We start from the raw sequence: 57,671 nt of genomic DNA, 5'->3' as shown, positions 1-57,671 counted from the left end.
GCGCCGGAGGCCGTCATCGCTTCGGCCCACGCCGAATTCATGGACGGGCCTCGACCTCGGGGGTTTACATGTCACTTGACCGCAATCGAGAAGGGAATGCGCATGATTTCCAGAGAGCTCATCGACGCCGCGACCACGTACGTTTCCCGCGATGAAATCGCCGCCGACGGGACCGAACTCACCGAGATGGCGCCGCTGACGACGATGAGGTAGCGAGTCAACCCGACCGTGCATGGGCCTTCGGTTACGAAAGCCCATGCCCGGTCTTCGGATACAGGCGCACGGAGGAATGGACATGTCGGCGGACCGAGCAGCGGACATCCGGTCGCTCCTGGCCGGGATGGGATATGCGGACTTCGTCGCCGACCCGGCTCCGCCGCGTGGCCGGAACCTCATCTGGACGGGATACTCCACATCCGCCGGCGGTGCCCCGCGGCGCCTTTTCGCCAAAAGGCTCACCGGCGCGGTCGCGGACACGGCGGAACGATTTTCGAGAGCACTTCACTTCGCCGAGTTCGCCGGCTTCGGAGACAACTCCCTGGCGGCGCGCACACCGGCGCTGGTCGCCTCGGAGGAAGGCGCCCGGCTGCTGATATACGACTACCGATCGGGCCCGTCCGCTTTCGAACTGCCCGTCGACGACGAGCTGTGCCGCGAATGCGGGCAGCTCATCGCGCTGCTTCACTCCCGTGACCTCACGGCCGGGATCTCCGCGGCGCCACTCGCTCGTCCGGCGCTGGACGAGTTCAGAGCGTTGCCGCTGCGAAGCTATCTGGGAGCGAGCGGCGGCGAACTGGCGATGTGGCGGCTCCTGCAGCAGGACACCGCCCTGATCAGCGCGATCGCCGCGCTGCTTGCGCTGGAGGACGACGCGCCCCGGGTTCCCGCGCACTGCGATCTGCGTCTTGACCAGTTCCGCCGCGACGAGGAGGGGCTCTATCTCACCGACTGGGAGGAGTTCAGGGCGGCGGATCCCGCCCGCGACGTCGGCAGCCTCGCGGGCGACATCGTCTACCAGGCTCTGTGCGGGGCGCTGTCGGGCAAGGCCGGCGCCGGCGACCTCGGGCAGCGTCTGGACTCCGCGTTCGGCAGGGCGCGGGGACATGTCTCCGCGATGTGGGAGAGCTATCTGGCGTCGGTGGACGTCGACCCCACAGGCCTGGCGGAGCGGGCGGGCCGATTCGCGGGCTGGCACCTGATCGACAGGACTCTGGCGCTCACGCAGATCAGCGGCCGCCTGCCGGCCAAGGGGAAGGTCATGCTCGGGGTCGGCCAGATGTTGTTACTCAGCGGAAGCGAGGCCGGCGCGCGCGTGGGCCTCGATCGATCAGCGTGAGCAGGATCCGCATCGCCCGACGCCTGCGCCCGCTCCTTCACGGGATCACCGTGTCCCCCGACGGCACCCGGGCGGAGGCGGGCCCGCGCCACCGCCTGTCCGCAGCCCACCCGGCCGAGCTCGAACGGCTGCTGGCCAAGCTCGTCTACGACCGTTTCCATGTCGGGAACGACGACCACGACATGACGCCGTCCCCCGCCCTGGAGGAGCCGTTGCGAGCGTCCGTACCGCATCGGCGCACCACCGCACCGGTGGAGGTCCTGAGCGAGGAGGCGGGTTCCGCCGACGTCGTCGCCCGGATCGACGGCGTGCGCGTCCTCATCCCTGCCTCGTCGATCCGGCCGGGCACGGGGGTGGCGGAGCTTCCGTGCGCGCGTGCCGCGCTTTCCCCGGGATTCCTCGTCGTCGACGGCTCGCGCGGATCCTGTCCGGACACCGCCGTCCTCCGTGTCTACGTGCATCTCGCCGACCCGGCGGCGGCGCCGGCCGTCTGGGCTCGAACGCTCCGGATCCTGGAGGAGGCGAAGGTCCGTTACCGGGCGAAGGTTCTCTCCCGGGCGGGCATGTACCCACGAACTGATGCGCTGGTCGCCTATCTCCCCGAGGAGACGGCCCCGGTGGCCTCCCTCGTCGCGGACCGGCTCGACGGTGTCCCAGGACTCGGCAGGGGAACGTCCGTGTTCGCGCGGCCCATCGCGGACTCCGTCGCGGTGGCCCGCGAGCCGGTGGACCGGCCGGGCGGCGCGCTGAGCTTCGGCCTCCACCGCGCGACCGCGGTCGCGGCCGGCCTCATCCGGCACGCCTCGGGCCCGCGAGCGATCACCAAGGAGGAGGCCGTCGCCGACGCGCTCGCGCGATGGCGGATCGACCCGGCCGCGCCCGAACGCAACCTCCGCTGCTCGCACGGGTGGACACCCTCGCGGCGCCGATCGTGCCGGCGGTGTGGATGAGCGCGAATCGCCGTACGCGGATGGGGGGAACGCCCACGGTTCGGCGCATTCCGAAATCATCGACAGGCGTGCTTTCTTCCCGCAGCCTGTGATTGTCAATGCGCCAACCGTCGAAAGGAGACGCAGTGTCCGTGGACCTGTCAGTCGCAACGCCGGTCGATTCGGCGACGTCACCGGGAGAGATCTTCCAGATCAGCGACGTCGCCCTGCCGCAGCAGTACACGGCAGTGGACGAGAACGGCATGGAAATGATTCCGTGCATCGGATGCGGCACCAGCATCGGCCCCTGTCTCTACTGCCGCGGATAACAGCGTAGGGCGACCTGACGATGGGCCGCCTTTTTCGCTGCAAGGCCGGTAAGGCGCGCATCTCGCAGCGCCTTACCGGCCCGTCACCCGGAAAACCAGGAAAGGGTTTCGCCTTGCGTCTGTGCATGATCGGCAAGTATCCCCCCATTCAGGGCGGGGTCAGCCGGGAGATGTTATGGGACAGCTACGCGCTGGCGAGCATGGGACACGAGGTCCACGTCGTCACCAATGCCAGTGAGGTGGAAGCGGCCTTCAGAGTTCAGGACGATCTGTACGCCGGCCAGCCGGGCGCCGATCCGCGCGAGGAGTCGGCGGTCCGGGTGCACCAGACGGCGAGCGACCCGCGGACCCTGCGTTACGTGCCGTTCGCCAATCCCTTCGTCAGCAAGCTCGCCGGCACGGCGGCCCGTGTCGTCGAGGATCACGGCCCGTTCGACTTCGTCTACGGCTATTACCTGGAACCGTACGGGGTCGCCGCGCATCTGGTCTCCACGTGGACCGGCGTCCCTTACGGGCTGAGGCACGCGGGCAGCGACATAGGGCGGCTCTACCGCCACGACGGGCTGCGCGAGACGTACGGGCACGTGGCGCGGAGCGCGGATTTCTGGATCGCGCCGACACTGACGAGCCGCGGCCTGCACCATCTGGGCGTCGAGCCCGAGAGGCTGCACCGGCACGTCCGCCACAGCGTGCCCACGCCGTTCTTCCACCAGGACGCCGAGCCGATGAACGTGGCGGCGGTTCAGGACCGGATCAACGAGGACGGCGAGCTGAACGGGGTCTACCGGCGGCGCGAGAGGTCGTTCCGGCAGGGCGAGCCGACCCTGGGCATGTACGGCAAGGCCGGGGACACCAAGGGGATGTCCGACCTGCTCCGTGCCTTCGCCGCCACGCCGGGGAGGGACGCCGGGCACAACGTGGTGATCGCCACGAGCGGCCCCGCGACGGAGGTGCGGCGCCTGTACGCGCTGGCCGAGCAGCTGGGCATCCAGCGCAACCTCACGTTCCTGCCGTTCATGCCGCCGTGGAAGGTGCCGTCCTTCATCGCGGCCTGCGACGCGGTGGCCTTCCTGGAGCGCGACTTCCCGATCGGCGTGCACCGGCCGCTCGTGCCCCGGGAGATCCTCGCCTGCGGCGGATGCCTGATCCTCTCTCGCGACGTGGCCCGCTACCAGCTGTACGCCGACCAGTTGCGCGACACGGAGAACTGCCTGCTGGCCGACCCGCGAGACGTCGGCGAGCTCGGCGACGCCATCGGCCGGGCGCTCGGCGATCCGGTGACGGCCAGGGCCATCGGCCGGCGCGGCCATGACGAGATCTCGCGAGAGCTGGAGGACTGGGAGGGCTATGTCACGTATGTGGCGGACAACTTCGCGCGTATCGCATCGGAGGCCGAGTCGAGGAGGACCGAGATGACCATGGCGGAGACCCAGGCCGCGCTGGCGCGCCTGTACGTCGACGAAGCGTTCAGGGGCTGGTTCGCGCACGCGCCCGAGGAGGCGCTGCGCAAGTACGAGCTGACGGAGCCGGAGAAGGACACACTCAAGGCGATCGACAAGAAAATGGTCGATCTGTTCGCCCAGACCCTGCGCGACAAGCGTCGCGGGCGCCTCGTCGCCACGTTTCCCCTCACGTCGAGGGTGTGCGGCAGGGAGGTCGTCGGCCGCTATTTCGAACGCTACTACGATCTGCACCCCGCCCAGCCCAACATGCTGGTGGCCGAGCACGCCATGGCCTTCGGCCGGTTCCTCGTGGACTGCATCGCCGTCACGGCCTCCCTCCCGTCCTACGCAACCGATCTGTGCCGCTACGAGCAGGCCATGAGCGAGATGCGGTTGACGCCCCTGCCCACCGACGATCTGCTGCTGCTCGACGCCGTTCCCCCCGAGGGGGCGAACGTGGCGCCGGAGGCCCGGCCGGTGCTGGCGCCCGGCATCCGCGTGCTGCGCTTCGACTACGACATACCGTCGATCGCCGACGCCGTCGAACGAGGAGAGGCCCCCGAGTCCGCACGGCGGACGCCGGTCGTGCTCGTCATGCGGGTGCTCCCGCAAGGCCTGCCCGAGGCGTTCCGGGTGAACGAGGCCACGGCCGCCCTGCTCGACCTGTGCACGGGAGACAGGACGCCGGCTCAGATCACCGCCCTCCTGGCCACCCGCTTCGGCAAGCGGGCCGGCATCGAGGAAGCCCTCTCGGGGGCGCTCACCAGCCTGCTGGCCAGGAACGTCGTACGGGTCGGCGCCGAGCACGCCCCGACCGGCGCGGACGAGAGCCGAGGTGCCTGACATGCTGGACATCCCCATGCTGGGTGCGGGGCTGGGTTTCCGCGAGGAACTGTCCGAGGAGATCTACGCGGCCCGCGACCAGATCGACTTCGTCGAGATCATCGCGGACCAGTACATGAGGCCTGCCGCCGACCTCGGCGGGCTGCGCAGGCTGGTCGACGCCTTCACCGTCATCCCGCACGCCGTCGGGCTGTCGATCGGCACCATGGGCCCCGTTGACCGGGAGTACCTGGAGGGGGCCAAGCGGGTGAGCGACGCCTGCGGGTCCCCGTACTTCAGCGACCACCTGTGCATGACCAAGGTGCCGGGCATCGACCTGGGGCACCTGGCCCCGCTGTGGTTCACCGAGGAAGTCCTCGCCAACACCGTCGAGAAGGTGAACGTGGTCCAGGACGTCCTGGGCAAGCCGCTGGTGCTGGAGAACGTGACGTACGTCGTCGACATCCCGGGCGCTCAGATGGCGCAGCCGGAGTTCTTCCGGAGACTGACCGACGCCACCGGCTGCGGGGTCCTGCTCGACGTCACCAATCTCTACACCAATTCCGTGAACCACCTGTTCGACGCGGAGAAGTTCATGGCTGAGATGCCGCTCGGCCATGTCGTCCAGGTTCATCTGGCGGGCGGCTTCTGGCGTGACGGCATCCTCATCGACGGACACTCGGACCCCGTGCCCGAGGAGGTCTGGGAGCTGTACGCCACACTGTGCGCCCGGGCGGACATCAAGGGCGCGCTCCTCGAACAGGACCAGAACCTGACGGACATCAAGCCTCTTCTGGAGCAGGTATGGCGGGCCAGGAAGATTCTGAACGGCTGACCGCCACGGCGTCGGTGAGGCTGCGTCCCGGGGTGGGCTGCGTGCCCCACCACGGCGGCGGCCTCTATCTCGCGGCCTGGCCGCACGGCCAGCACCTGCCGGCGATGACGCCCGCGCAGCGGGAGGTGCTCGCCCGGCTGGCGGAGGGCCCCTGCGACAGGCACGGCCTGACGGGAGAGGAACGCGAGCTCGCCGAGCTGCTGGAGCGCGGCGGCTGGCTGGAGACGACGCTCCACCAGGGTGAGCGGCCGCTCTACGGCATCGTTCCCGTCAAGCCGCTGGACGTGCCGGGCGGCCCGCCTCCACGCGGTGCGGATCCCCGATGGCGGCTCTCGCGCTTCGCCCTCCTGCGGCGGGAGCGGGCGGGGATGGTGCTGGAGTCGCCGTGTGCCAGCGCCGACATCCTCATCCACGACCCCGCCCTCCTGGGCCTGCTCGGCGGGCCGGACGGCGCATGCGGTACGTGCCCCTCCCTGCCGGCGGACGTGTTCTGGCGCGACCTGTGGCGTACCGGGTTCCTGGTGGATGAGGAGGCGGGCGAGGAACGGCGGCTGCGCCACTGGAGCGTGCACGACCTGTGGTTCCACACGCGCAGCCGGTCCGGGAGCCGGGGACGGCCAAGGCACGGTTTCGGGGCCACCTTCCGGGGGCGGGGACGCTTCCCCCAGCCGCCCGCGCGCCGCGCGGCATCCTCCGGTCCGCTGATCGATCTCTTCGTCCCGGACCTCCGGGGTCTCCGCGACGCGGATCCCCGCCTGACGGCCCTCGTGGAGGACCGCGAGTCGATGCGGGTCCACGACGACGGCGATCCGCTGTCCCTGCGCCGGCTCGGGGAGTTCCTCTACCGTTGCGCCCGCGTGCGCGACGTCACCACCAGCGACGGCATGCAGCTCGTCGACGTGCCGTACCCCTCGGCAGGGGCCCTGGGAGAACTCGACCTCTACCTGGTCGTACGCCGGGTCACCGGACTCGATCCCGGCCTGTACCTCTACGACGGGCACGCGCACAGGCTGGAGCGGCGCCCGGCCGATGCCGCGGCACGGCGGCAACTCGTCCGCGATGCCGCGGCGTCCGCGGGAGGAGCGCCGCCGCCGCAGGTCGTCATCGTCGTCGCCGCCCGGTTCGCCCGCCTGATGTGGAAGTACGAGGGCATGGCGTACGCGGCCGTGCTCAAGGACGTCGGGGTGTTGTTCGAGCTGATGTACCTGGTCGCGGCGGCCATGGGGATGGCGGGGTGCGCGCTGGGCGCGGGCAACGCCGAGTTGTTCAGCCAGGCCGCCGGGCTGGACCGCTTCGAGGAGTCCAGCGTCGGGGAGTTCCTTCTCGGCAGTGCGCTGTCACCGCCCGTCGCGGAAGGGGGCGCCGATGGCGTTCCGGCTGCGTGACGGCGTCCACCTCACCCCCACCAGCACAGGGGTGCTGATCCACACCCCTCACGGCAGGACCGACGTGGACGACCCGTCGATGTACCGCCGGCTCGCCTCGCTCCTGCCGCTCCTCGACGGCAGCCATGCCCTCGGCGACCTGATCGGCGCCTTCCCCGCGCGCGAGGAGGCGGAGGTACGCCGGGCGGTCTCGTTGCTGCGCCGGGCGGGAGCGGTCGTGGACCGCGCCGCCGACGACGACCACAGCCTGCGGCCGTGGGAAACGGCGGAATACCGCAACGAGATACGGTTCCTCGACTACCACCGGTCCTTCGCGGCGCGGGCGTTCGAGGATTACCGGAACACCGCGTGCGTGGTGGTCGGGGCGGGAGAGCTGGCCCTGGCGTGCGTCCGCGGCCTGATCGCCACGGGGATACGGCTCGTGCGCGTGGCCGTGCCTCCAGCCGCCGACCGGCAGGTCTTCGCGTCCGTCACCCCGCGCGACGCCGGCCAGCGGATCGAGTGCCACGTCCTGGAGAGCGCGTCTCACGCGCGGCCGGCGGAGCTGCTCGACGGCGCGGGAATCGTCCTGGCGGTCACGGGCCCGGGCATGCCGTGGCAGGGGCACGTCGAGGTGGCGCCGGGCACGGTGTTCGCGGAGGCGGTGCACGCGGACGGCCACGAGGTCTGGCTCGGCCCCGTAACGACCTCCTCTTCCGGACCGGCACCGGCGCGTCTGCCGGATCTGCTGGCCCGATGTGCCGACGCCGCCCCTCGGGCGGAGGACGGAGGGCGACCGGAGAGGGAAGGCCGGATCACGTCGGAAGCGCTGCGCTCCGCGACCACGGTGGCCGGCCACAGGTTCGCGCAGTCCGTCTTCCGGCAGGTCACGGGCGTGGGGGGCGCCGCGGAGCCATGCCATGCCCGGCTGGACCTCACGACGCTGGAGAGTACGGACCATCACGTTCTGGCTCATCCCTTCGAACAGCCCGCGGACCGGCGGCAGTCGCGTGACGGCTTCATGGACCGTGTCGCCGCGCTGGAAGCCGGGCGGCCACTCGGCGAGCAGGAGCTGCGCAGCCGCGCCCGGCCCTGCCTCGACCCCCGTACCGGGATCTTCACGGACGTCACCCGGGCGGGATCAGCCGGTCCACCGGTCCACGTCCACGAACTGGCCGTCGTGGATCCCGCCGGACGAGGCAGGGCGGGCACGGTCGCCGGATACGGGGCGAGCCGCGAGAGCGCGTACCGCGACGCTCTGCTGCGCGGCTTCGCGCTCTACGGAACGGCTACCTGCGACCCGCGGCGGTTCGCCGCCGGCCGGACGGTCCGGATGAGCGCCCGCGCGGCGGCCGAGGCGTTCCGGCGAGGGCAGGTGGACGGCGAGGTCTGGGGGCTCGACCTGAGCGTGCGGGACGCCGTTCGCGTCGACGCGCGGCGGGCTTTCCCGCCTCTGCCGTGCCCGGAGTGCCCGCCCGACGGGGTCGCGGCCGGCCTCGACTGGGAGCAGGCGCTGACGCGGGCGCTGCTGGGGCGGGCCCGCCGGCTGGCGCTCTCGCGGATCGCCGATGGGAGCGCGGCCTTTCCCGAGATCGACCTCGCCGACGCGCCTCTCACCGGCTGGGGACTCGCCTGCCGGGACATCATGGCGACAGCGGCGGCGACGCCTCGCTGCTACGACCTCAGCCCGGTGACCGTCGCCCCCACGCTCTGCCTGTGCCTCGGTTCGCGCACGGTGGCCTGTGCCAGTGGTGTGTCGGTCGTCGCGGCCCTCCACGAGGCACTGCTGCTCGCACTGGCCCGCCTCCAGGCGGCGGCAGGCGACGCGTGGTGCCCACCGCCTGTTCCGCCGCTTCCTGACGTCCCGCCCGGCACAGGTTCCCGAGCCGATCCGGAGCGAGCGCCTCTCACCGCGGCGGATCTGGCCGAGGCTTTCGTGGCGCGGGGCCACAAACCCGTCGCGGTGCCACTCGACCATGATCAAGAAGTCGGCCGGATTCTCCCCTATGTCGTTAACGTGGTGATGTGCCGTGCCTGATATCGCGCTCGTCGGCAGCGGGCTGATCCACGACGCCGCTGCCGTCCGTCTGAGCGAGTCATGGAACGTCATCCGGCCCTCGATCAGCGATCCGAGGTGCGCTGCCGCTTCCGGAGCAGTCATGTTCATCGCCGTGAGCGACGCCTGGGGGACCCGGCACCAGGAGCCCGCCCGGGAGGCGTGTCGCGCCGCCGGCCTCCCGTGGCTGCCGGTACGGACGGAGCTCGGACGTGCCGTCGTCGGGCCGGTCGAGCGGCAGGGCGCCGCCGGCTGCCAGGCCTGCTGTGACTTCAGACGCGGCAGGGGAAGCAGGGCCGCCGTCGGCGACCGCGCGATGCGCGAACGGCACGCGCCGGTTCTCTCCCGGACGCCGTCGCCCTGGCTGACCGGGCTGGGGTGCGAGGCCGTCGCCGCGGTGGTCACCGGGGAAGCGCACCTGATCGCGGCCGGAGCGCCGGAGCGCCCGCGGACGGACCGCGCGCTGGTGTCGGTGGCGCTGGACACCCTGGCCGTGACCGTGAGCCGGTTCCTGCCGGACCCCAAGTGCCCCTCTTGCGGCGGCCTGCCGGACGACACGCCGGGCCTTGCCAAGATCTCCTTGTCCACCCTGCCCAAACCGTCCCCGACGACGTACCGGCTGGCGCGTCCCGACCCCGACGAGCTGTTCGCCGCCTACGTCGACAGCGAGACAGGGCTGGTCGGGGAGGTGATCGAGGACGAGAGCAGCGGTCTGGCGACCGCATCGGCGCTGGCGGGAGTGCGGCACGTCGCGTACATGGCCGGCCACGGGCGCGCCGGCCGGGCACGGGACAGCCGTGCCCTGGCCGTCCTGGAGGCGCTCGAACGGTACGCAGGCTTCGAGCCGAACGGCAAGAAGCCGGCCGTCCGCGGCAGCTACGCCGAGCTGCGAGCCGACGCCCTCGACCCGCGATCGCTCGGCACGCACGCGCCCGTCCAGTACGCCGCCAGGGGATTTCCGTACCAGCCGTTCCACGAGGACATCGTGTGCGACTGGGTGTGGGGCCACTCCTTCTCCAGGGACCAGCCGATTCTCGTACCCGCCTTGGTCGCCTACTACGGCCGGGGCCGCGACCGGCCCTTCTTCTACCCCTGCTCCAACGGCTGCGCGATCGGCAGCCGGCTGGAGGAGGCCGTGCTGCATGCGATCCTCGAGACGGCCGAACGCGACGCGTTCCTGATGACCTGGCACGCCGCGCTCTCCACCCCGGCCCTGGACCTGCGCACGGCCAGGGACCCGAGGGTCGCGCTGCTCGGGGCGGCGATGGAGGCACGAACCGGCTACCGCCTGCGCGTGCACGACATCACGCTGGAACACGGGGTCCCCTGCGTGTGGGCCATGGCGGTCGGGCAGCCCGGCGGCCCGCGGTCGATCTCGGTCGCGGCCGCACACCCCGACCCGTGCCAGGCTGTCGCCAGGGCTCTCGGCGAGCTCGCGGTGCTCATTCCCGCCGTCGAAGCCGACCACGCGGCGAACGGCTGGCGCGCGTCGCTCATGGCCGAGCGGCCGGAGTTCGTGCAGAGGCCCTCTGACCATGGCCTGCTCTACGCCGCCCCCGAGGCCTTCCCCCGGCTCGGCTTCCTGACCGGCGCGCCGGAGGGACGCCCGTTCCACGAGGGCTTCGGCGCGGAGTTCCCCCAGCTCCGGCACGACGACCTGCGCGACGACCTGGCCGCGCTGGCCGGCCGCTATCTCGAGACCGGGATGGACGTGATCGTGGTGGACCAGACGGCCCCCGAGCATCGGGTCCAGGGTCTCGCCTGCGTGAAGGTGATCATTCCTGGGACGCTGCCCATGACGTTCGGCCACGACCACCGGCGGCTGGAGAACCTTCCACGGCTGACCGAGGTCCCGTACGCGCTGGGTCACCGTCCGCAGCCGATCTCGCCGGACGAGCTCAACCTCTTCCCGCACCCTTTCCCGTGAGGGCCGACGTGAACCCCGTCTTCCTTCTGGCCCCCGCCCGCTCGTGCTCCACCGTGGCGGTCGCCATGCTCTCCCAGCATCCGCGGATCTACGGATTCCCCGAGCTGCTGTTGTTCACGGCGCCGACCCTCGGGGAGATCCTCCACGGTGCCGGCAGGCGGTCCAGGCTGCCGCCGCAGTGGATCGAGAACCAGCTCAGCGGTCTCGTACGGGCGGTCGCCCAGCTGCATCACGGCCGTCAGGACGACGCCGCGACCGGAGAGGCCCGGACCTGGCTGGAGCGGCACGCGCACTGGCCCTCGACCCGGCTCCTGGATCACCTGCTCGACCTGGTGCACCCCGACGTGGGGCTGGAGAAGTCGCCGGACACGGTCGCCGACCCGCGAGCGCTCCAGAGGTGTCTGGCGGCCTATCCGGACGCCGGGTACCTGCATCTGACACGGCACCCGCTGGCCACGATGAGGTCCATGCGGGAGCACTGGGGCGGGGTGCGCGCCGACCTGGACCCGGAGGCGCTGTCCGCACGATGCGCCGCGGCCTGGTACCGCTCGCACACCGCCATCGTCGCCGCGCTCGCGAAGGTGCCGGAGGAACGCCGGCTCCGGGTGCGGGCCGAGGACCTGCTCGGCCGGCCCGCCACGGAACTCCCCCGGATACTCGGCTGGCTCGGGCTCGAGCGGACCGACGCGGTGCTCGACCGCATGCGCGCCACCCAGGACTGGCCCTTCGCCGGGCGGGGCGCGTCGCAGAACCTGTTCGGCGGCGACTGGAAGTTCCTCCGCGACCCTCGGCTGCGTGCCCTGCCGGACCCCGGCCCCGTCGACTTCGACGAGTCATGGGGGATCGGCGAGGGCTCCCGGCGGCAACTGGTACGGCTCGCCGCGTCCCTCGGCTACGAAAGGACATGATCATGAAGGTCGTCATCGTCGGGGCGGGCATCGCCGGGCTGGCCGCCGCCGTCCGGCTGCATCGCGCCGGGTGGGAGGTGATCGTGCTCGAACACGCGCCCCGGCTCCGCGACGGCGGTTACGTGGTGAACTTCTCCGGCCTCGGGTACGAGGCCGCGGACCGGATGGGCATCCTGCCGGCGCTGCAGGAGCACCGCGTGGTCTACGACTGGATCACCCACATGAACGCCTCCGGCAGGTGCGCCAGGATCTCCGCGCGGGCCCAGGACGCGCTCGGCGGGAACCAGAGCTACAACCTGATGAGGGGCGACATCGAGCGTACCCTGTTCGACGCCCTGGACGGCGGCGTGGACATCAGGTACGGGTGCACGGTCAGCCACATCGACCAGCTCGGCGGCGGCGTCCGGGCCTGGTTGAGCGACGGGACCGTCGAGCGGGCCGATCTGCTGATCGGCGCGGACGGCCTGCACTCGACCGTCCGCCGGCTGGTGTGCGGCCCGGAGGAGCGGTACCGCCATGACCTGAACCACCTGGTCGCGGTCTTCGCGTTCGACACGGCGCCCGCCGGTCTCGCCCCGCGTACGTCCACGTCGCTGAACGTGGACGGCCGCCAGGTCGCCGTCGCCAACGTGCCGGGCAGAGGCGCCCTTGCCCTCTTCTCCCATCGCACGACCCGTCAAAGGGCTGAGCTGTCCGCCGGGGCACGGGCCACCCTGTCAAGGGTCTACGGCGATCTCGGCTGGGTCGTGCCGGAGCTGCTCGCGCGCATGCCGGACGACGGCTCGGGCTATTTCGACGGGGTGAGCCAGATCAGGATGGACCGCTGGAGCCGGGGCCGGGTGGTGCTGCTGGGAGACGCGGCCTGGTGCGTGACGCTGTTCGCCGGAGCCGGGACCTCGCTCGCCGTCGGTGGCGCCGACCTGCTGGCGACCTGCCTGGAGCGGGCGGACAGCGTCGAGGACGCGCTGCGTGCCTGGGAGGCGCAGTTGCGGCCCCAGGTGGTGTCGAAGCAGAAGGGCCGGAGATCGATCCATCGGCTGCTCGCGCTGCTGGCGGACCCGCGCGGCGAGATCGAGGTGTTCGACGGCGGACCCGTCGGCCTGGGCGTGCCGGCCACAGCGGAGGCCGGGGCGGAGACAGCATGCTGATCTGCGGGCTGAAACTGACGCACGACGCGGGCGTGGCGGTGGTCAAGGACGGTGAGCTGGTCTTCAGCATCGAGGTGGAGAAGCTGGCGAACCGGCGTCGCTACAGCCCGATGCACGATCTGGACCAGGTGGTCGGGATTCTCGCCGCCGAAGGATTCGAGCCCGGCGACATCGACCGTTTCGTCATCGACGGATGGATGGGAGACGGCGACGGCGGACCGGCCGGACTCGCCACGTGCTCCGAGGGCAGGCCGCTGACGCTGCGAGCCGCGCCGTACCACGAGCCGGTCGGGGCCCGCGAGGCGGTGTCGCGGCTGGAGTTCGGCGGGCTGCCCCTGGGCGGGCGTTCCTACCGTTACTCCAGTTACGCCCACGCCGTCGACCACCTGTACTCCGCCTACTGCACGAGCCCGTTCGCCGAGCGCGGCGAGGACGCGCTGGTGCTGATCTGGGATGCCGGGATGGCGCCTCGGCTGTATCACGTTCGCGCGGCCGGGCAGGTGGAGGCGCTGGGAGCGCTGTTCCCCCTGGCGGGCAGCGCCTTCGCGTCCTTCTCGCTGCGCTTCGAGCCGTTCCGCCGCCGGGTGCCCCCGAGCGGGCGGGCCGAGCGGGTCACCACGCACCTGGAGGTCGCCGGGAAGGCGATGGCCTTCGCGGGGCTCGGAACGGTCGAACCGGGCGCGTTCGGCGCCTTCGACGACATCGTCCGCGCGGCGGGGCCGCTGCCCCGGCCGGCCGCCCTCGCCGTGGCCGAGCAGGCGGAGGCACGGCGGGCGGAGCTGTTCCGTGGCCTGTCGGAAGCGGACCTCATCGCGACCTACCAGGCGTACCTGGGCGAACTCCTGCTGGCCGGGCTGCGGCGCAAGCTCGACGCGCACGGCGGCCCCGGGCAGAATTTGTGCGTCGCCGGCGGCTGCGCGCTCAACATCAAATGGAACAGCTCGCTGCGGCGCAGCGGCCTGTTCCACGCGGTGTGGGTGCCCCCGTTCCCCAACGACTCGGGATCGGCGCTCGGCGCGGCCTGTGCCGAGCTGGCCCACCTCGGCACGGCCGCGCTGTCATGGGAGGTGTACTCCGGCCCTCGCCTGGACAGGACGCCGACGCCGCCCGGGTGGCGATCCAGACCCTGCGACGAGACGGAGCTGGCACGCGTCCTCCACGAGGAGGACGAGCCGGTCACGGTCGTGGACGGCCGGGCGGAGCTGGGTCCCAGAGCGCTCGGCAACCGCAGCATCCTCTCCGCGCCCGTCAGCCCCGGGATGAAGGACAGGCTGAACGAGATCAAGCACCGGTCCGGCTACCGGCCCGTCGCCCCCGTCTGCCTCGAATCGAGGGCCGCCGAGATCTTCGACCCCGGGCTGCCGGACCCCTACATGCTCTTCGACCACGTGGTACGTGCCGGATGGACGGCACGGGTCCCGGCCGTGCTCCACGTCGACGGGACCGCCCGGCTGCAGACCGTCACCGCCGGTCGCCAGCCCGTACTCGCCCGCGTGCTCCAGGCCTACGAGCGCCTGTCGGGCATTCCCGTGCTCTGCAACACCAGCGCCAACTTCAACGGCAGCGGATTCTTCCCCGATCTCGCCTCAGCCATGCGGTGGAACGGGACGCGCCACATCTGGTCGGAGGGAGTGCTGCACACCCGGCGGTGCGGTGCACCGTCGCGGGCAGAGCCATCGCCACCCGCCTCGCCCGCCGCCACCGGCCTGTCGCCGGAGGACTAAACCCCTTCCGGGCTGTACGCCCTGAGCTGGAGGCCGTCGCCTTCGACGTCCACGGTGACCCTGCCGTGCTCCTCGATCTCGCCGGTCAGCAGCATGGTGGACAGCCGGTTGTCCAGCTCGCGCTGCACGGTGCGGCGCAGCGGCCGGGCGCCGAACTCGGGCTGGTAGCCGCGCTCGGCCAGCCAGTCCTTGGCGGCGTCGGTGACCTCCAGCGTGACGTCCTGGCCGCGCAGCCGCTGCCGGGTCCGTTCCAGCATCAGGTCCACGATCTCGCGGAGCTGCTCGCGTTCCAGCCGCTTGAAGATGATCGTCTCGTCGATGCGGTTGAGCAGCTCGGGCCGGAGCGAGTGGCGCAGCAGGTCCATGAGCCGGTCGTGCAGTTCCTGGGTGTCCTCGGAGCCGAGGATCATCTGCGCGCCGATGTTGCTGGTCATGATGACGATCGTGTTGGTGAAGTCGACGGTGCGGCCGTGGCCGTCGGTGAGTCGGCCGTCGTCGAGCATCTGCAGCAGGATGTTCATCACGTCGGGGTGGGCCTTCTCGATCTCGTCGAGGAGGATGACGCCGTGCGGGCGGCGGCGTACGGCCTCGGTGAGCTGACCCGCCTCCTCATATCCGATATATCCGGGCGGCGCGCCGATGAGGCGGGAGACCGTGTGCCGCTCCTGGAACTCGCTCATGTCGATGCGCACCATGTGGTCCTCGCCGCCGAACAGCGCCGCGGCCAAGGACCTGGCGAGCTCCGTCTTGCCGACTCCGGTGGGGCCCAGGAACAGGAAGCTGCCGATGGGACGGTTCGGGTCGGACAGGCCCGCCCGCGCCCTGCGCACCGCCTCGGCGATGGCGACGACGGCCTCGTCCTGGCCGATCACGCGCTGGTGCAGGTGCTCTTCGAGCCTCATGAGGCGCTCGCGTTCACGCTGGGTGAGCTGGGTGACCGGGATGCCGGTCTGCCGGGACACCACCTCGGCGATGTCCTCCACCACGACCTGCGGGACGCTGTCCTCGCCGCGCCTGGCCCGCTCCAGCTCCGGCCTGACCTTGCCGATCTCGCTGGTCAGTTCCTTGGCGCGGTCGAAGTCGTCGGAGGAGATGGCCTGCTCCTTGTCGCGGCGCAGCGAGTCGAGGCGCTCCTCCAGCTCGCGCACGCCGGCGCCGGGCGTACGCGAGCGCAGCCGCACCCGGGCCGAGCCCTGGTCCATGAGGTCGATGGCCTTGTCGGGCAGGAAGCGGTCGGAGATGTAGCGGGCCGACAGGTTCGCGGCCGCGTCGAGGGCCTCGTCGGTGATCCGCACCTGGTGGTGGGCCTCGTACGTGTCGCGCAGCCCGGCCAGGATCTCGACCGTCTGCTCCACGGTCGGCTCCGAGACCAGGATCGGCTGGAAACGGCGTTCGAGCGCGGCGTCCTTCTCGATGTTCTTGCGGTACTCGTCGATCGTGGTGGCGGCGATGACGTGCAGCTCGCCGCGGGCGAGAGCCGGCTTGAGGATGTTCGCGGCGTCCATGCCGCCCTCGGCGGAGCCGGCGCCGACCAGGTTGTGCACCTCGTCGATGAAGACGATGGTCTCGTCGGCGTGCGCGCGCACCTCGTCGATGACCTTCTTGATGCGCTCCTCGAACTCGCCGCGGTATTTCGTGCCCGCCACCATCCCCGTCAGGTCGAGGCCGATGACGCGGCGGTCCTTGAGCATGTCGGGGACGGTCCCGTTGACGATGCGCTGGGCGATGCCCTCGACGATCGCGGTCTTGCCGACGCCCGGCTCGCCGATCAGGCACGGGTTGTTCTTGGTGCGGCGCGACAACACCTCGATGCACTGCTCGATCTCGTCCTCGCGGCCGACGACCGGGTCGATCCCGCCCTGCCTGGCCTCTTCGGTGAGGTCCCTGCCGTACTCGTCGAGCGTAGGGGTGTCGCCGCCTCTCCGGCGCTGCTCTCCCGCCTGCGCGCCGCCGGACATGATGGCCTGCTGCAGCTCGTTCGCGGATGCGCCCTGTTCCTGCAGGAGGCGGGCGGCGCCGGAGTCGGGGTTGGCGGCCAGGGCGAGCAGGAGGTGTTCCGGGCCAATGTACGACGACTGCAGGGCGCGCGAGATCCGCTGGGCGTCCAGAATGGCGCGCTTGGCCGCCGGTGAGAGCGTCGTGGGCGGCTCGCCGGGCGGAAGCTGGGCAGGGCCGGAACCGGTGAGCGCGTCGATGCGGTCGCGCAGCCGTCCGACGTCCACGCCCGCCGAGCGCAGTATGCCCTCCGTGGCGTCGTCGTCGACCAGGGCGTCGAGCAGGTCGAGCACGTCCAGGTCTGCGGCGCCACGCTGGCCGGCCTCCTCCAGGGCGCGTCTGAGGACCTCCCTGGCCGACGCGCTGAGCAGCCTGCCGACGTCCACCCGCTGGACGCTGGGCCGGGCCGGCGGCCAGGCCTCCATACCGCCGAAGACGCGACCCGTGAGGTCCTCGAACCCCCTGAACGGGTCCCCGCCGAAGAACGACCTGAACGGCATGTCAGACATGAATCCCCCTTAGGCTCAGGGGACATCTAGCCCCGTATGTCGCACTTCATAGCCAGATTTCGGCAAAGCCTGCTACTCCTAGGGCGGCCGATCGCCGCGCCTCACCCACCCGCGACGGCGTCGGCGACGGGCGTGTCACCGGAGACGAGCTCCAGCGTCCGGTGGACGGTCCCCGGGGCGTCGAGCAGGGCCGCGATGACGGCGGCCACGTCGTCGCGCGGCACGGAGCCCGGCGGGACCTCCGGCGCCAGCCTGACCAGGCCGGAGCCCGGGTCGTCCGTCAGCCGGCCCGGGCGCAGGATCGTCCAGTCGAGGTCGCGGGCGCGCAGGTCGTCCTCGGCCTCGGTCTTCGCCCTGATGTAGGCGGCCCAGACCGCGTCCCTGCCGGGCGCGGGCGGCTTGCCCGCGCCCATGCCCGAGACCTGGATGAACCGTCGCACGCCGGCCGCTTCGGCCGCGTCGGCGAGCAGCACGGTCGCGCCCTTGTCGACGGTCTCCTTGCGGGCCGCGCCGCTGCCCGGCCCCGCGCCCGCGGCGAAGACCACGGCGCCCGCGCCCCCGGCGATGCGCGCGACCTCACCGGCCGACGCCCGCTCCAGGTCGCACACCACGGCCTCGGCGCCGGTCGCCTCGACGTCGGCGACATGAGCCGGGTTGCGCACCAGGCCCACGACGCCGGATCCGAGGCGCCGCGCCAGGCGCAGTGCTATCTTCCCGTGGCCGCCCGCGATGATGATCCGCATCGTTCCCCATGGTGTCGTGACTCCCCCGCCCCCGCGGGGAGCGGCTTGCCCGCCTCCCCCGGCTGAGGGCGGCGGCCAGACCGGCAATGCCCGTTCGGCACGTCTTTATTCCCCGCCGGCCGACCCGCGGTTGCCCACCTGCGGGCGGGCACAACCCGATGGCGGCCGTCCGGCATCGGGCGGGCGCCGGCGGGTATGGCAGGGAGGACGTTCTCGTCGTCCTGCCGGACGGCTCGATGAGCCGGGTGTACGGCAGGCGGTGCGCGGTGGGAATATCCCTCCGAACGCCCGGGCTGGATCATGCGTACCCCCACAGAGGAGATTCACTATGGATTTGGCAGACATCGGCGTCACCGGCCTGGCCACCATGGGACGCAACCTGGCCCGCAACCTAGCCAGGCACGGATACGCGGTGGCGGTGCACAACCGCTCGTACAGCCGTACCCAGCAGCTGATCAAGGAGTTCGGCGGCGAGGGCACGTTCGTGCCGTCAGAGGAGCTGGCCGCGTTCGTGGCCTCTTTGAAGCGCCCGCGCCGGGCGATCATCATGGTGAAGGCGGGGGCGGGCACCGACGCGGTGATCGACCAGCTCGCCGACCTGATGGAGCCGGGCGACATGATCGTCGACGGCGGCAACGCGCACTTCCAGGACACCCGGCGGCGCGAGGCCGCGCTGCGCGAGCGGGGCATCCACTTCGTCGGCACCGGCATCTCCGGCGGCGAGGAGGGCGCGCTGCTCGGCCCGAGCATCATGCCGGGCGGGTCGAAGGAGTCGTGGGAGGCGCTCGGCCCGATCCTTCAGGACATCGCGGCCCAGGTGGACGGGGTGCCGTGCTGCGTGCACGTGGGCCCCGACGGCGCCGGACACTTCGTGAAGATGGTGCACAACGGCATCGAATACTCCGACATGCAGCTCATCGCGGAGTCCTACGACCTGCTGCGCCAGGCACTGGGCGCGACGCCGGCCGAGCTGGCCGAGGTGTTCAGGGAGTGGAACCGGGGCGACCTCGACTCCTACCTGATCGAGATCACCGCGGAGGTGCTCGACCAGGTGGACGCCGAGACGGGCAAGCCGTTCGTGGACATCGTGGTCGACCAGGCCGAGCAGAAGGGCACCGGCCGCTGGACCGTGCAGAGCGCGCTCGACCTGGGCGTCCCGGTGACCGGCATCGCCGAGGCGACCTTCGCCCGCGCGCTGTCCGGCCACCCGGAGCAGCGCGCCGCCGCCGCGGGCCTGCAAGGGCCGAAGCTGTCGGGCGTCGGCGGGCGCGAGCTGGTCGAGGACGTGCGCCAGGCCCTCTACGCCTCCAAGATCGTGGCGTACGCGCAGGGCTTCGACCAGATGGCGGCGGCCTCGAAGGAGTACGGCTGGGACCTCGACCTGGGTGCCATGGCCACCATCTGGCGCGGCGGCTGCATCATCCGGGCCAAGTTCCTCGACCGGATCCGGGCCGCGTACGACACCGACAGGGCGTTGCCGACGCTGCTCGCCGACCCGACGTTCGCGGCCGTCCTGGACGCGGCCCAGGAGTCGTGGCGGCGGGTGATCACCACGGCCGTGCAGATCGGCGTGCCGACGCCGGGCTTCTCCTCGGCGCTGGCCTACTACGACGGGCTGCGGCGCGACCGCCTGCCCGCGGCGCTGGTGCAGGGGCTGCGCGACTACTTCGGGGCGCACACCTATCATCGGGTCGACAAGGAGGGCGCCTTCCACACCGACTGGTCCGGCGACCGCGCGGAGCGCCCGGCCTGACGGTGAGCGCCGCCGGTCAGCCTCTCCCGAGAGGCGCCGGGTTGGCCACCGCCGTCACCAGGCAGAAGCCGAGCGGTCCGGCCGGGTCGTGCAGCGTGACCTGCCCGGTCGCCACGCCGCCGGTGCTGAGGTGTCCGGTGGCCTCGATGCCGAGGAGATCGCTCTCGGGGGGCCTGGCGAGCGTCAGCGTGTAGTCGGCGTTGATGAACCGAAGCCCGTCGGCCCCCGTGTTGCTGAGCGGGCTGGCGAAGTCGGCGGCCAGGGCCGCTCGTACGAACGGTGTCAGCGGCTCGTCGTCCACCAGCGGGTGCCGCTCGCGCAGCCACACCCGTCCCGGCCCGGGTGCGCCCCAGCCGGACACCCGCCACAGGTCGAACGGCGGCGTCCACGCGCTCCCTCCGACCGGCGGGCCCGAGGGCGGCGGCTCGTCCCACGCGGGCGTGACGACCGTCTGCTCTCCTTCGGGCTGCTCGCCCTGCCTCAGCAGCACGGCGCCGGCCCGCGCGATCACGCCCTGCTCGGTGGAGATCGTCGCGTCGGCCACCCGGATCCGGCGGCCGTCCCGCACCAGGGTGGTCTCGACCGTGACGGGCAGCATGGGGCTGTTGCGGAAGAGGTCGACGGTCAGCCTGGCGAAGCGCAGGCCCGGCTCCGCGTGGCGCCGCTCGATGGTGCGGGCCGCCAGCCCGCCGAGCAGCCGGCCGTGGAGCATGTCGGGCGACCAGGGGCCGCGGGCATGGGGGGCGGGGACGAGTTCGTCCCCCTTTCGCGTGAAGAAAGCTGAGGACGGCACAGAATCAGATTCTAGAGGCGAGCAGGCGGCGGCAGGGCGCGCGCCGGGATGGATTTTCGCCAGCTTGACCCCATAAGCTCCCACAATGCACGATCTAGGTGAGGACCCCCGGCCCGCCCGGGGTGCGGTACGCGAGATCCATTCCCTGCACGGGCCCGCCACCCTGGCCTACTCCCCCGACCTCGACGGCATGGCCGACCCCGGGGAGATCGTCTGGGCCTGGGTGCCGTACGAGGAGGACCCCTCGAGGGGCAAGGACCGCCCCCTGCTGGTCGTGGGCCGCACCGGGCGCAGGCTCCTGGCCATGATGTTGTCCAGCAAGGGCGACGACGGCCCCGACTGGCTGGAGCTGGGGTCGTGGGGCCGCGACGACCGGGTCTCCTACGTACGGCTCGACCGGGTCTTCGAGCTGGACGAGGACGACATCCGGCGCGAGGGCGCGGTGCTCGACGGCGAGCGCTTCGCCCGGGTGGCGGCCAGGCTCATGAAAACCCACGGCTGGGACGCCGGCTAGCCGTTCGCCGCGTCCGGGCAAGGATCGCGGTAGCCGAGGCCGGGGCCGCTCCGGGCCCGCAGGAGCGGCCCGCCGGCGCCGGTCAGCCGCCACAGCCGGGCCGTCCCGTCCTCACCGGTGGTCGCGAGGTATCCGCTGTCCGGGCTGAACGCCACCGAGGTGGCGCCGCCGCGGCGGCCGCCGAGCCGGGAGATCGTGCGCGGCCGCGAGTGCGGCGGCGAGCCGCGCCCGGGGACCGCCCCGGCATGAGAGGGGCGTGGGCCGGTATCGGGATGGTAAGGGGACGACCCGGGCATCAGGCCGGTTCGGAGAGGCTGCGACGATTGGACCATGCGCGTTGTGGTGATCGGAAGCGGCATCATCGGAGCCGCCGCGGCCTACTACCTGACCGGCCGCGGCGCGACGGTGACGGTGGTGGAGTCGGGCTACCGGGGCCAGGCGACGGAGGCGGGCGCGGGGATCGTGTGCCCGTGGGTGGACCACGCGGAGGACGACGCGTGGTACCAGCTGACCCGCGAGGGCGCCCGCGACTATCCGGGGCTGGTCGAGGAGCTGGGCGAGGACATCGGCTACGCCAAGGTGGGCGCCCTGCTGGTGACCGAGGAGCCGGCCGAGCTGGAGCAGGTACGCGCCCTGTTGCACCGCCGCTACCCCGAGGCGCCGGAGATGGGCGAGATCACCGACGTATCCACCCCGTCCGAGCTCTTCCCCCCTCTGTCCGACGACCTGAGCGCGATCCTCGTGCCCGGGGCGGCCCGGGTGAACGGGCGCGCGGTCCGCGAGGCGCTCCTGCGCGCCGCCGTCGCCCGGGGCGCGCAGGTCCGCACGGGCATCGCGACGCTCACGCCGGGCGGCGAGGTTCTCCTGCGCCCCGTGGGCTCCGCCGTGCCCGGCACGACCGGCCCCACCAGCCCTCTGCCCGGACCGGCGGACGGCGACGCCACGGCCGGACGCGCCGGGCCTGCCGGTGACGACACCACGGCCGCGGGTGGTGGCACGCCGGCCGAAGCCCCTGGCGACGCCGCCACCGCCCGCCCGGCTGGTTCCGGCGTCCCCGCCGGAACCACCCCGGGAAGGCTCCCGGGCGGCCAGGCCGGGGCGGGAGCCACGGGCGGCCCGGCCGGAGCCGGGCGCCCGGGGCAGCCGGCCGGCGCGGAGGTGACCGGCGGGCCGACGGTTGAGCGCACGGGTGGAACGGCGGGTGCGGACGTGACGGGCGCGCCGGAGGGTGCGGAGGTGCCTTTCCGCGGCGGCGAGCAGGTGGCCGGCGCGGGCAGCACGTCCTGGCGGCAGGCGACGCCGCTCGAGACGACGGACGTGCCGCTCACCGGCACGGGAGCCCACAGCTTCCCCGGTGAGGGTGTCCCGCTCGACGCGGACGTCGTGATCGTGGCCGCCGGGGCGTGGACAGGTGAGGTGTGCCGGCCGCTGGGTGTGAAGCTGCCGGTCTTCCCGAGGCGCGGTCAGATCCTGCACGTCACCCTGGAGGGCATCGACACGGCCTGGTGGCCGATCGTGCTGCCCAGGATCGGCCCTTACCTGCTGGGCTTCCCAGGCTCCCGCGTCGTCATCGGCGCGACCATCGAGGACGTGGGATTCTCCCCGCGGGTCACGATGGGCGGGCTCGGCGAGGTGATCGCGGCGGGGCTGCAGGTGGCGCCGGGCCTGCTGGGCTCGACGGTCGCGGAGACGAGGGTCGGGCTGCGGCCGGTGTACGCCCCCGGCGGCGCGCTCATCGGACGCCTCACCAGCCGTGTGGTGGTGGCGACGGGCCTGAGCTCGTACGGCCTGACGGCGGGCCCGTTCACCGGCCGGATCGCCGCCGCTCTGGCACTCGGCGAGGACCCGCCCATCGACCTCACCCCCTACGCGCCTGCCGTCGCCTGAACGCCCGCCCGCGCCACCTCCCGTGTCGCGCCCCGGAGCCGGGCCCTTGCCGCACGACCGAAGCCGCCGTTCGGCACGGAGACCATGGCCGGCGAATGCACCATCACCACATAGGTCGCTGAAAAGTCGTACAACTCACAAGGCACCCCCTTCACCGGCGCAACCCCCACCCCGCCCGACAAGCGTGACAAGCAGCCTCGTATGATCGGATTTCTCCCCACCGTGATCTCGTGGGGAGGCCACGTTGCCGCTGCTCGCACTGCTGCTGATGCTCCTGCTCCTGCTGGCCACCGGATGCGGCACCGAGCCGGCCGCCCCACCAGGCGCCCCACCAGGCGCCCCGCCGGCCGCCCCGCCGGCTGCGACCCCCGGCAGCACCTCCAGCGAGCCGCCGCCACCTCGCGGACGGCGACCGCCCGCGCCCGTGCGGGTGCCGCACGCGGCGTCGGGGACGTACGCAGTCGTGCGCGGCGGCGCGCCCGCGAGGCCGGGACGCGGCCCGGTGGTGCGGTATCTCGTCGAGGTGGAGCGCGGCCTGCCGTTCGATCCCCGTACGTTCGCCTCCGAGGTGCACCGCACGCTCAACGACGAGCGAGGCTGGGGGCGTTTCCGCAGGGTCGATCATCCGCCGGTGAGGGTGCGCGTCGCCCTGTCCAGCCCTCGCCTCACCAGCCGCCAGTGCCGGCCGCTGCGCACCGGGGGCACCCTCTCCTGCTGGAACGGAACCCGCTCGGTCGTCAACGCCCTGCGCTGGGCCAGGGGCGTCCCGCAGTACGACGGCGATCTGACCGCCTACCGGCACTACCTGATCAGCCATGAGGTGGGGCACAGCCTCGGGCACGGCCACCGCCGCTGCCCGGGCCCCGGCCGGCCGGCCCCGGTGATGGCGCAGCAATCCAAGTCGCTGGGTGGCTGCCGCCCCAATCCGTGGCCGTTTCCGGGTCGCAAATCTCGCGAAAAACACCAGACTGAAGATCGGAGACGCTGAAGGAAGGAATCGAATGATCACTATCGGCGCCGGCCGGGTACGCGGTTCTGAGCAGAACGGCATCTCGGTCTTCAAGGGCATACCGTTCGCGAAGACCCCGTTCGGGCCGCTGCGGTTCGCCGCGCCCGTGCCGCCCGACCCGTGGGACGGCGTGCTGGAGGCCGTACGGTTCGGCCCGCGGCCGCCCCAGCCGCCGATGATGCCCGGCCTGCCCGCGTGGAGCCCGGACGAAGGGCTCGACTGCCTCACCGTCAACGTCTGGACGCCCGACCCCGGCGGTTCCGGCCTGCCGGTCATGGTGTGGATCTACGGCGGCGCGTACCGCTCGGGCTGCGCCGACCTGCCCGTCTACGACGGCGCGACGCTGGCGGGCCACGGCGTCGTGGTGGTCACGTTCAACCACCGGGTCGGCATGGAGGGGTACGGCCACGTTCCCGGCGCTCCTGACAACCGGGGCCTGCTGGACTCGGTGGCCGCGCTGCGCTGGGTGCGGGAGAACATCGCCGCGTTCGGCGGCGACCCGGGCAACGTCACGGTGTTCGGCGAGTCGGCGGGCGCCGGCGCCGTCGCCTGCCTGATGGCGATGCCCCTGGCCGGCGGCCTGTTCCGGCGGGCCATCGCGCAGAGCGTGCCGGGGATGTTCTTCACGCCGGCGCACGCGGCGCGGGTCACGGAGTCGATCGTCGCCAGGACCGGGGGAAGGTCCCCGTACGACAGCCCCGCGGAGGTGCTGGTGGCGGCGGCGGAGGCGGTCGCCACCGAGGACATCCCGGGAAATCCCCGTGAATGGGGGCCGATCGCGTTCGCCCCGATCGCGTTCGCGCCCGTGGTGGACGGCGAGGTGCTGCCCGACACGCCGTGGAACGCCCTGGCCGCCGGAGCGAGCCGGGACGTCGAGCTGATCGCGGGCTTCAACCGGGACGAGTACCGGATGTTCCACGTCATGGGCGGCGGGCGGTTCGACGACGTCGGGCGGGCCATGCGCGTCCTCGCGCCCGCCGGGGCCGAGCGTGCCTACCGCGAGGCGTTCCCGGAGGCGTCCGACGAGGACCTGTACGTGACGCTGCTCTCGGACTGGATGTTCAGGATGCCGAGCGCGCTGCTCGCCGACGCGCACACCGGCACGACCTTCGCCTACGAACTGACCTGGGCGCCCACGCCGGTGTTCCGGGCCTGCCACGGCCTGGACGTGCCGCTCACCTTCGGGGCGCTCGACGACGAGCTGGCGCAGATGCTCGCCGGCGAGTCTCCCGACCTGCCGAAGCTGTCGGACCAGGTCCGCACGGCCTGGACGGCGTTCGCCGCCACCGGAGACCCGGGCTGGCCCCGGTACGACGCGGCGACCGCCACCACCCACGTCTTCGACGTCGGACCCGCCGACCTGAACGACCCGGAGGCGGCCTCGCGCGCCATCTGGTCGGAGCGGGGCTTCTCCCCGATCGGCTGACCGCCGAGCCCCGCGGCCACCGGTGCGCGCGCCCTGGCGCGCCCACGCCGCCATCGTGTCCACCGGCGCGCCGCCCTCGCCACGTGGCCGGTCCCGCCGGCAGCGTCGACCACATCGTGGATGGCGGGGCGATCAAGCCAGTGGGAACTATCGCGATATATCGTAGGTTGGGAACACCGGGGTATCCCGCCGGGTTGAGCGGGACGGACTGAATTTCCAGGGGAGTGAGCGATGGCACGAATGCGGACGGCACGGCGCGTCCTCGCGGGTGGTGCGGCCCTCGCCGCAGCCGGCTGGGCACTGCGCGACCTGCCCGCGGAGCTGGGCGTACGGCCACTGACGTCGGGGCCCGACCGGGAGGGGCGGATACGACGTTCGCCGCAGTTCAGGGACGGCGCGTTCGCCAACCCGACGTCGGAGACGGCCCTGGCCAGGCCGCCCGCGAGCATGCTCGGCGACCTGGCCAAGGACAGGGAGCAGCGCCGCCCCGGCGGCATCGTCCCGATGCGCGTCCCGCCGTCCGGCCCGCCGCCCGCCGACGGCGTGCGGGCCGTCTGGTACGGCCACGCCTCCACGCTGGTCGAGATCGAGGGCAGGCGGGTGCTGTTCGACCCGGTGTGGAGCACGCGGGCCTCGCCCTCGCACCTCATCGGCCCGAAGCGCCACCATCCGGTGCCCGTGGAGCTCCGCGAGCTGCCGCAGGTCGACGCGATCGCCATCTCCCACGACCACTACGACCACCTCGACCTGGCGACCGTGCGCGGGCTGACGCGGACGCAGAAGGCGCCGTTCCTGGTGCCGCTCGGCATCGGCGCGCACCTGGAGCGGTGGGGCGTGCCCGCGTTCCGGATCATCGAGCTCGACTGGAACGAGGAGGCCGAGGTCGCGGGGCTGCGCTTCGTCGCCACGGCGGCCCGGCACTTCTCCGGCCGGACGTTCACCCGCAACGACACGTTGTGGGGCTCCTGGGTCGTCGCGGGGGCGAGCAGGCGGGTGTTCTACGCCGGCGACTCCGGCTACTTCGAGGGTTACCGGGGCATCGGCTCGGCGCACGGGCCCTTCGACCTGACGCTCGTCCCGATCGGCGCCTACAGCCCGGCCTGGCCGGACATCCACATGACTCCGGAAGAGGCCGTCAACGCCCATCTCGACCTGGGCGGCAGGCTGCTGCTCCCGGTGCACTGGGCGACGTTCACGCTGGCCCTGCACCCGTGGGCGGAGCCGGTGGAGCGGTTGTGGCGCGAGGCCAAGGCCCGCGACGTCACGATCGTCGTGCCGCGGCCGGGCGAGGCGGTGGACACGACGGCCGCCCCGGTGGTGGACGGCTGGTGGGAGACCCTGGCCTGACCACCCGGCGCGGGACGTACAGTCGGAGCGTGAGCAACCTGGAGCGGGACCCGCGGGAGATCCGCTGCGGCGCCGGCCCGGACGGTGGAGGCCCGGACGGTGCCGGCCCGGACGGTGCCGGCCCGGACGGTGGAGGCACGGGCGAGGTGCTGGCGGGCCGCGAGGTCCCGCTCGGCGGCCCGCGCGCGATGGCGGTGAGCAGGACCCTGCCCGGCCGGCAGCGGCGGATGATCGGCGCGTGGTGCTTCGTGGACGCCTACGGGCCGCAGCGGGCCGAGATGCGGGTGCCTCCGCACCCGCACACCGGCCTGCAGACCGTGAGCTGGCTGGTCTCGGGCGAGGTGCTGCACCGCGACAGCCTCGGCACCCTGCAGGAGGTACGCCCCGGGCAGCTGAACCTGATGACGGCCGGCCGCGGCATCTCGCACTCGGAGGAGTCGCCGCTCACCGTGCTGCACGGGGTGCAGCTGTGGGTGGCGCTGCCCGGCGAGCACCGGCACGCCGGGCCCGCTTTCGAGCACCATCCCGTCATGCCCGTGCTGCGCGGGCCCGGCTTCGAGGCGAGAGTGATCATGGGGGCGCTCGGCGGGGTGCTCTCCCCCGCGACCACGTTCACGCCCCTCGTGGGCGCCGAGATCACCGTGGACGGCGCCGGAGAGGTGCCGCTCGACGCGGGCTTCGAGCACGGGTTGCTGCTGCTCGACGGCGCGGTCGAGCACCTGGAGCGCGGGCCGCTGCGCTATCTCCCGCCGGGACGCTCCCGCGTCCGGCTGTCAGGGCGGGGCCGGGTGCTGCTGATCGGCGGCGAGCCGTTCGGCGAGGAGATCGTCATGTGGTGGAACTTCGTCGGCCGTTCCCACGACGACATCGCCGCGTACCGGAAGGACTGGATGGAGGGCGAGGGGTTCGGCGCCGTCGAGGGGTTCGACGGGGCGCCGCTCCCCGCGCCCGTCCTGCCCGCCATCCGGCTCAGGCCGCGCGGGCGGGCCCGCTAGGTCCGGTCCGCGGTCAGGTCAGCCGCTGCGCCCTGCTCAGCAGCCGCTGCGCCACCACCACCAGCGCCAGGAACAACCCGCTCACCACCTGCTGGAACGCCGATGTCAGGTCGCCCACCTGGTTGATCAGGCTCTGGATCACGCCGAGCAGCAGCACCCCCGCCACCGTCCCCGTGATCCCGCCCGCTCCCCCGGTCAGGAGGGTCCCGCCGATCACGACGGCGGCGATCACGTCGAGTTCCAGCCCGATGCCGAGGATCGTGACCCCGGACGACAGGCGGGCCGCGTTGAGCGCGCCGGCCAGCCCGGCGAGCAGCCCCGACATCAGGTACACGTAGACCTTGGTCCGCGCCACCGGCACGCCCATGAGCGCCGCCGCCTGCTCGTTGCCGCCGATGGCGTAGACGTTCTGGCCGAAACCCGTACGCTGCAGCAGCACCATCGCGGCCAGCGACAGGGCGATCGTGATGTAGACCGGATACGACAGGCCGAGCACCTGTCCCCGCCCCAGCTCCGCGAAGGCCGGGTCCTTCACCAGATACGTCGTGGCGCCCTCGTCGGAGATCGCCAGCATGAGGCCGCGCACCCCCAGCAGCCCGGCCAGGGTGACGATGAACGGCGCCATGCCCGTACGCGCGATCACCAGGCCCTGCAGCAGGCCGACCAGCCCGCACACCGCCAGCGGCAGCAGCAGCGCCACGGCGAGCCCGTGCTGCGAGCCGTAGGCCCCCAGCACGCCTCCCAGGACGAACAGCGACCCGACCGACAGGTCGATGCCGCCGCTGATGATGACGAACGTCATGCCGATCGCGATGATCGCCAGGAACGACGACGACACCACCACGCTGACCGCGTTCCCCGGCGTGGCGAAGGAGTCGAACGCCAGGCTGCCCACGATCACCACCACGCCCAGCACCATGACCGCGCCGTGCTGCTGGAGCACCCGGCTCACCTGTCCGCGGTTCATCGAGTTGCACGCTCCCTGGTGGCGTAGACGGCGGCCAGGATGATGACCGCCTGGACCATCTGGGTCCACGACTGCGGCAGGTTGTGTTTGATCAGCGTGGCCGCCAGCAGCTGCATGAGCAGCGCGCCCATGACCGTGCTCAGCACCCTGATCCGGCCGCCGGTCAGCGGGGTGCCGCCGACGACGACGGCGGTGATCGCCGACAGCTCGATGAACAGCCCGAGCGACGTCGGGTCGCTGGCCTGCAGCCGTGCGGTGGCGAGCACCCCCGCCAGCGCCGCGAGCAGCCCGGAGATCACGTAGACGATCAGCAGGACACGTTTGACGGGCAGCCCGGACAGCTCGCTGGCCGACCGGTTGCCGCCGATCGCCACCACCTGCCGGCCGAACGTGGTCCGCCGCACCACGAACATCACGACGAGCGTGAGGGCCGCCGCGATCAGCACGATGACGGGGATCCCGGCGACCGAGCTGCTGCCCAGCGCGATCAGGTCGGGGTTGCGGAACTCGACCAACTGCGGCACGAGCACGTTGGCCAGCCCTCGTACGCCGACCAGCAGGGCCAGCGTGGCCACGATCGGCTGCACGTTGACGTAGGCGACCAGCGCCCCTCCCACGGCTCCCACCGCGGCCCCGCCGAGCACGGCGACGATCAGCGCGGGCAGCCAGCCGTACCCGAGGTAGAGGACGACCAGCGCGGCGGCCAGCGACATCGCCGAGCCGACCGACAGGTCGATGCCCTGGGTGCCGATCACCAGGGCCATGCCCAGGGAGACGATCACGATGGGGGTGACCTGGACGAGCTGGGTGCGGAAGTTCGACACGTCCAGGAAGTGCGGGGTGAACAGCACGTTGAACAGCAGCAGCGCGAGCACGGCCGCGTACACGCCGTAGTCCTGCACCCAGGCGAACACGCGTGGTTTCAGCACGGCGACCCGGCCGCCGCCGTGGGTGGTGAGCTCAGCCATCGGACGGCTCCGCGATCGTCGCCATGATCCTCTCCTCGGTGACGTCGTCGCCCGACAGCTCCCCGGCGACTGCGCCGTCGCGCAGCACGAGGATCCGGTCGGCGCCCTCGACCAGCTCCTCCAGATCGGAGGAGATCAGCAGCACGCCCAGCCCTTCCCCGGCCAGCTCGTCGATCAGCGCCTGCACCTCGGCCTTGGCGCCGACGTCGATGCCCCGGGTGGGCTCGTCGAGCAGCAGCACCTTGGGCCGTACGGCGAGCCAGCGGGCGAGCAGCACCTTCTGCTGGTTGCCGCCGGACAGCTCGGAGACGAGCTGGTGCGGCGAGGCGGCCTTGATCCTCAGCCTCCGCATGAAGATCTCGACCACGCGGTCGATCTTGACGTCCGACACCACGCCGCCCCGGCCGAGCGAGGGCAGCGCGGCGAGCGCGATGTTCTCGCGGACGGACAGGGTCGGGATGATGCCTTCGGCCTTGCGGTCCTCGGGCAGCAGGCTGACGCCCGCGCGGATGGCCGCCGTGGTGGAGCCGGCGCGCACGGGCGCCCCGGCCACGAGCACCTGCCCGCCGTCCAGCGGGAGCGCGCCGACGATGGCCTTGGCGGTCTCGGTACGGCCGGCGCCGAGCAGCCCGCCGAGCCCGACGACCTCGCCCGGCCGGACGGACACGTCCACGCCGTCGAGGACGTGCCGCCGGGTCAGGCCGCGTGCCTCGACGGCCGGGGAGCGCCGGCTCCCTCCGCCGTCAGGAGAGCCGTCGGAGTCCGCGCCCGCTCGCAGGCCCGCGCGGTCGCGGGAGAAGCGGGTCATGCCGTGCGAGCGGACCTCGTTCAGGTCGCGGCCGAGCATCAGCGAGATGAGCCGCAGGCGTTCGACGTCGGCCAGCGCCCCCGTGTGGGCGACCCGGCCGTCGCGCAGCACGGTCACCTGGTCGCACACCCGGTAGAGCTCGTCGAGGCGGTGGCTGACGTACATGACGGCGATGCCCTCGTCGCGCAGCCGCCTGATCACCCCGAACAGCGTCTCGACCTCGCGCGGCTCCAGCGACGAGGTGGGCTCGTCCATGATGACCACCCGCGCGTCGATGGACACCGCCCTGGCCAGGGCGACCATCTGCTGGGCGCCGACGCCGAGCGACCGCAGGGGCCGCCTGACGTCGGTCTCGACGCCGTAGCCGGCGAGGACCCGTTCCGCCTCGCCGTTCATGGCGGCGGAGTCGATCACGCCGAAGCGGCGCGGCTCGCGGCCGAGCAGCAGGTTGCGGGCCACGCTCATCATCGGGACGAGGTTGACCTCCTGGTAGATGGTGGAGATGCCGGCGCGCTGCGCGTCCATGGGGGTGCCGAAGACGGCGGGTTCGCCCCTGTGGCGCAGCTCGCCGCCGTCCGGCTGGTAGACGCCGGTGAAGACTTTGATCAGCGTGGACTTGCCGGCGCCGTTCTCCCCCACGAGGGCGTGCACCTCACCCGGGCGGAGGGCGAGGGACACGCCGTCGAGGGCGAGCACGCCGGGGAAGCGTTTGCTGACCCCCCTGGCCTCGAGAACCGGTTCCAAGTCAGTACGCCTCACCGAGGGAGTCCTTGGCGTTGGTCGTGTCGTAGTCCCGGTCGGAAATGATCACCTTGTCGGGGATGGCCTCTCCGTCCAGGAACTTCTGCGCGGTCTCGAAGGCCAGCGGGCCGAAGCGGGGGTTCGACTCGATGACGGCGTGCAGCCAGCCGTCGGCGATGGCCTGGACGGCGCTGCGGGTGCCGTCCACCGACACGATCTTGATGTCGCCGGCCTCCTTGCCCGCGCCCTTCAGCGCGGTCACGGCGCCCAGGGCCATCTCGTCGTTCTCGGCGTAGATGCCGTTGATGTCGGGGTTGGACTGGATGAGCTGCTCGGTGACCTGCTGGCCCTTCTCGCGGGCGAACTCGCCGGTCTGCTCGAACGAGATCGTGATGCCCGGCGCCTTCTCCTTGACGCGGTCCTTGAAGCCGTTCGTCCGCTCGGTGGTGACGTTGTTGCCGGGGGCGCCGAGGAGGATGGCGACCTTGCCCTTGCCGCCGAGAGCGTCGATCATGCGGTCGGCGGCGCGTTTGCCCTGCTCGTAGAAGTCCGAGCCGATGAACGTCAGATAGTCGCTGCACGGCTTGGCGTTGATCTGCCGGTCGACCGTGATGATCGGGATCTTCTTGGCGGCGGCCTGCTGGAGCACGGGCTCCCAGCCGTCGGAGTTGAGCGGGGCGATCACCAGGAGCTGCACGCCCTGGGCGATGAGCTGCTGGACGTCGGTGATCTGCTTGGAGAACTGCGACTGGGCGTTGGTGACCTTGAGGTCCTTGATGCCGAGTTCGGCCGCCTCGTCCCGGATCGACTTGGTCTCGGCGATCCGGAACGGGTTGGCCTCCTTCTCCGACTGGGAGAAGCCGACCGTGGCCGTCTTGAGGTCGAACTTCGTGCCGCCGAACTGTTCGAGCGTGCACGTGGGCCCAGCCGAGCCGGTGGGGCTCTGGACGACCTGCTGCCCGGCGGTGCTGGTGGCGGCGGGCGCGCTCTGCGGCTCCTCCGACTTGGCGCAGGCCGACGCGGTGAGGAGCACGGCCAGCGTCAGCGCGGCTGCCCGGACATGGGGGGTCATGGCGTTCCTTTCCTATCAGGAGCCGTGCCCGGGCCACGAGGCCCGGGCACGGCGGAGCTCAGGCGCAGGGCGGGTTGATCGCGCCCGTCAGCGCCTTGTGCGCGTCGTGGACGCGCTTCACGTCGGGCTTGGTGACCGCCCGGTCGTACGTCATCAGGCCGTTGATCTCGGTCTCGACGTCGGTCGTCTGGGTGTAGATCGCGGCGCTGAGCTGCTCGCAGGCGTGCAGCCGCTCCAGCTCCTCGATCATGCCGACGTAGCGGTCGGTGAGGGACTCGGGGTCGGGTTCGACCGCGTAGCCCCAGCCGCCGCCGGACCAGGTGTGGCCGACCATCGGCAGGGCCAGCCCGCCGTACTCGCCGATCACGTTGGCCCTGGTCCCCTCGGGCTTGCCGGGGTTGCCGGGGCCGGGGTAGATGTGGAAGTCCTTGACGTCGCCGTTGCCGCCGTCCACGGCGCCGCAGCAGTTGACCCCGCTCATGTTGTTCACCAGGCGCGAGGGGTCCCAGCCCTTGACCAGGTCGGCGATGCGCGCCTGGTCGTACTGCCCCCAGCCCTCGTTGAACGGCACCCACATCACGATCGACGGGCTGCTGCGGTGCTGGTCGACCAGCTCGCGCAGCTCGGTCTCGAACTGGGGCCTGTCGTCGGCGCGTACGGTCGACGGCATGTCCTGCCAGACCAGCAGGCCGAGCTTGTCGGCGTGGTGGTACCAGCGGTCGGGCTCGACCTTGACGTGCTTGCGCACCGCGTTGAAGCCGAGCGCCTTGGTCTGCTCCAGGTCGTGGCGCAGGGCCTCGTCGGTCGGGGCGGTGTAGATGCCGTCGGGCCAGAAGCCCTGGTCGAGCGGGCCGATCTGGAAGACCGGCCGGCCGTTGAGGAGCATCCGGTTGCCGGACACCTCGATGGAACGCATCCCGAAGTACGACTCGACCCTGTCACGCTTGAGCCTGACCTCCAGGTCGTACAGGTGGGGGTCGTCGGGAGACCAGAGCCTGGGCTTGCGCACCGGGATCCTGAGCTCCTCGCCGGTCCTGCCGGTGGCCCTGCCGACCACGCGCCGGCCGTCCCTGGCCGTCACGATCACGGTGCCCGGCGAGCCGTGCACGGTCACCTTGACCGCCTGCCCCGGCACGTCGGGCACGGCGTCGACGCGCTCGACGTGGTCCTTGGCGACCGGTTCGAGCCAGACGGACTGCCAGATGCCGGACACGGTGGTGTACCAGATGCCACCCGGGTTGAGCCGCTGCTTGCCGACGGCCTGGCTGCCGGTGTCGGTCGGGTCGTACACGCCCACGACCAGTTCCTGGCGGCCGTGGCGCTTGAGCGCGCCGGTCACGTCCACGCTGATCCGGTCGTATCCGCCCTTGTGGGTGGTGACCTGCTTGCCGTTCACGTAGACGGCGGCCTGCCAGTCAACCGCGTCGAGGTGCAGCAGGACGCGCTCGCCGCGCCAGCCGCGCGGCACCTCGAACGTCCTGCGGTACCACATGCGCTCCTCGTGCCGGCCGATGCCGGACAGCTGGGACTCCACGGGGTACGGCACGACGATGCGTTCGGGCAGGTCACGGCCGATGGGCGCGGCCTCGCCCTCCTTGGCCGGGCCGAACTGCCAGGTGCCGTTGAGGCTCTGCCAGCGGTCCCTGACGAGCTGCGGCCTGGGGTACTCGGGCAGCGGCTTGGCCGGGTCGACGTCGTCGGCCCACTTGCTGCGCAGGATGTAGGCGGAGGCGTTGAGCACGTAGCCGTAGGTGTAGGCGGCCAGCTCGGTGCCGTCGGCGTAGGTGATGCCGCCGGTGCCGTCGTAGCCGGTGCGCACGGTGTTGCCGGCCTTGGCGGGGATCGGGTGCTTCAGCTTGAGCTCGACGGTCTCGGGGCTCTTCAGGGTCGCCGAGGTCACGGGCCAGGCCGTCCCGCCGACGGTGACGGCGAGCTTGCCGGCCGTGCCCGCGGGCAGTTCGGCGAGCGCCTTGGGGAAGGTGAGCGTGGCGACGTCGCCGGCCTCGTCGAGCCGGGCCTCGGCCGGGCCTCCGGGTTCGAAGTCCTCGGGCAGCGTGAACGCCTCCGCGGGGACGACGGCCTTCGGCTGGCTCGGGCTCTGCCACCGCAGCCGCAGGTGGGCGCCGCCGTAGTGCTCGAAGTACTCGACCTTGACGTCGTACTTCCTGCCGGCCTCCAGGGCGATCGGGGTGCCGGTCTGCTCCTTGTCCCAGTCGTCCACCCAGTGGTCGATGATCGGCTTGCCGTCGATCCAGAGGCGGAAGCCGTTGTCGCCGATCATGGAGAAGGTGTAGGTCTCGGAGTGCTCGGGCTGGATCTGCCCGGTCCACCGGACGGTGACGTCGTCCTCCCTGCCCGTCAGCATCGTGAAGACGGGGTTCAGGTCGGCCAGCTCCAGGTTGGGGTCGACGACGCTCGCCTTGAGCTCGGCGAAGTCGAACGCGCCCGCGGCCGAGGCGAGGTAGTAGTCGCCGCGCAGGCCGTGCCGCTCGACCGCGGCCGAGCCAGAGGAAGGGGCAGAGGAGGAGGCGGAGGCGGATGGCGGCACCTGCCATAAGACGGACATCAGAACGGCGAGCAACAGCACGAGGGGCTTACGCAAGGGGGGTCCTTTCGGTGCGCTGATCACGTTCGGACAGCTTTTGACCCTGACATGCTCCAAAGTAAGCACTGCCGGACCGAGCCGGTCAAGATTTCCGATCAGATTCGTTCGCGTTCGGTCAGAGGTGAACGCATGTTGGCGCGTCGAATATGATCGGGACGTGAGCGACACGCAGAGCGACGGCCGCAGGCCCGTGTTCGCCGCCGAACGCAGGCAGCGCATCCTCGAGCTGGTGCGTGCCAACGGCGCGGTGTCGCTGCGCGAGCTCGCCCAGGCCGTCCGCTCTTCCGAGGTCACCGTCCGCCGCGACCTGCGCGCCCTGGAGTCGGAGGGCCTGCTCAACCGCCACCACGGCGGCGCCACCCTGCCGGGCGAGCTGTCGCGCGAGGCGGGCTACGCGCACAAGGTCTCGCTCGAGTCCGCAGAGAAGGCCGCCATCGCGGAGCTGGCCGCCGCGCTCGTGGAGGACGGCGACGCCATCGTGGTCGGGCCCGGCACCACCACGCAGGAGTTCGCCCGCCGCCTGACGCGGCACTCCGAGCTGGCCGTGGTGACCAACTCGCTGCTGGTCGCCCAGGTGCTGGCCGGCTCGCCGCGCGTCGAGGTGATGCTGACCGGCGGCACGCTGCGCGGGTCGATCCTCGCCCTGGTGGGCAGCGCGGCCGAGCACTCGCTGGCAGGGCTGCGGGTGCGCAGGGCGTTCATCTCGGGCAACGGGCTGAGCGCCGACCGCGGCCTGTCCACGCCCAACGTGCAGGTGGCGGGCGTCGACCGGGCGCTGGCCGCGGCCGCCGAGGAGGTCGTCGTGCTGGCCGACCACACCAAGGTCGGCGTCGACACGATGGTCCAGACCGTGCCCGCCGACCAGATCGACCACCTGGTCACCGACGACTCCGCGCCCCGCGACGTGCTCGACGAGCTGAGCGGCCGGGGTGTGCGCCTGCACGTCGCCCAGTTCTGATCGCCCTACTGATCGAATGTGACAAACCCGTTACGGGAATGTTTTCTTGCTCGACCACCATCAAGGCGGAGGCAACCGTGCTACAGGTGGCAGGCGTTCTCAAGACCTTCCAGGGCGTCACCGCCCTCGACCACGTCACCATGTCCGTACGCCCCGGCGAGGTGCACGCCCTGGTCGGCGGAAACGGCGCGGGCAAGTCGACCCTGGTGAAGGTGCTCTCCGGCGTCTACCCGCCCGACGCGGGCGAGCTGCGCGTCCACGGTGACCCGGTCAGGTTCGCCGGCCCTGCCGACGCCAGGCGGGCCGGGATCGCCACGATCCACCAGGAGACCAACCTCGTCCCCACCATGAGCGTCGCCCGCAACCTGCTGCTCGGCAGGGAACCGCGGGGCCGGCTCGGGCTGATCGACGCAGCGGCCGTGCACGCCCGTGCCGAGGAGGTGCTGGCCGCGTACGGGCTGCGGGTCGACGTGCGCCGCCCGCTCGCCTCGCTCAACGAGGGCACCCGCCAGCTCGTCGCCCTGGCCAGGGCGGCCACCGCGGACGCCCGCCTGGTCATCATGGACGAGCCGACTTCGGCGCTGGAGCACGCCGAGCTGGAGACCCTGTTCGGCGCCGTGACCCGGCTGCGCGAGGAGGGCCGCTCGGTCATTTACGTCACCCACCGGCTGGAAGAGCTGTTCGGCATCTGCGACCGGGTCACGGTGCTGCGTGACGGCCGGGTCGTGCACACCGGGCCGATGGCGGGGCTCGACCGGCTGCGGCTGGTCTCGCTCATGCTGGGGCGGCCGTTCCACCCGGTGGAGCCGCCGCTCGCGGCCGGCCAGGCCGACGAGCCCGCCGACGTGCCCGTGCTGGAGGCCACGGGCCTCACCCGCCACCACGTGCTCGACGGGGTGTCGCTGGCGGTGCGGGCCGGCGAGGTGGTCGGGCTCGGCGGGCTGCTCGGCGCCGGCCGTAGCGAGACGGCCCGCGCCATCGCGGGCGCCCTGCCGGTGGACGCGGGACAGGTGACGGTGGCCGGCGCGCGCCCGTCGCCGGGGGCCCGCAAGTGGTCGGTCAGGAGCGCCGTACGCGCCGGGATCGGCCTGGTGCCGGAGAACAGGAAGACCGAGGGCATCGTGCCCACGCTGTCGGTGCGCGACAACATCGCGCTGGCCGCGCTGCCCCGGCTGTCGCGGGCCGGGATCGTGTCCGACGCGCAGGTGGACGGCATCGTGGCGACGTTCATGAAGCGGCTGGGGATCAAGGCGGTCTCGCCCCGGCAGCCGGCCGGCGAGCTGTCGGGCGGCAACCAGCAGAAGGTGCTGCTGGCCCGGTGGCTGGCCATGCATCCCAAGGTGCTGCTGCTGGACGAGCCGACCCGCGGGGTCGACGTGGCGACCAAGCTGGAGATGCAGGCGCTGCTCGACGAGCTCGCCGTGGACGGGCTGGCGATCCTGCTCATCTCGTCCGACGTCGCCGAGCTGGTGGAGAACTGCGACAGCGTGGTGGTGCTGCGCGACGGCGCGATCACCGAGCAGCTGACCGGTCCCGAGGTCACCGAAGACCGCCTGCTGGCGGCCCTGGCCAAGGACTGACCGGTCAATAGACCGAGATGTGCGGGTGGTCGTAGTGGTTGGCCGTCGTGCCGCCACGGTCCGACATCGTGCGCCACGTCCCGGACGTGGCGTGCCAGATGCGCTGGCGATAGATGACGTACATGATGCCGAGCCGCTTGGCGTTCTTGATCGCCCACTTGGCGATCTGGTCGCCGCGTTCGAGCTCCGCCGCCGACGGCATGGCGCCGCCGCGGCTCAGCATGAAGTCGCAGGCGCGTCCGAGCGGATGCTCGCCGCCGTCCTGGATCGCCCGGAAGCAGCCGATCCCGTACGGCACGTCGAACCGGTCCTGGATGAGCTTCCTGACCAGCCGCATCCTGGGCGTGATGTGGTCGGACCCCTCGGGCAGCTGCGGCACCCACGTGCCGTCGGAGCGCCGCACGCCCGGCGCCTCGTGCAACTGGTCGATCTTGTCCTTGATGCGTTCGATCTGCTTCTCGGCCTTCTCCTTGCGCTCCTCCAGGTCGCCCGTCGTGCGGGCGAGCTCCTTGGCGCGGGCGGCGGCCTCGCCGGTCGCCTGACGGTGCTCGTCCCTGACCCTGGCGTGGTCGCGCAACCTGGCGTCCTGCCGGGCGACGAGGTGCCGGGCCAGGGCCATCCGGCCGAAGAGGGCCGTCGGCTCCCGCTCTCCGGACAGCAGGGTGAGCGCGCCGGGCTCGCCGCCGGTGTACTGGGCGACGGCCATGGCCCTGAGCTCGGTGGAGTGGCGGTCGTAGACCTTCTGGGCGGCGGTCAGCTTCTTCCGCGCGGCCTTCTCCGCCTTCTCTGCCTTCTCCCGGGCGATGCGGCTGCTGTAGTAGCCGGCGATGAGCTTGTCCGACTCCTTCTGCAGGCCGGCCAGCTCCTTCTTCAGCCGTTTGACCGTGGGCTTGGGGTCGGCGTGCGCGGGCGCCGCCCCGAGAAGCCCAGCGAGAAGCCCGGCGAGCAGCGCGGTGGCGAGCAGGCCGGCCCCGCTGCGTTCGCGGGCAGGGCCGTACGACCGGACGGCGGGTGACGCAACCGCCACTGTTCTCCTCACCCCGAACCGCAGGGCGAGTTCCGGTCAGGAGTTATTCAGGCCGGGGGGGACGCCCTCTATTCGACGCCGATAGTAGACGATCATGGCCCGTGGCACGCAACTCACGGCCGGCCCCGCTCGCGCGACCGGCGTACCCTGCGGACCACGATCTGCCGTCCGAGCAGCACCGACCCCGGCACCAGCACGACCCCCAGAAGGCTGGAGCCCAGGCCCAGGCCGATGCCGGCGTCCACCAGGCCGTCGCCGTCGCCGCCGAGCACCGGCAGGCCGAGCGACACCGAGACCGAGACCGACAGGAGCGGCTCCCTGTCCCGCACCGGAGGGTCGGGCTCGTTCGTGCCGGGCGGCGGGTCGTCGGGCGGATCGTCAGGAGGGTCGGTGGCGGGCGGGTCGTCGGCGGTGGGCAACGTCGTCGGCGGGGTCGTCGGCGGGGTCGGCTCCGGACGGCTGGTCCGGGTGGGCTCGCGGGTCGGCTCGCGGGTCGGCTCGCGGGTCGGGCGCGGCCTCACCACGGGCGGCGTGTCCGGCCGGCCGACGTGGGTGACGGCCGGTGGCGTCTCCTTGAGCGACACGCTCGGCTCCGGCTCCGGCGAGGTCGGCGCGGCGGACGTCGGGGAGGCCGCCGTCGGGGTGGCCGGCGCCGCCACGGACGCGGACGCCGTCGCGGGCGGCGGAAGGGCGGTGCCGCTCCTCGTCTCGGGCGGATCGCCCAGGACCACGAACGCCGACACCACCGCCGCCGCGGTTGCCAGCACCAGCCCGCCCGTCACCGCGAACTTGGTCGCGGGCGCCATCGTGGTGTGGAACAGGCTCGTGGAGCCCCCGTCGGCCGCCGGCTGCGGCCGGGGCAGCAGCGCGGTGAGCGGCACGGTCAGGAGGCCGAGGCCGGCCCGTCCCCGCTGCTCCCAGTCCTGCCCGTACGAGGCCAGCGCGACGCCCTCCAGCTCGGCCAGGAACACGCGCGCCGACTCCGGCCGGGCCGCGGGGTCCTTGGCCAGGCCGTGCTCGACGATCGGCCGCAGCGGCTCGTCCACCTCCTCGACCGGCGGCGGGACGTGCTGGTGCTGGTAGGCCAGGGCGGCCACGTCGGTCCCCTGGAAGGGGCGATGGCCGGTCAGGCACTCGAAGAACACCAGCGTCGCGGCGTAGACGTCGGTCGCCGGGCCGGCCGGGGCCTCGTCCCACTGCTCGGGAGCCATGTAGGAGGGGGTGCCGACGAGGTCGGCCGTCTCGCCGACGTGCGCGGCCACGCCGAAGTCGACGAGCTTGCTCTCGCCCTCCCTGGTGATGATCACGTTCTCGGGCTTGAAGTCCCGGTGCACGACGCCGCGCTCGTGCGCCTCGGCCAGCCCGAGCAGCGCCCCCTTCAGCACCACGAGCGCCGACTCCGCTCCGGTCGCGCCCTCGTCCGCCAGCAGCCGCCGGAGCGTGACGCCGTCGACCAGCTCCATGACGATGACGGCGTCGTCGCCGGCCTCGACGTAGTCCAGCACGCGGGCCGTGTGCGGGCTGTCGATCTCCTGGATGACCTGCGCCTCGGCCCTGAACCTGCCGGCGAACTCGTCGTCCTCGCGCAGCGGGTCGGACAGGTGCTTGATCGCGACCGCCAGCCCGTCGGAGTCGCGTACGGCGAGCATGACCCGCCCGGTCCCGCCGTGTCCGAGTTCCCGGATTTCGGTGTAGCCGGGAACGTCCATAGGGGACCTCCTGACCCGATAAAGATCCTTATGTCAGGACGCTAACCCGGTGTAACACCGTGTGTCGACCCTCTTCGCCCGGGTGACCGGCCCCCTGCCGCAATCGATATCCTTCCTCCTCCCTAGAGTGGCCTCGTGGCGATCGACGATCATCTGCGCGAGTGGCTCGGCGCCTGGCCGCCCACGGAGAAACTCCAGGTCACCGGCTCCCGCCGGCGCACCCTGCCCGGCTGGGACGGCCAGATCCACCCGGCGCTCGGCGTCCGCACCCCGGACGGCGGCGTGTTGTCGGTGCCACCGGAGCACGTGACCCGCGTGGCCGCCGCGCGGACGATGGCCGAGGTGGCCAAGATCGTCGCCTACGCGGAGCGCGGCTGGTTCGAAGCCGCCTTCCGCTGGACCACCCGCCCGGCCCCGCTGCAGGACGCCGGGCGGTGGCGGCCCGCCACCGACCCCGGCGTGCCGGCCTGGCTGCACCCCTTCGGCGGGGAGGTCCTGGTGGCCACCGACCCCGGCACGGGCGAGCACCTGGCGGGGGTGGGGATCAAACGGCACGACGCGTACGGGCACGAGCTGGCGGTGGTCACGGCCCCGGCGGCGCGCGGGCGCGGGCTGGCCAGGAGGCTGGTGGCGCAGGCCGCCCGGCGGGTGCTCGACGAAGGGGCGGTGCCGACGTACCTGCACGCCCTGGAGAACGCCGCGTCGGCGGCCGTGGCGCGGGCGGCGGGTTTCCCCGACCGGGGCTGGACCGCCTTCGGCGTCGCCGAACGGTGACCGCCCGCCTCGCACCCGGCTGCCGCACGCACCAGCGGGCCGACGGGCCGGGCGGGCACGGGTTTCAGGCGGCCGGGCGGGCGGGCGTGGCGGCGAGGTGGTCGCGGACGTTGCGGGCGGCCGTGCGGCCGGCGCGGTTGGCGCCGATCGTGCTGGCCGACGGGCCGTAGCCGACGAGCTGGAGCGCGGGCTCCTTGACCACCTGGGTCCCGTCCACCGTGATGCCGCCGCCCGGCTCCCTGAGGCGCAGGGGCGCGAGGTGGTCGAGGGCGGAGCGGAAGCCGGTGGCCCAGATGATGGTGTCGGCCTCGACGGTCCGCCCGTCGTTCCACGCGACACCGTGCTCGGTGATGCGGTCGAACATCGGCAGGCGGTCGAGCGCCCCCTTGGCGAGCGCCTCGCGCACGACCGTGGTGTAGGGCAGGCCGGTGACGCCGACGACGCTCTGCGGCGGCAGGCCGGCGCGCACGCGCTCGTCGACCATCGCCACGACCTCCCGCCTGGCCTCCTCGTCGAAGTCGTCCCTGAACAGGGGCGGGCGGCGGGTGAACCACGCCGTCGTGGCGGCGACCCCGGCCGTCTCGGACAGCACGTGCATCGCCGAGGCCCCGCCGCCCACGACGGCCACGTGACGGCCGGCGAACTCCGCCGGCCCGCGGTAGCTCACGTAGTGGAGCGCGCGCCCGCGGAATCCGGCGGCTCCCGGATAGTACGGCCAGTGAGGTCGCGTCCATGTGCCGGTCGCGTTGACCACGGCTCTTGCCGCCCACTCCCCCGCGTCGGTCACGACCGCCAGCCGGCCGCCCGGCCCGCGCCGCACGGAGTCGACCCTGACCGGCCGGAGCACCTCCAGCCCTTGCTCGCGCTCGTAGTCCGCGTAGTAGCCCGGCACCACCTCGGCGGCCGGCCGCCGGCCCGTGGTCTCCGGCGGGCGGCGCAGGCCGGGCAGGTCGAAGACGCCGTGCACCTTGTCCATGGTCAGCGTGGGCGAACGGTGCCGCCACGCCCCTCCGGGCCCTTCCGCCGCGTCCAGCACGACCGGCTCGAAACCGAGCCGGCGCAGGAAGTACGCGCTGGACAGTCCCGCCTGCCCGGCGCCGATCACCACGACCTCGCTCTCCTCCACGAACAGAGGCAACCATTTCCACGCCCACGATCTTCCCGGCGCGGCGAGGACGGCGACGTCGCCGAGCCGGCGGCGGACGTTCAGGCGGGTGCGACGGGGGCCGTGGAGCCACGGACCACGAGGCCGGTGGCGAGCTCGACGTGGTGGGAATCGATCTTCTCCCCGGCCGCCAGGCGCAGCGCGGTGCGGAGGGCCACGCCGCCCATCTCGCGCAGCGGCTGGCGGACGGTGGTCAGCGGCGGTGAGGCCATCTGGGCGATCTGGGTGTCGTCGAACCCCACGATGCTGAGGTCTTCGGGGATGCGCAGGCCGCGCGCCCGGGCGGCCTCCATGATGCCGAGCGCGGTCTCGTCGCTGGCCGCGAAGATCGCCGTGGGGGCACGCGGCAGCTCGAGCACGGCCGCGCCGCCCGTCACGCCGTCGTGGTAGCGGAAGTGCCCGGTCTGCACGTAGCCCGGCAGCACGGGCGTGCCCTCGGCCTCCATGGCGGCGCGGTAGCCGTGCAGCCGGGCCTGGTTGCAGGCCGCGGCCGCCGGGCCCCCGACGTAGGCGATGCGCCGGTGGCCGAGGGAGAGCAGGTGCTGGGTGGCGGCCAGGCCGCCGGCGAAGTTCGTCGACCCGATGCTGGTCACGCGGGTGCGCGGCAGGTTGAGCGGGTCGATGAGGACGAGCGGCACCCGGGCTCTGGCCAGCGCGGCGAGCTGCCCGGTGGTCAGCTCGCTGGTGACCGCGATCAGCGCCCGGCGGCCGGCGGCGGCCAGGCCGCGGGCCCAGGCGGCGGTGCGGTCGGCGCGCCTGATGCTGACCACGACCCCGACGCCGGCCTCCCCGGCGGCGGCCACCGCCCCCTGGATGATCTCGGTCGAGTAGGCGTTGAGGTCGGCGTCGAACTGCAGCTCGACGCTGCCCGCCCCGGCGACCTCGCCTCGGCGCGGGCTGGGGGCGACGTAGTCGTGCTGCCGCAGCAGCGCCTCCACCAGCGAGCGGGTGGCGGGCGCGACGTCGCTGCGGCCGTTGAGCACTTTCGACACGGTCGCGACCGACACGCCCGCCGAGGCGGCGACGGTCGCGAGCGTGGCCCGCCTAGGACTGGCCGACATCTCCACCCCCTTGCCCGGCGGCGCCGTGACCGACGTCAACGGGTGTCATGAGCCGCCGGCCGGGGCCGGGACGGCGCAGCGGACCGGTCAGGCGTACGGTGCCGCGGCACGGCAGGTCGGCGGCCGAGGTGCCGACGAGCACCTCGATCTCGCCCGGCTCGACGATCCTGCGCAGGTCGCGGCCGGTGAAGGCGGTGCGGTCGGCGTGGACGTGGAAGCGCACGCCGGTGCTCTCGCCGGGCTCCAGCCGCACGCGGGCGAACCCGGCCAGCTGCCGCACCGGTCTGGTCACCTGGGCGACGACGTCGTGGAGGTAGAGCTGGACGACCTCCTCGCCCGCCCGGCCGCCGGTGTTGCGGACGTTCACCGCCACCGTGAACTCGCCGTCTGTGGGCACCTCGGCGTCGCTGATCACCAGGTCGCCGACGTCGAAGGCGGTGTAGGAGGCGCCGTATCCGAAGGGGAACAGCGGCGTCGGGTCGAGGTTGCTGATGCCCTCGCTCTTGGTCCCCAGCGGCGGCTGCAGGTAGGTGCCCGGCTGCCCGCCGTGCCCGCGCGGGATCTGCACGGGCAGCCGGCCCACGGGCTGGACGCGTCCGGACAGCACGCCGGCGATCGCCGCCGCGCCCTCCTCGCCGGGCATGAACGCCTGGACGAGCGCGGCGGCTCCGGCGTGCACCTCCCCCAGCGCGTACGGGCGCCCCGAGACCACGACGACGACGACGGGCGTGCCCGTGGCGGCCAGCTCGGCGAGCAGGTCGGCCTGCACGCCGGGAAGCCGCAGGTCGTCGGCGTCGCAGCCCTCGCCCGAGGTGCCCTGGCCGAACAGCCCCGCCAGGTCGCCCACGACGGCGACGCACAGGTCGGAGCCACGCGCGGCCGCCACCGCGGCGGCGAAGCCGGAGCGGTCGTCGCCGCGCACGTCGCAGCCGCGTTCGTGGCGGATCTCGGCGCCGGGCAGTTCCCCGCGCAGCGCGTCGAGCACGGTGGGCGCCTCGATGCCCAGCCCGAGGCCGGGATGGCGGGGCAGGACGTGGTTGGGGAAGGCGTAGCAGCCCATGAACGTGCGCGGGTCGTGGGCGGCGGGTCCGACCACGGCGACGCTGCGCGGGCCCTCGCGGCCCTCGCCGAGCAGCGGCAGGACGTCTCCGCCGTCCAGCAGGACGATCGAGCGCTCGGCCAGCTCCCTGGCCAGGGCGCGGTTGCCCGGCGAGTCGAGGTCGACGCCTCCGGCCGCGGCGACCGAACGCTCCGGTGTCCAGTCGTGGTCGAGCAGCCCGAGCTCGGCCTTCTGGGTGAGCAGGCGGCGGGCGGCCCGGTCGATCAGCGACTCGGGAAGGTCGCCGTTCCTGACCCGCTCGGCCAGGTGCCGGCCGAAGCCGAGCGTGTCGGGCAGCTCGACGTCGATGCCGGCGGTGAGCGCCTGCACGCCGGCCTCGTCGGTGTCGGCGGCGACCTCGTGCATGGTCGCCAGGAACGGGACCGCCCAGTAGTCGGAGACGACCGTGCCGGTGAAGCCCCACTCGTCGCGCAGCAGCTCGGTCAGCAGCCAGGGGTCGGCCCCGGCGGGGACGCCGTCGACGTCGGAGTAGGAGTTCATCACCGAGCGCGCGCCGCCGAGCGTGATGGCCGTCTCGAACGGCGGCAGAATCATGTCCATCAGCTCGCGGCGGCCCATCGGCACGGGGCCGTGGTTGCGGGCCGCCCGCGAGGCGGAGTAGCCGGCGAAGTGTTTGAGCGTGGCGATGACGCCGGTGCTCTGGAGCCCGCGGACGTAGGCGGTGCCGAGCATCGCCACGAGGTACGGGTCCTCCCCCATCGTCTCCTCGACCCGCCCCCACCGGTAGTCGCGCACGACGTCGAGCACCGGGGACAGGCCCTGGTGCACGCCCAGGGCGGCCATGTCGCGCCCGATGGCCTCGGCCATCCGCTCGACCAGGCCGGGGTCGAAGGTGGCTCCCCAGGCGATGGCCGCGGGGTAGACGGTCGCGCCGTAGCTGGTGAAGCCGGTCAGGCACTCCTCGTGGACGATCGCGGGGATGCCGAGCCGGGAGCTCCCGACCACGGCCCGCTGCAGCCGGACCACCTCGGCGGCGCCCTCGGCCGTGGTCACGGGGGCGCTGCCGTACACGCGGGTCAGGTGGCCGAGCCCGTCGCGGACGGCCTCCTCCAGCGGGACGGAGCCGGAGGCGGCGAAGACGTCCTGCATGGGCGCGACGTTCGGGGACTCGGAGCCGGGCTCCGGCTCGTCGGGCTCCGGCATGTCGTTGCCGATCCACCGGCTGCCCAGCTGGCCGATCTTCTCCTCCAGGGTCAGCTCCGCGAGGAGGGCGTCGACTCGGTCGGCGACGGGAAGCGCCGGGTCCTGCCACGGACGGAGTGCCCGGTCCGCCTCAGGTGTCCGCTCTAGAGCCGTCATCTGCTGCTCTCCTCAAGAAGTGCGTTTGTGTCGGAGACATTTCGAAATATTTCGAGGCCGGCCGACGATCTCGTCGCGGATTTCCGAAGGCCAGGTGGACCAGCGATAGCCCGCGCCCCAGTACTGTACACGGGCCTTGGCCGGACCGTAATCTGTTCGCTCCGCGGCGGGTCTTGACACACCTTTGGCCGAAACCTAGATTGGCGAAACCCGCGGTCATGTCGAAAAAGTTTCGGAGAGCTGACTCAAGGAGGAGTGGACCAGTGGTGTCCCCGAGGACGCCGATCCACGACCGCCGGCCACCGCATCCGATGACCAACGAGCCGCGGCCAGACACCGCGACGTTCGAGTACGGAGATCCCCGTGGAGCCAAGGACAACGTCTCGCCGCACTTTTCTCAGCCTCTCCATGGGCCTGCCCCTGGGAGCCGCGCTTGCCGCCTGTGGCAGCTCGGGCCCGACCAGGCCCGGCACCCCTAGTGGTGGCGGCGGCAGCGGCGCTACTTACTGGTACCTGTCGACGCAGCCGCAGGAGGGCGTGCGCACCAGGACGGTCGAACGGTTCAACAAGGCCAACCCCAACGGTCAGATCGCGGGGACGACCTTCCAGAACGACGCGTTCAAGACCAAGATCAAGACAGCTATCGGCGCGGGCCAGGCGCCCACGCTCATCTGGGGCTGGGGCGGCGGCACGCTGCGCAGCTACGTCCAGGCGGGCCAGGTCGACGACCTCACCTCCTGGTTCGACCAGAACGCCACGCTGAAGGACCGGCTGTTCCCCTCCTCCTTCGGCGCCGCCACGATCGACGGCAAGATCTACGCGATGCCCTGCGAGACGATGCAGCCGATCGTCCTCTACTACGACAAGCGGGCCTTCGACAAGATCGGCGCGCAGCCGCCCCAGACGTGGGGCGACATCATGGACCTGGTGCCCAAGTTCAACGCCAAGGGCATCGCGCCGTTCGCGCTCGGCGGCCAGTCGCGCTGGACCAACATGATGTGGCTGGAGTTCCTCTTCGACCGCCTCGGCGGCCCCGAGGTGTTCCAGGCCGTGTTCGACGCGGAGAAGGACGCCTGGAACAACCCGGTCGCCATCGACGCCCTGGGCAAGATGCAGGAGTTGATCAAGGCCGACGGGTTCATCAAGGGCTTCTCCTCGATCACCGCCGACTCCAACGCCGACCAGGCGCTGCTCTACACCGGCAAGGCCGCGATGATGCTGCACGGCGGCTGGACGTACGGCAGCATGAAGACGGACGGCGGCGACTTCGTCTCCGGCGGCAACCTCGGCTACATCAACTTCCCGCCGATCGACGGAGGCAAGGGCGACCCGAGCAACACCGTGGGCAACCCCGGCCAGTACATGTCGATCTCCTCCAAGGCGACCCCCGAGCAGAAGGAGATCGCCAAGAAGTTCTTCGCCACCGAACTGATGGGCGACCAGGCGGTCAAGGAGTGGGTCGCGACCGGCGCGGTGCCGATCGTCAAGGGCGCCGACAAGGAGTTCGCCGCCTCCGACGACGCCGAGTTCCTCAACTTCGTCTACAACATCGCCGTCAACGCCAAGACGTTCGCGCAGTCGTGGGACCAGGCGCTCAGCCCGACGGCCGCCGAGGTGCTGCTGGACAACATCGCCAAGTTGTTCCAGCTGTCGATCTCCCCGAAGGAGTTCGCCACCAACATGAACGCGGTCATCGGCAAGTGAGCGCGCTCGCGACCTCCGCCACGGCCCCCAAGCGGGAGGGCCGTGGCGGCTCGCTCGCGTGGATGTCCGTGCCCGCGCTGGTGGTCTTCACCGGGTTCGGGCTGATCCCGCTGATCGGGGTCCTCGTCCTCAGCTTCACCTCGTGGGACGGACTTGGCGACATCCACTTCGCGGGCGTCGACAGCTGGAAAACCGTGCTCGCCGACCCGGGGCTGCCGCACGCGTTGTGGGTGACGTTCCTCGTGATGGCCATGTCCTGGGCGGTGCAGACGCCGGCCAGCATCCTGCTGGGCACGTTCCTCGCCAACCACCACCGCTACCGCGCGATCCTGTCCGTGGTGTACTTCATCCCGTTGCTGCTCAGCTCCGCGGCCATCGCCATCGCCTACAAGGCGCTGCTCGACCCGAACTTCGGGCTCGGCGCCGGGCTGCAGATCCCGCTGCTCGTGCAGGACTGGCTCGGCGACCCTTACCTCGCGTTCGGCGTGGTGATCTTCGTGGTGTCCTGGCAGTTCATCCCGTTCCACTCCCTGATCTACCAGGGCGGCGTACGCCAGATCCCGCGCTCGATGTACGAGGCCGCCGAGCTCGACGGCGCCGGCCGGGTGCGCAGGTTCTTCAGCATCACCCTGCCGCAGCTGAAGTACACGATCATCACGTCCTCGACGCTCATGGTCGTCGGGTCGCTGACCTTCTTCGACCTGATCTTCGTGCTGACCGCGGGCGGGCCGGGAGACGCCACCAGGGTGCTCGCCCTGGACATGTACGTGCGCGGATGGCAGGCCAGCCAGATGGGCCTGGCCAGCGTGATCGCGGTCATCCTCGTGCTCGTGGGGCTCGTGCTGGCGCTGGTGCTGCGCCGGCTCGGCGGCCGCGACACGAGCCACAGCCAGCTCGAAGGGGCCTAGAACATGGCGTCCACGCTCACCACGAAGCCCGAGGTCATGGAGGGCGGGCCCCAGCCGCGGCACCGGCGCCGCAACCGGCCCAGGGGCCGGCCCAACTGGCTGGCGGGCCTGGGCTCCTGGATCTGGCTGGCGGTCGTGGTCGTGCCGATCTACTGGATCGTCATCACCAGCTTCAAGTCGCAGAGCAACTACTACGCCGAGAATCCGCTCGTGCCGCCCGGCGAGCCCACGCTGGCCAACTATGTGATGGTCATCGAGTCGGACTTCCCGCTGTACTTCGTCAACAGCGTCGTCGTCACGCTGGGCGCGGTCATTCCCGCGGTGCTCATCTCCTTCATGGCGTCGTACGCGATCATCCGGGCCGGCAAGCGGAGCCGGTTCCTGCGGTTGACGAACTCGCTCTTCCTCATGGGGCTGGCCATCCCGCTGCAGGCCACGATCATCCCCGTCTACCTGATCATCATCCGGCTGCACCTGTACGACTCGCTGCTGGGGATGATCCTGCCGTCGATCGCGTTCGCGATCCCCCTGTCGGTGCTGGTGTTGTCCAACTTCATCCGCGACGTGCCCAAGGAGCTGTTCGACTCGATGCGCCTCGACGGCGCGACCGAGACGGCGATGCTCTGGCGGCTGGCGTTCCCGCTGACGCGGCCGGCCGTGGTGACGGTGACGATCTACAACGCGCTGACGATCTGGAACGGCTTCCTGCTGCCGCTGGTGCTCACGCAGAGCCCCGACAAGCGCACGCTGCCGCTGGCGCTCTGGTCGTTCCAGGGCCAGTACAGCATCAACGTGCCGGCGGTGCTGGCGTCCGTGGTGCTCACCACGCTGCCCATCCTGATCCTCTACGTCGTGGGCCGCCGCCAGCTGCTCAGCGGTCTGACCGTGGGCTTCGGCAAGTGAGGTCACGCCGCAGCGCGGCCTCGTGCAGCGCGAGGTGGGCGAGGTCGCACTCGTAGTAGACGTCGTCGCCGCGGGCGACGTGGCCGGCGAACGCCTCGTCGCCCGCGGCGGCCCGCTCGTGCATGTGGCGGACCAGATGCTCCAGGCGGGCCCGCGCGGTCGCGACGAGCGCGGCGCGGTCGTCGTCGCCGAGCTCGTACGCGCCGGCGAGCAGGCGCAGCCGCCGCGCCTGCTCCTCGACCGGGCGTGCGCCGGCGTGCCGGGGGTCGCTGAGCGGCACGAACCGGTAGGCGGCGTAGGCCACGTCCCAGACGCGGGGCCCCGGGTGGGCGGTGTCGAAGTCGATGAACGCGACCGGCAGCCCTCCGCGGAACACGCAGTTGTACGTGGCGACGTCGCCGTGGCAGATCACCTCGACCGGGCTCACCGGCGGGAAATACCAGACGGCGCCGGGAGGAACGGGGAAGCCGGCGGTGGCGTCGTGGTAGCGGCGCAGCAGCCGGCCGGCCGCGACCAGGGCGTCGTCGGAGCGCGCCCATGCGGGCAGCGGATGGTCGGCGGTCCGGCCCGGCACGAAGTCGAGGATCTCGCGGCCCTGGTCGTCGATGCCGTGGCTCCTTGGCGCCCCGGAGAACCCGCGAGCCGCCAGGTGGTCGAGCAGGGCGTGCACGGCCGGCGTCCACGGGCCGGCCGGCCTGCGTACGGTGGCGCCGACCCTGACCACGTGGTTGACGCCGCCTCCGGCCAGCACCTCTTCGTCGGCCATCACATCCCCCTGATCACCGCCGGTCCGGCGGCCAGTGTGGCACGCGGCGCGCGGACCGAGCACGCGAATATCCGGCCTAGGCTGCTCACACACAACTCCCAGGCAGACCGGATACAACAGCCCGCATGGACGCACCGAGCCCCCGCACCGCCGGCAACCCCGTGGTCCTGGTGGTCGACGACGAGCCCAACATCCGCGAGCTGCTCCAGGACGCCCTGGAGCTGAACGGCTTCGCCGTGCGCACGGCCGCCTCGGGCACGCAGGCGCTGGCGCGCGTCGGCGAGGAGCGTCCCGACCTGATCGTGCTGGACGTGATGCTGCCCGACCTCAACGGGTTCGCGGTGGCGCAGAGGCTGCGGCCGGACGGCGGCGGGCCGCCGGTGTTGTTCCTGACGGCGCGCGACACGGTGGCCGACCGGATCGCGGGGCTGACGGCGGGCGGCGACGACTACGTCACCAAGCCGTTCAGCCTGGAGGAGGTGGTGCTGCGCATCCGCGCCATCCTGCGCCGTACGAGTCCTCGCGAGCAGGCGCACGACGACGGGCTGCTCCGCTACGCCGACCTGGAGCTGGACGAGGAGACCCACGTCGTACGGCGGGCCGGGCGTCACGTGCACCTGTCGCCGACGGAGTTCGCCCTGTTGCGCTACCTGATGATCAACGCGGAGCGGGTCGTCAGCAAGCCGCAGATCCTCGACCGGGTGTGGGACCACGGTTTCGGCGCCGACAGCCGGATCGTGGAGTCCTACATCAGCTACCTGCGCCGCAAGATCGACGTGGCGGGCCCGCCGCTGATCCACACGTTGCGCGGCGTCGGCTACTCGCTGCGCGACCAGAGCCTCCTGGACCGCGGCCGATGAGGCCGATCGCGCGGGCCTGGCCGCTGCGCCACCGGCTGCTGGCCGCCCTGCTCGGGTTGTCGGCGGCGGCTCTGGCGGTGTTCGCGACGGCCGGGGTGATCCTGCTCGACCGCTCGCTGCTGTCCCGGGTGGACACGCAGCTCACCGCCTTCGCGGCCACGTTCGGCAAGGGACGGCCGCCGCCCCCTCTCGTGCGGCCGCCGCGCAGGGGTGAGGTGGAGCTGCCCAGCCAGTTCCGGGTGGACTTCCACCGGCCGTCGGGGGCGCCCGCCCGCGCGGGCCCCCGCCCCGCCGACGGGCCGGACGTCCCCGCGGTCACCATCGCCGCCCTCCCGCCGCGCCCCTTCACCGTGGCCGGCAGGTCGGGGGACACCGACTGGCGCGCGCTCGTGGTGGCCCTTCCCGACGGCAACCGCGCGGTGGTGTCGATGTCGCTGGAGGCGGCCAGGAGCACCGTGCGGCAACTGCTCGTCATCGAGGTGGCGGCGGGCGCGCTGGTGCTGGTGCTCCTGGGCGCGGTGGCGCTGGCTGTCGTACGGCTCGGCCTGCGCCCGCTGACCCGGATGGAACGCACCGCCACCGCGATCGCCGGCGGCGAGCTCGACCGGCGGGTCTCCGACAGCGACCCGCGCACGGAGACCGGGCGGCTGGGGCACGCGCTCAACATCATGCTCGGCCGCCTCGGCGAGGCCCTGCGCCAGCGCGAGCACTCGGAGCAGCGGCTGCGCCACTTCCTCGCCGACGCCTCGCACGAGCTGCGTACGCCGCTGACGTCCATCCGGGGGTTCGCCGAGCTGTACCGGCACGGCGACCGCGAGCCGGATCCCGCCGTGGCGCGCATCCTCAGCCGCATCGAAGGCGAGGCCGAGCGGATGGGCGTGCTGGTGGAGGACCTGCTGCTGCTGGCGCGGCTGGACCAGGAGCGGGCGCTCGACCTGACGGAGGTGGACCTGCACGTCGTCGCGGGCGACGTGGTGCACGGTGCGCGGGCCCGCGCACCGGGACGGCCGATCGAGCTGGTCCTGGACGAGCGGCCGGTACGGGTGACGGGCGACGAACACCGCCTGCACCAGGTGGTCGCCAACCTCGTCGGCAACGCCGTGGCCCACGCCCCCGAGGGCGCGGCGGTCCGGGTGACCGTCAGCGAGGCCGGCGCCGACGCACGGGCCCCGGCCCGGACGCCGGGAGAGGGCCCCGCCTCATGGGCCGGCGACGGGACGACGAACGCGAGCACGACCGCGCGGGCCGGCAACGGGACGACGGGCGCACGGGCCGGGAACGGGACTACTGACGCGGGCGGGGTCGCGGGCGCGTGGGTGGGGGCTCGGGTGACCGGACGGGCGGCGGTCATCGAGGTGCACGACGCCGGGCCGGGCATCGCGGCGGAGCATCTGCCGCACGTCTTCGACCGCTTCTATCGGGCCGACGCCGCCCGTTCCCGCGGCAGCGGCGGCACCGGCCTGGGGCTGGCCATCGCGGCGGCGCTGGTCGAGGCGCACGGCGGCCGCATCGAGGCACGCAGCGGCGGCGGCACCACCTTTCGCGTCGTCCTGCCGGTCGAGGGACCGGTCGAGCCGCCGGTCCAGGGGCCGGTCCAGGGGCCGGTCCAGGGGCCGGTCCAGGGGCCGGTCTAGGGACAGGTCGACGGCCCGATCGACGGGCCGGTCGACGGGCCGGTCGACGGGCCGGTCGACGGGCCGGTCGACGGGCCGGTCGACGGGCCGGTCGACGGGCCGGTCGAGCCGCAGGCCCAGGGTCGGGGACATCTGACGCGGCCGCGGCGCGCGTGTTCATCGCCCGGTGCGACAGGGTTCACACACTATTCCCAGGTTGTTGCTGTCCCCTATGGGCTGTCACGAAGGGAGAGACATGCTGCGAAGATTCCGCAGGCGCCCCGTCCCCGCACACAGGCCCGAGGTCCCGGCGGCCGGCGCCCCCGGCGAGGCGGGGCACGCGCTGCGCGCCCCCAGCCGACTGCACGCGTTCAACAGGTACGAGATCAAGTATCTCGTCGACGCCGCCGTCGCCCGCGAGCTGCGCGACGAGATGGACACCGTGCTCGACCGCGACCGCCACAGCGGCGACGGCGGATACGGCGTCTGGAGCGTCTACTACGACACCCGCCGGCTGCGCTTCTACTGGGAGAAGATCGAGGGCCTCAGGTTCCGCAGGAAGCTGCGCATCCGCCATTACGGCGACCGCTTCGCGGTGACCGGCGAGACCCCGGTCCATGTCGAGATCAAGCAGCGGGTCAACCGGGTCACGCAGAAGCGCCGGGTACGCCTGCCGTACCGGGACGCCCTGCGCCTGTGCGACGGGCGGGAGCAGGTGGGGCACGAGCCGTCCGAGCGGGGCTTCCTGGAGGAGGTGCTCGACCTGGTCTGCCGGCTCGACCTGCGCGCCACCGCGATGACCGGCTACCAGCGGCACGCCTACGTCGGGCGGGGCGCGGACGTGGGCCTGCGGGTCACCTTCGACCAGCGCGTACGCGGCCGCGACCGGGACTTCCACCTGGGCGCGGACGCCGCGAACCGGTTCATCGTCCCGCCCGGCAAAGCGATCATGGAGGTCAAGGCGAACGAGCGCGTCCCCTACTGGCTCACCGACCTGACCGCCGAGCGGAACCTGCAGGTGGTGCGGCTCTCGAAGTACTGCCAGAGCGTGGAGGCGCACGGGCTCGCGCCACGCTCGATCTTCCACATCCCCGGCCACGACCTGGATTCCGGACTCTCGTCGGCCCTGACCGCCCCCGCGGAGGCATGACCCATGGACCTCTCCTTCCAGGACCTGTCCGGCACGTTCAGCGTGGCCGACATCGCGATCGCGATGTCGCTGTCGTTCGTGCTCAGCGCCATGATCGGCTGGGTGTACCGGGCGACGCACCGCAACGTCTCCTACAGCCAGTCCTACGTCCAGACGCTCGTCGTCCTCGGCATGCTGATCTCGCTGATCATGCTGGTCGTCGGCTCGAACATCGCCCGCGCCTTCGCCCTGGTGGGCGCCCTGTCGGTGGTACGGTTCCGCAACGCCATCAAGGAGACGAGGGACGTCGGGTTCATCTTCCTGGTGATGGGGATCGGCATGGCCGTCGGCACCCGCTTCTACCTGCTGGCCGTGGTGGCCGCCGTGACGATCTCGCTGATCATCATGATCATGAGCAGGTTCAACTGGTTCCAGCTGAACGTGCGCCGCCAGGTCGTCAAGGTGCAGGTGCCGTCGGACGAGGACTACACGCACGCCGTCCAGGACGTCCTGGTCCGGCACACCGACGAGTTCGAGCTGGTCAGCATGGAGTCCATCAGGGCCGGCGCGCTGACCGAGCTGATGTACACCGTCCGGATCAAGAAGGGCAGCGAGCCCGCCGACCTCATCTCCGGGCTGCGGGAGCGCAACCACGGCCAGCAGGTCACGGTGCTGACCGGCTACGACCAGAGCGACCTGTAGCCGTGGCCCGCCTCAGACACCGCATCCCCGTAAGGCTCCGGCACCACTGGAAGCTCGTGGCGGCGTGCGTGGCGTTCCTGGCCGCCTGCTACGGCGTCTTCGGCAGCGGCACCGTCCGCCCGTACGTCACCAGCGTGCGGACCGCCTCGGCCGGCGTCGTCGTCCGGGACCTCGCCGGGTCCAAGGAGCTGTTCGACGCCGCCACGCCGCACGAGGTGGCGCTCACGTTCCGGGACGAGGGCTACCAGGACATGCTGGCGGAGTACTTCAAGGACGGCGACAAGAAGTACGTCGAGGCCGACCTGACCATCGACGGGACCACGATCCCGAGCGTGGGCATCCGGCTCAAGGGCAACTCGACGCTGCACGCGCTGACGTGGAAGGGGGAGACCCGGCCGCGCGACACGTCCGGCCGCGGGAACCCGCCGGAGGGGCTCCGCCCGCCTGACGGAGCCGAGCCTCCCGCCGGCTTCCAGCCGCCGGCAGGCGGGCAGCGGCAAGGCCGCGGGCGCGGCGCGGCGCTGAAGGCCGAGGAGCCGGAGAACCTGCCCTGGCTGATCAGCTTCGACGAGTTCGTCGAAGGACGCCGTTACCAGGGCCATTCCCAGGTCGCGGTGCGCCCGTCCTTGGGTTCGTCGGCCCTGCTGCACGAGGCCGTGGCCATCTCCCTGGTCGGCGCGGCGGGCGAGCCCTCCCAGCGGTCGGCCTATACGTCCTTCTCCGTGAACGGCCGCGCGTCCGCTCCGCGCCTCCTGGTCGAGTATCTGGACGAGGGGTACGCCGAGCGGCTCGGCGACGGCGTGCTCTACAAGTCGCTCGCTTCGGGGAGCTTCACCTACCAGGGCGAGGACCAGACCACGTACGTCGACGACTTCAAGCAGGTCAACCTGGTGGGCCAGCGCGACCTGCAACCGGTCATCGACCTGGTCAGGTGGGTGGAGCAGGCCTCGGACGAGGAGTTCGCGTCGGGGCTGGCCGAGCGGCTGGACGTCGTGTCGTTCGCCCGCTACGCGGCCCTGCAGAACATCCTGCTGAACTTCGACGACATGGCGGGCCCCGGCCACAACTACTACCTCTGGTACGACCTGGGCACGAAGCGGTTCAGGGTGATCAGCTGGGACATGAACCTCGCGCTGAGAGGGGACGCCACAGCCGGCCCCCACGACGCCATCGGCATGAGGCGCCGCGGCGACCGAGCCGCCCGGCCCGGGCCGGGCGAGCAGCCGGAACAGCAGGGCCGCCCGCCGGGCACGCCGCGTGCCGGCGGGCCGCGCGGCGGCCACGCGCTGAAGGAGAGGTTCCTCAAGGACGCCGGTTTCAAGAAGCTCTACGAGCGGGAGCACGCGGCCCTCGCCCGCGACCTGCTGGCCGGCGGCACCGCCACGGCCCTGCTGGACCAGGCGCTCAAGGCGTACGGCCTCAATGCGGGCGCCGACCGGGCGAAGGCGGCCGAGGAGGCGGCCGACCTGCGCGCCACGCTGGAGACCCGCGCCACGTCGCTGGCGGGTTGATCACCGGCGGGAGCGGAACGCCACGGCCGTCGTCGAGGTGATGGCGGTCACCAGCACGACGGTGAGCAGGACGCCGCCCAGGGGGTTGTCGCGGCGGCCCGCCGGCGGGAGGGGACGCCGCGCGCCGGCCCACCCCGACACGGAGGGCGTGGGGCTGGGCGAAGGGGTCGGGGTGAGCGCGGGGACGCGCACCGGCCCTGCCTGGGGCACGGGCAGGGGGGCCACGCGCACCCGCCGGCGCGGACACTCCCCCACCCGCACCCCGCCCGTGCACAACCCGTCGCGGTAGACCGTCACCCGTGGCAGCGCCACCTGGGGTGTGGCCCGCCGCTGGCGGGGCGGCACGGAGATCGAGACTTTCGGGACGGGCCGTCGCCGGGCCGAAACCCTGGGCACGGTCACGCGGCCCGGCCTGGCGGTGACGCCCTTCGGGGGCACGGGGGCGCGTACGGTCACCCGCGGCGCCGGGCCCGGCCACTGCGCCCGGTCGGCCGCCGCACCGTTCGCGTCGGCGCCGGCGACGCCGGCCACGAGCAGGGCGGCGGCGAGCAGCAGCGGAACGCGCCTGAAGGCCACGGTCACAACCCCCCGGCGATCCGGCTGAACTCCTGCAGGGCACCCGCGAACGCCTCGGGCCCGACAGCCAGCGGCCCCGCGAAGACGTGCGCGATGTCCCACGTGAGATAGGTGCCGAAGCCGAGCAGGCCCGCGGTCGCCAGCAGCGGCAGGATGGCCAGGCCGCGCGGCCTGGCCCCGGCCAGGAACGGGAAGACGACGACGAGCGCCCCGGTGAGGATGGTCAGGATCAGCAGCCCGTCGGGCGGTGTCGCGGCGGCGTCGGCGGTGCGCTGGGCGCGCGCGGCGGCGATGCCCCTGATGTGGTCGAGCACGGCCGCCTTGGCGTCGGACTCCTCGTCGCCCGCCACCTCGAGGGCGTGGACCGCGCCGCGCAGCTGGTCCATCCTGGCGCCGCCGACCGGGTCCATCGCGCCCTCGGCCATGAGCGGCCACTCGTCCCTGACCACGAACGTGACGTAGTCGTGCAGAGCCCTGCGCACGTCCTGGGGCCCCGTGCCCGGCAGCTCGCCGGCGGCCCAGTAGGCGTCGACCGCGGCCTGGCTCTCGGCGTGGGTGTTGAGCCTGGCGGCGTCGGCCGTGGTCCACGGCACGATGATGGCGATGGCGAACACCAGCAGGAACATGGCCGACAACATCGCCCCCGCGTGGGCGGCGGAGGGGCCGCTGGGATCGCGGTCCTCACCCGCCGCCCTGACCCGCCTGAACACCAGCGCGGTGAGCGCCACGGCGCCCACCGCCGCCAGGATGGAGAGTGTGTACGCCACCATGAGGATCTCCCGAACCCTGTCGACTACGCAGTGCGACATTACTATCACATAGGGCAACGATGGCGGCAGGCGGTGATCGGTAAAGTCCCGGGCGGGTTCCGCGCTCGTGAGGGTTCAGCCGAAGTACTCGCCGTACAGGCCGCCGCGCCGGGGCCGGCTGGACGGATTGCCGATCATTGAGGGGCCTTCCTCGCCATATGTCCAATGAGAGGCTGATATTTCGAGACTTGCAGGGAGCATGGGGGCGTGAATCTCAACGGCCGCAAATTCGTGATGGTGAGCTCGACGGCGAGCGAGGTCGACCTGGACAGCCCGACGGAGTTCCAGTACTGGGAGGCGGACGGGGTGGTGTGGGGCCACTACTCCGGCGACACCGTGACCCACGGGCGCTTCGTCGGCACGCGGGACGGCGACCTGGTGTCGATCAGTTACGCACACGCGCTGAAGGCCGGGGGCACGGCGGGCGGGCACAGCAGCAGCCGCGTCGAGGCCGGGGACGACGGGCGGCTTCGCCTGGTGGAGGAGTTCTCGTTCGAGGGGGACGACACCGTGCACGTCAGCGTGTGCGCCGAGGTGTCCTGACC

At 72.2% G+C, this 57,671-nt stretch carries 47 protein-coding genes; 30 read left to right on the top strand and 17 right to left on the bottom strand.

Annotated elements, in window-relative coordinates; all coding sequences use genetic code 11:
- The first annotated feature begins 295 nt into the window (after nt 1-295).
- The 11 genes from ACTWPV_RS17350 (at nt 296) to ACTWPV_RS17300 (ending at nt 14,820) form a co-directional block, all read left to right on the top strand.
- Nucleotides 296-1,336, top strand: a complete 1,041-nt coding sequence (locus ACTWPV_RS17350) for a phosphotransferase (protein WP_443152553.1) — start codon at nt 296-298, stop codon at nt 1,334-1,336.
- Entirely contained in the window at nt 1,333-2,286 is a 954-nt protein-coding gene (locus ACTWPV_RS17345) for a T3SS effector HopA1 family protein (RefSeq protein WP_443152552.1), read from the top strand. The genes ACTWPV_RS17350 and ACTWPV_RS17345 overlap by 4 nt, the downstream gene beginning before the upstream one ends.
- A gap of 125 nt (nt 2,287-2,411) precedes the next feature.
- The gene (locus ACTWPV_RS17340) at nt 2,412-2,594 is read left to right on the top strand and encodes a hypothetical protein (protein ID WP_347644969.1); all 183 of its coding nucleotides are present in this window, start codon (nt 2,412-2,414) and stop codon (nt 2,592-2,594) included.
- A gap of 125 nt (nt 2,595-2,719) precedes the next feature.
- The gene (locus ACTWPV_RS17335) at nt 2,720-4,879 is read left to right on the top strand and encodes a glycosyltransferase (RefSeq protein ID WP_443152551.1); all 2,160 of its coding nucleotides are present in this window, start codon (nt 2,720-2,722) and stop codon (nt 4,877-4,879) included.
- Nucleotide 4,880: 1 nt separating this feature from the next.
- A complete protein-coding gene (locus ACTWPV_RS17330) occupies nt 4,881-5,693 on the top strand; it encodes a DUF692 domain-containing protein (protein WP_347644967.1) in 813 nt (270 codons plus the stop codon).
- The gene (locus ACTWPV_RS17325; RefSeq protein ID WP_443152550.1) at nt 5,663-7,078 is read left to right on the top strand and encodes a SagB family peptide dehydrogenase; all 1,416 of its coding nucleotides are present in this window, start codon (nt 5,663-5,665) and stop codon (nt 7,076-7,078) included. Before ACTWPV_RS17330 ends, ACTWPV_RS17325 begins: the two co-directional genes overlap by 31 nt.
- On the top strand, nt 7,059-9,095 hold the full coding sequence (locus ACTWPV_RS17320) for a hypothetical protein (RefSeq protein WP_443152549.1): 2,037 nt from the start codon (nt 7,059-7,061) through the stop codon (nt 9,093-9,095). The genes ACTWPV_RS17325 and ACTWPV_RS17320 overlap by 20 nt, the downstream gene beginning before the upstream one ends.
- The gene (locus ACTWPV_RS17315; protein ID WP_443152548.1) at nt 9,088-11,040 is read left to right on the top strand and encodes a TOMM precursor leader peptide-binding protein; all 1,953 of its coding nucleotides are present in this window, start codon (nt 9,088-9,090) and stop codon (nt 11,038-11,040) included. Before ACTWPV_RS17320 ends, ACTWPV_RS17315 begins: the two co-directional genes overlap by 8 nt.
- On the top strand, nt 11,037-11,948 hold the full coding sequence (locus ACTWPV_RS17310; protein ID WP_443152547.1) for a sulfotransferase family protein: 912 nt from the start codon (nt 11,037-11,039) through the stop codon (nt 11,946-11,948). Before ACTWPV_RS17315 ends, ACTWPV_RS17310 begins: the two co-directional genes overlap by 4 nt.
- Nucleotides 11,949-11,950: 2 nt before the next feature.
- A complete protein-coding gene (locus ACTWPV_RS17305) occupies nt 11,951-13,096 on the top strand; it encodes an FAD-dependent oxidoreductase (protein ID WP_443152546.1) in 1,146 nt (381 codons plus the stop codon).
- Nucleotides 13,090-14,820 (top strand): carbamoyltransferase N-terminal domain-containing protein, encoded by a 1,731-nt coding sequence (locus tag ACTWPV_RS17300; protein ID WP_443152545.1) that lies wholly within the window; start codon nt 13,090-13,092, stop codon nt 14,818-14,820. Before ACTWPV_RS17305 ends, ACTWPV_RS17300 begins: the two co-directional genes overlap by 7 nt.
- Here ACTWPV_RS17300 and ACTWPV_RS17295 read toward each other — a convergent pair.
- Nucleotides 14,817-17,324: an ATP-dependent Clp protease ATP-binding subunit gene (locus ACTWPV_RS17295; protein WP_443152544.1), complete on the bottom strand. Its 2,508-nt coding sequence runs from the start codon at nt 17,322-17,324 to the stop codon at nt 14,817-14,819. The genes ACTWPV_RS17300 and ACTWPV_RS17295 overlap by 4 nt on opposite strands.
- A gap of 101 nt (nt 17,325-17,425) precedes the next feature.
- Nucleotides 17,426-18,067 (bottom strand): SDR family oxidoreductase, encoded by a 642-nt coding sequence (locus ACTWPV_RS17290; protein WP_443152543.1) that lies wholly within the window; start codon nt 18,065-18,067, stop codon nt 17,426-17,428.
- Nucleotides 18,068-18,395: 328 nt separating this feature from the next.
- Here ACTWPV_RS17290 and gndA point away from each other — a divergent pair, with 328 nt between their 5' ends.
- Nucleotides 18,396-19,820: an NADP-dependent phosphogluconate dehydrogenase gene (gene gndA / locus ACTWPV_RS17285; RefSeq protein ID WP_347644958.1), complete on the top strand. Its 1,425-nt coding sequence runs from the start codon at nt 18,396-18,398 to the stop codon at nt 19,818-19,820.
- 16 nt (nt 19,821-19,836) lie between these two features.
- On the opposite strand, the gene ACTWPV_RS17280 is transcribed toward gndA, so the two are convergent.
- Nucleotides 19,837-20,613 (bottom strand): acyl-CoA thioesterase domain-containing protein, encoded by a 777-nt coding sequence (locus ACTWPV_RS17280; protein WP_443152542.1) that lies wholly within the window; start codon nt 20,611-20,613, stop codon nt 19,837-19,839.
- A gap of 85 nt (nt 20,614-20,698) precedes the next feature.
- Here ACTWPV_RS17280 and ACTWPV_RS17275 point away from each other — a divergent pair, with 85 nt between their 5' ends.
- Nucleotides 20,699-21,127: a type II toxin-antitoxin system PemK/MazF family toxin gene (locus ACTWPV_RS17275; protein ID WP_443152541.1), complete on the top strand. Its 429-nt coding sequence runs from the start codon at nt 20,699-20,701 to the stop codon at nt 21,125-21,127.
- Here ACTWPV_RS17275 and ACTWPV_RS17270 read toward each other — a convergent pair.
- Nucleotides 21,124-21,423, bottom strand: coding sequence for a hypothetical protein (locus ACTWPV_RS17270; protein WP_443152540.1), 300 nt, complete (start codon nt 21,421-21,423; stop codon nt 21,124-21,126). The two genes, ACTWPV_RS17275 and ACTWPV_RS17270, sit on opposite strands and share 4 nt — an antisense overlap.
- Nucleotides 21,424-21,457: 34 nt before the next feature.
- Between ACTWPV_RS17270 and ACTWPV_RS17265 the strand changes: the two genes are divergently transcribed.
- The 5 genes from ACTWPV_RS17265 (at nt 21,458) to ACTWPV_RS17245 (ending at nt 27,791) form a co-directional block, all read left to right on the top strand.
- On the top strand, nt 21,458-23,014 hold the full coding sequence (locus ACTWPV_RS17265; protein ID WP_443152539.1) for an FAD-dependent oxidoreductase: 1,557 nt from the start codon (nt 21,458-21,460) through the stop codon (nt 23,012-23,014).
- 244 nt (nt 23,015-23,258) lie between these two features.
- Nucleotides 23,259-24,002, top strand: coding sequence for a DUF3152 domain-containing protein (locus ACTWPV_RS17260; protein WP_443152538.1), 744 nt, complete (start codon nt 23,259-23,261; stop codon nt 24,000-24,002).
- Nucleotides 24,003-24,015: 13 nt separating this feature from the next.
- On the top strand, nt 24,016-25,449 hold the full coding sequence (locus tag ACTWPV_RS17255; RefSeq protein WP_347644953.1) for a carboxylesterase/lipase family protein: 1,434 nt from the start codon (nt 24,016-24,018) through the stop codon (nt 25,447-25,449).
- 231 nt (nt 25,450-25,680) lie between these two features.
- The gene (locus tag ACTWPV_RS17250; protein ID WP_443152537.1) at nt 25,681-26,796 is read left to right on the top strand and encodes an MBL fold metallo-hydrolase; all 1,116 of its coding nucleotides are present in this window, start codon (nt 25,681-25,683) and stop codon (nt 26,794-26,796) included.
- 29 nt (nt 26,797-26,825) lie between these two features.
- On the top strand, nt 26,826-27,791 hold the full coding sequence (locus ACTWPV_RS17245) for a pirin family protein (protein WP_443152536.1): 966 nt from the start codon (nt 26,826-26,828) through the stop codon (nt 27,789-27,791).
- A gap of 13 nt (nt 27,792-27,804) precedes the next feature.
- Here the strand turns inward: ACTWPV_RS17245 and ACTWPV_RS17240 are convergent, their stop codons facing one another.
- The 5 genes from ACTWPV_RS17240 to ACTWPV_RS17220 are packed head-to-tail and all read right to left on the bottom strand — an operon-like array spanning nt 27,805 to nt 34,949.
- Entirely contained in the window at nt 27,805-28,758 is a 954-nt protein-coding gene (locus ACTWPV_RS17240; protein ID WP_347644950.1) for an ABC transporter permease, read from the bottom strand.
- Nucleotides 28,755-29,726 carry an ABC transporter permease gene (locus ACTWPV_RS17235; RefSeq protein WP_347644949.1) on the bottom strand — a complete coding sequence of 324 codons (972 nt, stop codon included), beginning with the start codon at nt 29,724-29,726 and terminating at the stop codon, nt 28,755-28,757. Before ACTWPV_RS17235 ends, ACTWPV_RS17240 begins: the two co-directional genes overlap by 4 nt.
- Nucleotides 29,719-31,278 (bottom strand): sugar ABC transporter ATP-binding protein, encoded by a 1,560-nt coding sequence (locus tag ACTWPV_RS17230; RefSeq protein WP_443152535.1) that lies wholly within the window; start codon nt 31,276-31,278, stop codon nt 29,719-29,721. Before ACTWPV_RS17230 ends, ACTWPV_RS17235 begins: the two co-directional genes overlap by 8 nt.
- 1 nt (nt 31,279) lies before the next feature.
- Nucleotides 31,280-32,347 (bottom strand): ABC transporter substrate-binding protein, encoded by a 1,068-nt coding sequence (locus ACTWPV_RS17225; RefSeq protein WP_347644947.1) that lies wholly within the window; start codon nt 32,345-32,347, stop codon nt 31,280-31,282.
- Between the two features lie 58 nt (nt 32,348-32,405).
- On the bottom strand, nt 32,406-34,949 hold the full coding sequence (locus ACTWPV_RS17220; protein ID WP_443152534.1) for a PA14 domain-containing protein: 2,544 nt from the start codon (nt 34,947-34,949) through the stop codon (nt 32,406-32,408).
- A gap of 160 nt (nt 34,950-35,109) precedes the next feature.
- Here ACTWPV_RS17220 and ACTWPV_RS17215 point away from each other — a divergent pair, with 160 nt between their 5' ends.
- Entirely contained in the window at nt 35,110-35,910 is an 801-nt protein-coding gene (locus ACTWPV_RS17215) for a DeoR/GlpR family DNA-binding transcription regulator (protein ID WP_347644945.1), read from the top strand.
- A gap of 86 nt (nt 35,911-35,996) precedes the next feature.
- Nucleotides 35,997-37,490, top strand: coding sequence for a sugar ABC transporter ATP-binding protein (locus tag ACTWPV_RS17210; protein WP_443152533.1), 1,494 nt, complete (start codon nt 35,997-35,999; stop codon nt 37,488-37,490).
- A gap of 4 nt (nt 37,491-37,494) precedes the next feature.
- Here the strand turns inward: ACTWPV_RS17210 and ACTWPV_RS17205 are convergent, their stop codons facing one another.
- Together ACTWPV_RS17205 and ACTWPV_RS17200 are read right to left on the bottom strand one after the other, a co-directional pair.
- Entirely contained in the window at nt 37,495-38,517 is a 1,023-nt protein-coding gene (locus ACTWPV_RS17205) for a coiled-coil domain-containing protein (RefSeq protein WP_443152532.1), read from the bottom strand.
- A gap of 113 nt (nt 38,518-38,630) precedes the next feature.
- Nucleotides 38,631-40,226, bottom strand: coding sequence for a protein kinase domain-containing protein (locus ACTWPV_RS17200; RefSeq protein ID WP_443152531.1), 1,596 nt, complete (start codon nt 40,224-40,226; stop codon nt 38,631-38,633).
- Between the two features lie 135 nt (nt 40,227-40,361).
- Between ACTWPV_RS17200 and ACTWPV_RS17195 the strand changes: the two genes are divergently transcribed.
- Nucleotides 40,362-41,000, top strand: a complete 639-nt coding sequence (locus ACTWPV_RS17195; RefSeq protein WP_443152530.1) for a GNAT family N-acetyltransferase — start codon at nt 40,362-40,364, stop codon at nt 40,998-41,000.
- A gap of 64 nt (nt 41,001-41,064) precedes the next feature.
- Here ACTWPV_RS17195 and ACTWPV_RS17190 read toward each other — a convergent pair whose 3' ends face one another.
- The 3 genes from ACTWPV_RS17190 to ACTWPV_RS17180 all read right to left on the bottom strand — a co-directional run bounded on the left by ACTWPV_RS17190 (nt 41,065) and on the right by ACTWPV_RS17180 (nt 45,645).
- Nucleotides 41,065-42,138, bottom strand: coding sequence for an FAD-dependent oxidoreductase (locus tag ACTWPV_RS17190; RefSeq protein ID WP_443152529.1), 1,074 nt, complete (start codon nt 42,136-42,138; stop codon nt 41,065-41,067).
- A gap of 68 nt (nt 42,139-42,206) precedes the next feature.
- Nucleotides 42,207-43,226, bottom strand: a complete 1,020-nt coding sequence (locus tag ACTWPV_RS17185) for a LacI family DNA-binding transcriptional regulator (RefSeq protein ID WP_443152528.1) — start codon at nt 43,224-43,226, stop codon at nt 42,207-42,209.
- Nucleotides 43,210-45,645, bottom strand: a complete 2,436-nt coding sequence (locus ACTWPV_RS17180) for a glycoside hydrolase family 3 N-terminal domain-containing protein (protein ID WP_443152527.1) — start codon at nt 45,643-45,645, stop codon at nt 43,210-43,212. The genes ACTWPV_RS17185 and ACTWPV_RS17180 overlap by 17 nt, the downstream gene beginning before the upstream one ends.
- A 408-nt stretch (nt 45,646-46,053) precedes the next feature.
- On the opposite strand from ACTWPV_RS17180, the gene ACTWPV_RS17175 reads away from it, so the two are divergent.
- The 3 genes from ACTWPV_RS17175 to ACTWPV_RS17165 are packed head-to-tail and all read left to right on the top strand — an operon-like array spanning nt 46,054 to nt 49,160.
- Nucleotides 46,054-47,349, top strand: a complete 1,296-nt coding sequence (locus tag ACTWPV_RS17175; RefSeq protein ID WP_347644934.1) for an extracellular solute-binding protein — start codon at nt 46,054-46,056, stop codon at nt 47,347-47,349.
- The gene (locus ACTWPV_RS17170; RefSeq protein ID WP_443152526.1) at nt 47,346-48,257 is read left to right on the top strand and encodes a carbohydrate ABC transporter permease; all 912 of its coding nucleotides are present in this window, start codon (nt 47,346-47,348) and stop codon (nt 48,255-48,257) included. The genes ACTWPV_RS17175 and ACTWPV_RS17170 overlap by 4 nt, the downstream gene beginning before the upstream one ends.
- A 3-nt stretch (nt 48,258-48,260) precedes the next feature.
- The gene (locus ACTWPV_RS17165) at nt 48,261-49,160 is read left to right on the top strand and encodes a carbohydrate ABC transporter permease (protein WP_347644933.1); all 900 of its coding nucleotides are present in this window, start codon (nt 48,261-48,263) and stop codon (nt 49,158-49,160) included.
- Here ACTWPV_RS17165 and ACTWPV_RS17160 read toward each other — a convergent pair.
- The gene (locus tag ACTWPV_RS17160) at nt 49,129-49,926 is read right to left on the bottom strand and encodes a phosphotransferase enzyme family protein (RefSeq protein WP_443152525.1); all 798 of its coding nucleotides are present in this window, start codon (nt 49,924-49,926) and stop codon (nt 49,129-49,131) included. The genes ACTWPV_RS17165 and ACTWPV_RS17160 overlap by 32 nt on opposite strands.
- A 125-nt stretch (nt 49,927-50,051) precedes the next feature.
- On the opposite strand from ACTWPV_RS17160, the gene ACTWPV_RS17155 reads away from it, so the two are divergent.
- From ACTWPV_RS17155 to ACTWPV_RS17135, 5 genes are all read left to right on the top strand, one after another.
- Complete coding sequence (locus ACTWPV_RS17155) at nt 50,052-50,786, top strand: response regulator transcription factor (protein WP_347644931.1); 735 nt, start codon at nt 50,052-50,054, stop codon at nt 50,784-50,786.
- Complete coding sequence (locus ACTWPV_RS17150; RefSeq protein ID WP_443152524.1) at nt 50,783-52,420, top strand: sensor histidine kinase; 1,638 nt, start codon at nt 50,783-50,785, stop codon at nt 52,418-52,420. The genes ACTWPV_RS17155 and ACTWPV_RS17150 overlap by 4 nt, the downstream gene beginning before the upstream one ends.
- Before the next feature lie 235 nt (nt 52,421-52,655).
- Nucleotides 52,656-53,549 (top strand): polyphosphate polymerase domain-containing protein, encoded by an 894-nt coding sequence (locus ACTWPV_RS17145; protein WP_443152523.1) that lies wholly within the window; start codon nt 52,656-52,658, stop codon nt 53,547-53,549.
- A gap of 3 nt (nt 53,550-53,552) precedes the next feature.
- Entirely contained in the window at nt 53,553-54,230 is a 678-nt protein-coding gene (locus ACTWPV_RS17140) for a DUF4956 domain-containing protein (protein ID WP_443152522.1), read from the top strand.
- 2 nt (nt 54,231-54,232) lie between these two features.
- Nucleotides 54,233-55,741, top strand: a complete 1,509-nt coding sequence (locus ACTWPV_RS17135; protein ID WP_443152521.1) for a CotH kinase family protein — start codon at nt 54,233-54,235, stop codon at nt 55,739-55,741.
- Here the strand turns inward: ACTWPV_RS17135 and ACTWPV_RS17130 are convergent, their stop codons facing one another.
- Together ACTWPV_RS17130 and ACTWPV_RS17125 are read right to left on the bottom strand one after the other, a co-directional pair.
- On the bottom strand, nt 55,742-56,317 hold the full coding sequence (locus ACTWPV_RS17130; RefSeq protein ID WP_443152520.1) for a hypothetical protein: 576 nt from the start codon (nt 56,315-56,317) through the stop codon (nt 55,742-55,744).
- 2 nt (nt 56,318-56,319) lie between these two features.
- Complete coding sequence (locus ACTWPV_RS17125; RefSeq protein ID WP_443152519.1) at nt 56,320-57,087, bottom strand: bestrophin-like domain; 768 nt, start codon at nt 57,085-57,087, stop codon at nt 56,320-56,322.
- A 246-nt stretch (nt 57,088-57,333) separates the two neighbouring features.
- Between ACTWPV_RS17125 and ACTWPV_RS17120 the strand changes: the two genes are divergently transcribed.
- Nucleotides 57,334-57,669: a hypothetical protein gene (locus ACTWPV_RS17120; RefSeq protein ID WP_347644924.1), complete on the top strand. Its 336-nt coding sequence runs from the start codon at nt 57,334-57,336 to the stop codon at nt 57,667-57,669.
- The last annotated feature ends 2 nt before the right edge of the window (nt 57,670-57,671 follow it).

Source organism: Nonomuraea sp. KM88, assembly GCF_052245635.1.
Classification (GTDB): domain Bacteria; phylum Actinomycetota; class Actinomycetes; order Streptosporangiales; family Streptosporangiaceae; genus Nonomuraea.
This window is presented reverse-complemented; position numbering and strand designations above follow the sequence as displayed.

Bases quoted from the DNA above. Each gene is read 5' to 3' on its own strand.
- ACTWPV_RS17350 (WP_443152553.1), top strand. From the start codon at position 296: ATGTCGGCGGACCGAGCAGCGGACATCCGGTCGCTCCTGGCCGGGATG.
- ACTWPV_RS17335 (WP_443152551.1), top strand. From the start codon at position 2,720: ATGATCGGCAAGTATCCCCCCATTCAGGGCGGGGTCAGCCGGGAGATG.
- ACTWPV_RS17330 (WP_347644967.1), top strand. From the start codon at position 4,881: ATGCTGGACATCCCCATGCTGGGTGCGGGGCTGGGTTTCCGCGAGGAA.
- ACTWPV_RS17325 (WP_443152550.1), top strand. From the start codon at position 5,663: ATGGCGGGCCAGGAAGATTCTGAACGGCTGACCGCCACGGCGTCGGTG.
- ACTWPV_RS17320 (WP_443152549.1), top strand. From the start codon at position 7,059: ATGGCGTTCCGGCTGCGTGACGGCGTCCACCTCACCCCCACCAGCACA.
- ACTWPV_RS17305 (WP_443152546.1), top strand. From the start codon at position 11,951: ATGAAGGTCGTCATCGTCGGGGCGGGCATCGCCGGGCTGGCCGCCGCC.
- ACTWPV_RS17300 (WP_443152545.1), top strand. From the start codon at position 13,090: ATGCTGATCTGCGGGCTGAAACTGACGCACGACGCGGGCGTGGCGGTG.
- ACTWPV_RS17295 (WP_443152544.1), bottom strand. From the start codon at position 17,324: ATGTCTGACATGCCGTTCAGGTCGTTCTTCGGCGGGGACCCGTTCAGG.
- ACTWPV_RS17290 (WP_443152543.1), bottom strand. From the start codon at position 18,067: ATGCGGATCATCATCGCGGGCGGCCACGGGAAGATAGCACTGCGCCTG.
- gndA (WP_347644958.1), top strand. From the start codon at position 18,396: ATGGATTTGGCAGACATCGGCGTCACCGGCCTGGCCACCATGGGACGC.
- ACTWPV_RS17275 (WP_443152541.1), top strand. From the start codon at position 20,699: ATGCACGATCTAGGTGAGGACCCCCGGCCCGCCCGGGGTGCGGTACGC.
- ACTWPV_RS17270 (WP_443152540.1), bottom strand. From the start codon at position 21,423: ATGCCCGGGTCGTCCCCTTACCATCCCGATACCGGCCCACGCCCCTCT.
- ACTWPV_RS17265 (WP_443152539.1), top strand. From the start codon at position 21,458: ATGCGCGTTGTGGTGATCGGAAGCGGCATCATCGGAGCCGCCGCGGCC.
- ACTWPV_RS17255 (WP_347644953.1), top strand. From the start codon at position 24,016: ATGATCACTATCGGCGCCGGCCGGGTACGCGGTTCTGAGCAGAACGGC.
- ACTWPV_RS17250 (WP_443152537.1), top strand. From the start codon at position 25,681: ATGGCACGAATGCGGACGGCACGGCGCGTCCTCGCGGGTGGTGCGGCC.
- ACTWPV_RS17240 (WP_347644950.1), bottom strand. From the start codon at position 28,758: ATGAACCGCGGACAGGTGAGCCGGGTGCTCCAGCAGCACGGCGCGGTC.
- ACTWPV_RS17235 (WP_347644949.1), bottom strand. From the start codon at position 29,726: ATGGCTGAGCTCACCACCCACGGCGGCGGCCGGGTCGCCGTGCTGAAA.
- ACTWPV_RS17225 (WP_347644947.1), bottom strand. From the start codon at position 32,347: ATGACCCCCCATGTCCGGGCAGCCGCGCTGACGCTGGCCGTGCTCCTC.
- ACTWPV_RS17200 (WP_443152531.1), bottom strand. From the start codon at position 40,226: ATGGACGTTCCCGGCTACACCGAAATCCGGGAACTCGGACACGGCGGG.
- ACTWPV_RS17185 (WP_443152528.1), bottom strand. From the start codon at position 43,226: ATGTCGGCCAGTCCTAGGCGGGCCACGCTCGCGACCGTCGCCGCCTCG.
- ACTWPV_RS17180 (WP_443152527.1), bottom strand. From the start codon at position 45,645: ATGACGGCTCTAGAGCGGACACCTGAGGCGGACCGGGCACTCCGTCCG.
- ACTWPV_RS17175 (WP_347644934.1), top strand. From the start codon at position 46,054: ATGGGCCTGCCCCTGGGAGCCGCGCTTGCCGCCTGTGGCAGCTCGGGC.
- ACTWPV_RS17165 (WP_347644933.1), top strand. From the start codon at position 48,261: ATGGCGTCCACGCTCACCACGAAGCCCGAGGTCATGGAGGGCGGGCCC.
- ACTWPV_RS17160 (WP_443152525.1), bottom strand. From the start codon at position 49,926: ATGGCCGACGAAGAGGTGCTGGCCGGAGGCGGCGTCAACCACGTGGTC.
- ACTWPV_RS17155 (WP_347644931.1), top strand. From the start codon at position 50,052: ATGGACGCACCGAGCCCCCGCACCGCCGGCAACCCCGTGGTCCTGGTG.
- ACTWPV_RS17150 (WP_443152524.1), top strand. From the start codon at position 50,783: ATGAGGCCGATCGCGCGGGCCTGGCCGCTGCGCCACCGGCTGCTGGCC.
- ACTWPV_RS17145 (WP_443152523.1), top strand. From the start codon at position 52,656: ATGCTGCGAAGATTCCGCAGGCGCCCCGTCCCCGCACACAGGCCCGAG.
- ACTWPV_RS17140 (WP_443152522.1), top strand. From the start codon at position 53,553: ATGGACCTCTCCTTCCAGGACCTGTCCGGCACGTTCAGCGTGGCCGAC.
- ACTWPV_RS17125 (WP_443152519.1), bottom strand. From the start codon at position 57,087: ATGGTGGCGTACACACTCTCCATCCTGGCGGCGGTGGGCGCCGTGGCG.